Origin of the sequence: Bacillus sp. AFS017336, from assembly GCF_002555445.1 — a bacterium.
In the GTDB taxonomy this organism is placed as follows: domain Bacteria; phylum Bacillota; class Bacilli; order Bacillales; family Bacillaceae_G; genus Gottfriedia.
Genome location: NZ_NUCO01000012.1, coordinates 1 through 57,671 on the forward strand (window position 1 = coordinate 1; position 57,671 = coordinate 57,671).

General features: G+C 31.1%; 62 protein-coding genes (1 of these 62 running past the window's edge). 19 read left to right on the forward strand and 43 right to left on the reverse strand.

All coding sequences use genetic code 11. The features are described 5' to 3' along the window. Positions 1 to 91 precede the first annotated feature (91 nt). A complete protein-coding gene (locus CN601_RS05870) occupies positions 92 to 1,348 on the reverse strand; it encodes a cation:dicarboxylate symporter family transporter (RefSeq protein ID WP_098120110.1) in 1,257 nt (418 codons plus the stop codon). A gap of 648 nt (positions 1,349 to 1,996) precedes the next feature. Here CN601_RS05870 and zwf (CN601_RS05875) point away from each other — a divergent pair. Further along, complete coding sequence (zwf, locus tag CN601_RS05875) at positions 1,997 to 3,499, forward strand: glucose-6-phosphate dehydrogenase (RefSeq protein ID WP_098120111.1); 1,503 nt, start codon at positions 1,997 to 1,999, stop codon at positions 3,497 to 3,499. 79 nt (positions 3,500 to 3,578) lie between these two features. Here zwf (CN601_RS05875) and gndA read toward each other — a convergent pair whose 3' ends face one another. Beyond that, a complete protein-coding gene (gene gndA, locus CN601_RS05880; RefSeq protein WP_098170445.1) occupies positions 3,579 to 4,985 on the reverse strand; it encodes an NADP-dependent phosphogluconate dehydrogenase in 1,407 nt (468 codons plus the stop codon). Between the two features lie 251 nt (positions 4,986 to 5,236). On the opposite strand from gndA, the gene CN601_RS05885 reads away from it, so the two are divergent. After that, entirely contained in the window at positions 5,237 to 5,698 is a 462-nt protein-coding gene (locus tag CN601_RS05885) for an AbrB family transcriptional regulator (RefSeq protein WP_098170446.1), read from the forward strand. Positions 5,699 to 6,070: 372 nt separating this feature from the next. Here the strand turns inward: CN601_RS05885 and CN601_RS05890 are convergent, their stop codons facing one another. Continuing rightward, on the reverse strand, positions 6,071 to 6,622 hold the full coding sequence (locus CN601_RS05890) for a hypothetical protein (protein WP_098170447.1): 552 nt from the start codon (positions 6,620 to 6,622) through the stop codon (positions 6,071 to 6,073). A 111-nt stretch (positions 6,623 to 6,733) separates the two neighbouring features. After that, entirely contained in the window at positions 6,734 to 6,943 is a 210-nt protein-coding gene (locus tag CN601_RS05895; protein WP_098170448.1) for a hypothetical protein, read from the reverse strand. Positions 6,944 to 7,800: 857 nt separating this feature from the next. On the opposite strand from CN601_RS05895, the gene CN601_RS05905 reads away from it, so the two are divergent. The 7 genes from CN601_RS05905 (at position 7,801) to CN601_RS26845 (ending at position 11,916) form a co-directional block, all read left to right on the forward strand. Then, complete coding sequence (locus CN601_RS05905; protein ID WP_098170450.1) at positions 7,801 to 8,715, forward strand: hypothetical protein; 915 nt, start codon at positions 7,801 to 7,803, stop codon at positions 8,713 to 8,715. A gap of 75 nt (positions 8,716 to 8,790) precedes the next feature. After that, positions 8,791 to 8,970 (forward strand): hypothetical protein, encoded by a 180-nt coding sequence (locus CN601_RS05910; protein WP_098170451.1) that lies wholly within the window; start codon positions 8,791 to 8,793, stop codon positions 8,968 to 8,970. Beyond that, complete coding sequence (locus tag CN601_RS26840; RefSeq protein ID WP_179865449.1) at positions 8,960 to 9,124, forward strand: hypothetical protein; 165 nt, start codon at positions 8,960 to 8,962, stop codon at positions 9,122 to 9,124. The genes CN601_RS05910 and CN601_RS26840 overlap by 11 nt, the downstream gene beginning before the upstream one ends. 2 nt (positions 9,125 to 9,126) lie before the next feature. After that, positions 9,127 to 10,950 carry a phage/plasmid primase, P4 family gene (locus CN601_RS05915; protein WP_098170452.1) on the forward strand — a complete coding sequence of 608 codons (1,824 nt, stop codon included), beginning with the start codon at positions 9,127 to 9,129 and terminating at the stop codon, positions 10,948 to 10,950. 344 nt (positions 10,951 to 11,294) lie between these two features. After that, positions 11,295 to 11,582, forward strand: coding sequence for a hypothetical protein (locus CN601_RS05920; protein ID WP_098170453.1), 288 nt, complete (start codon positions 11,295 to 11,297; stop codon positions 11,580 to 11,582). Between the two features lie 2 nt (positions 11,583 to 11,584). Then, complete coding sequence (locus CN601_RS05925; protein WP_098170454.1) at positions 11,585 to 11,773, forward strand: hypothetical protein; 189 nt, start codon at positions 11,585 to 11,587, stop codon at positions 11,771 to 11,773. Next, complete coding sequence (locus CN601_RS26845) at positions 11,773 to 11,916, forward strand: hypothetical protein (protein WP_179865450.1); 144 nt, start codon at positions 11,773 to 11,775, stop codon at positions 11,914 to 11,916. Before CN601_RS05925 ends, CN601_RS26845 begins: the two co-directional genes overlap by 1 nt. Positions 11,917 to 12,336: 420 nt before the next feature. Here the strand turns inward: CN601_RS26845 and CN601_RS05930 are convergent, their stop codons facing one another. After that, positions 12,337 to 12,819 carry a hypothetical protein gene (locus tag CN601_RS05930; RefSeq protein WP_098170455.1) on the reverse strand — a complete coding sequence of 161 codons (483 nt, stop codon included), beginning with the start codon at positions 12,817 to 12,819 and terminating at the stop codon, positions 12,337 to 12,339. A gap of 183 nt (positions 12,820 to 13,002) precedes the next feature. Beyond that, on the reverse strand, positions 13,003 to 13,605 hold the full coding sequence (locus CN601_RS05935) for a helix-turn-helix domain-containing protein (protein WP_257131631.1): 603 nt from the start codon (positions 13,603 to 13,605) through the stop codon (positions 13,003 to 13,005). Positions 13,606 to 13,712: 107 nt separating this feature from the next. Here CN601_RS05935 and CN601_RS05940 point away from each other — a divergent pair, with 107 nt between their 5' ends. Together CN601_RS05940 and CN601_RS05945 are read left to right on the forward strand one after the other, a co-directional pair. Next, on the forward strand, positions 13,713 to 13,883 hold the full coding sequence (locus CN601_RS05940; protein WP_098170457.1) for a ribbon-helix-helix domain-containing protein: 171 nt from the start codon (positions 13,713 to 13,715) through the stop codon (positions 13,881 to 13,883). A 116-nt stretch (positions 13,884 to 13,999) separates the two neighbouring features. Continuing rightward, positions 14,000 to 14,929, forward strand: coding sequence for a restriction endonuclease (locus CN601_RS05945; RefSeq protein ID WP_098170458.1), 930 nt, complete (start codon positions 14,000 to 14,002; stop codon positions 14,927 to 14,929). 348 nt (positions 14,930 to 15,277) lie between these two features. On the opposite strand, the gene CN601_RS05950 is transcribed toward CN601_RS05945, so the two are convergent. From CN601_RS05950 to CN601_RS26850, 4 genes are all read right to left on the reverse strand, one after another. Beyond that, a complete protein-coding gene (locus CN601_RS05950) occupies positions 15,278 to 15,520 on the reverse strand; it encodes a hypothetical protein (protein ID WP_098170459.1) in 243 nt (80 codons plus the stop codon). 16 nt (positions 15,521 to 15,536) lie between these two features. After that, entirely contained in the window at positions 15,537 to 16,658 is a 1,122-nt protein-coding gene (locus tag CN601_RS05955) for a hypothetical protein (RefSeq protein WP_098170460.1), read from the reverse strand. Then, the gene (locus tag CN601_RS05960) at positions 16,645 to 18,111 is read right to left on the reverse strand and encodes a DUF5677 domain-containing protein (protein ID WP_098170461.1); all 1,467 of its coding nucleotides are present in this window, start codon (positions 18,109 to 18,111) and stop codon (positions 16,645 to 16,647) included. Before CN601_RS05960 ends, CN601_RS05955 begins: the two co-directional genes overlap by 14 nt. A 112-nt stretch (positions 18,112 to 18,223) precedes the next feature. Then, a complete protein-coding gene (locus CN601_RS26850; protein WP_179865451.1) occupies positions 18,224 to 18,382 on the reverse strand; it encodes a hypothetical protein in 159 nt (52 codons plus the stop codon). 531 nt (positions 18,383 to 18,913) lie between these two features. On the opposite strand from CN601_RS26850, the gene CN601_RS05965 reads away from it, so the two are divergent. After that, complete coding sequence (locus CN601_RS05965; protein WP_098170462.1) at positions 18,914 to 20,296, forward strand: SNIPE associated domain-containing protein; 1,383 nt, start codon at positions 18,914 to 18,916, stop codon at positions 20,294 to 20,296. 185 nt (positions 20,297 to 20,481) lie between these two features. Here CN601_RS05965 and CN601_RS05970 read toward each other — a convergent pair whose 3' ends face one another. Next, positions 20,482 to 21,381 (reverse strand): tyrosine-type recombinase/integrase, encoded by a 900-nt coding sequence (locus tag CN601_RS05970; protein ID WP_098170463.1) that lies wholly within the window; start codon positions 21,379 to 21,381, stop codon positions 20,482 to 20,484. A gap of 119 nt (positions 21,382 to 21,500) precedes the next feature. Between CN601_RS05970 and CN601_RS05975 the strand changes: the two genes are divergently transcribed. Continuing rightward, a complete protein-coding gene (locus tag CN601_RS05975; RefSeq protein WP_257131626.1) occupies positions 21,501 to 22,250 on the forward strand; it encodes an AbrB family transcriptional regulator in 750 nt (249 codons plus the stop codon). Positions 22,251 to 22,459: 209 nt separating this feature from the next. Here the strand turns inward: CN601_RS05975 and CN601_RS05980 are convergent, their stop codons facing one another. The 7 genes from CN601_RS05980 to CN601_RS06010 all read right to left on the reverse strand — a co-directional run bounded on the left by CN601_RS05980 (position 22,460) and on the right by CN601_RS06010 (position 29,216). After that, on the reverse strand, positions 22,460 to 22,687 hold the full coding sequence (locus CN601_RS05980) for a hypothetical protein (protein WP_098121184.1): 228 nt from the start codon (positions 22,685 to 22,687) through the stop codon (positions 22,460 to 22,462). 207 nt (positions 22,688 to 22,894) lie between these two features. Beyond that, complete coding sequence (locus tag CN601_RS05985; protein ID WP_098120723.1) at positions 22,895 to 23,212, reverse strand: barstar family protein; 318 nt, start codon at positions 23,210 to 23,212, stop codon at positions 22,895 to 22,897. Between the two features lie 365 nt (positions 23,213 to 23,577). Beyond that, entirely contained in the window at positions 23,578 to 24,324 is a 747-nt protein-coding gene (locus tag CN601_RS05990; RefSeq protein ID WP_098170465.1) for an SDR family NAD(P)-dependent oxidoreductase, read from the reverse strand. A gap of 120 nt (positions 24,325 to 24,444) precedes the next feature. Then, positions 24,445 to 24,888, reverse strand: a complete 444-nt coding sequence (locus CN601_RS05995) for a MarR family winged helix-turn-helix transcriptional regulator (RefSeq protein WP_098170466.1) — start codon at positions 24,886 to 24,888, stop codon at positions 24,445 to 24,447. A 441-nt stretch (positions 24,889 to 25,329) separates the two neighbouring features. Continuing rightward, entirely contained in the window at positions 25,330 to 25,851 is a 522-nt protein-coding gene (locus CN601_RS06000) for a transcription elongation factor GreAB (protein ID WP_098121181.1), read from the reverse strand. A gap of 346 nt (positions 25,852 to 26,197) precedes the next feature. Then, the gene (locus tag CN601_RS06005; RefSeq protein WP_098170467.1) at positions 26,198 to 27,598 is read right to left on the reverse strand and encodes an MFS transporter; all 1,401 of its coding nucleotides are present in this window, start codon (positions 27,596 to 27,598) and stop codon (positions 26,198 to 26,200) included. 28 nt (positions 27,599 to 27,626) lie between these two features. After that, the gene (locus tag CN601_RS06010; RefSeq protein ID WP_179865452.1) at positions 27,627 to 29,216 is read right to left on the reverse strand and encodes a beta-N-acetylhexosaminidase; all 1,590 of its coding nucleotides are present in this window, start codon (positions 29,214 to 29,216) and stop codon (positions 27,627 to 27,629) included. Between the two features lie 203 nt (positions 29,217 to 29,419). Between CN601_RS06010 and CN601_RS06015 the strand changes: the two genes are divergently transcribed. From CN601_RS06015 to CN601_RS06025, 3 genes are all read left to right on the forward strand, one after another. Next, positions 29,420 to 30,595 carry a helix-turn-helix domain-containing protein gene (locus CN601_RS06015; RefSeq protein ID WP_098170469.1) on the forward strand — a complete coding sequence of 392 codons (1,176 nt, stop codon included), beginning with the start codon at positions 29,420 to 29,422 and terminating at the stop codon, positions 30,593 to 30,595. A 289-nt stretch (positions 30,596 to 30,884) separates the two neighbouring features. Then, on the forward strand, positions 30,885 to 32,432 hold the full coding sequence (locus CN601_RS06020; protein WP_098170470.1) for a bifunctional GNAT family N-acetyltransferase/carbon-nitrogen hydrolase family protein: 1,548 nt from the start codon (positions 30,885 to 30,887) through the stop codon (positions 32,430 to 32,432). Positions 32,433 to 32,696: 264 nt separating this feature from the next. Beyond that, on the forward strand, positions 32,697 to 33,476 hold the full coding sequence (locus tag CN601_RS06025) for a nitroreductase family protein (RefSeq protein ID WP_098121176.1): 780 nt from the start codon (positions 32,697 to 32,699) through the stop codon (positions 33,474 to 33,476). A gap of 74 nt (positions 33,477 to 33,550) precedes the next feature. Here CN601_RS06025 and CN601_RS06030 read toward each other — a convergent pair whose 3' ends face one another. Continuing rightward, the gene (locus CN601_RS06030) at positions 33,551 to 34,210 is read right to left on the reverse strand and encodes a class I SAM-dependent methyltransferase (protein WP_098170471.1); all 660 of its coding nucleotides are present in this window, start codon (positions 34,208 to 34,210) and stop codon (positions 33,551 to 33,553) included. A gap of 199 nt (positions 34,211 to 34,409) precedes the next feature. Here CN601_RS06030 and CN601_RS06035 point away from each other — a divergent pair, with 199 nt between their 5' ends. Then, positions 34,410 to 34,991 carry a TetR/AcrR family transcriptional regulator C-terminal domain-containing protein gene (locus tag CN601_RS06035; RefSeq protein ID WP_179865453.1) on the forward strand — a complete coding sequence of 194 codons (582 nt, stop codon included), beginning with the start codon at positions 34,410 to 34,412 and terminating at the stop codon, positions 34,989 to 34,991. An 81-nt stretch (positions 34,992 to 35,072) separates the two neighbouring features. Here CN601_RS06035 and CN601_RS06040 read toward each other — a convergent pair whose 3' ends face one another. The 5 genes from CN601_RS06040 to CN601_RS06055 form a co-directional block, all read right to left on the reverse strand. Next, positions 35,073 to 35,495, reverse strand: coding sequence for a GNAT family N-acetyltransferase (locus CN601_RS06040; RefSeq protein WP_098121173.1), 423 nt, complete (start codon positions 35,493 to 35,495; stop codon positions 35,073 to 35,075). Between the two features lie 57 nt (positions 35,496 to 35,552). After that, a complete protein-coding gene (locus tag CN601_RS06045) occupies positions 35,553 to 35,741 on the reverse strand; it encodes a DUF6440 family protein (protein ID WP_098121172.1) in 189 nt (62 codons plus the stop codon). Positions 35,742 to 35,802: 61 nt separating this feature from the next. Next, a complete protein-coding gene (locus tag CN601_RS06050; RefSeq protein WP_098121171.1) occupies positions 35,803 to 36,102 on the reverse strand; it encodes a hypothetical protein in 300 nt (99 codons plus the stop codon). A 114-nt stretch (positions 36,103 to 36,216) separates the two neighbouring features. Then, positions 36,217 to 36,384, reverse strand: coding sequence for a hypothetical protein (locus CN601_RS26855; RefSeq protein WP_179865454.1), 168 nt, complete (start codon positions 36,382 to 36,384; stop codon positions 36,217 to 36,219). A gap of 164 nt (positions 36,385 to 36,548) precedes the next feature. Next, positions 36,549 to 36,878, reverse strand: a complete 330-nt coding sequence (locus tag CN601_RS06055; protein WP_179865455.1) for a hypothetical protein — start codon at positions 36,876 to 36,878, stop codon at positions 36,549 to 36,551. 466 nt (positions 36,879 to 37,344) lie between these two features. Here CN601_RS06055 and pssA point away from each other — a divergent pair, with 466 nt between their 5' ends. Continuing rightward, a complete protein-coding gene (pssA, locus tag CN601_RS06060) occupies positions 37,345 to 37,836 on the forward strand; it encodes a CDP-diacylglycerol--serine O-phosphatidyltransferase (RefSeq protein ID WP_098121169.1) in 492 nt (163 codons plus the stop codon). A 73-nt stretch (positions 37,837 to 37,909) separates the two neighbouring features. On the opposite strand, the gene CN601_RS06065 is transcribed toward pssA, so the two are convergent. The 14 genes from CN601_RS06065 to CN601_RS06125 all read right to left on the reverse strand — a co-directional run bounded on the left by CN601_RS06065 (position 37,910) and on the right by CN601_RS06125 (position 51,019). Next, positions 37,910 to 38,269 (reverse strand): hypothetical protein, encoded by a 360-nt coding sequence (locus CN601_RS06065; RefSeq protein ID WP_098121168.1) that lies wholly within the window; start codon positions 38,267 to 38,269, stop codon positions 37,910 to 37,912. Between the two features lie 210 nt (positions 38,270 to 38,479). Then, positions 38,480 to 39,136 carry a hypothetical protein gene (locus tag CN601_RS06070; RefSeq protein WP_098170472.1) on the reverse strand — a complete coding sequence of 219 codons (657 nt, stop codon included), beginning with the start codon at positions 39,134 to 39,136 and terminating at the stop codon, positions 38,480 to 38,482. A 306-nt stretch (positions 39,137 to 39,442) separates the two neighbouring features. Beyond that, positions 39,443 to 39,757 (reverse strand): iron-sulfur cluster biosynthesis family protein, encoded by a 315-nt coding sequence (locus CN601_RS06075; RefSeq protein WP_098170473.1) that lies wholly within the window; start codon positions 39,755 to 39,757, stop codon positions 39,443 to 39,445. Between the two features lie 21 nt (positions 39,758 to 39,778). After that, positions 39,779 to 40,837: a lactonase family protein gene (locus CN601_RS06080; protein ID WP_098170474.1), complete on the reverse strand. Its 1,059-nt coding sequence runs from the start codon at positions 40,835 to 40,837 to the stop codon at positions 39,779 to 39,781. Positions 40,838 to 40,944: 107 nt separating this feature from the next. Next, positions 40,945 to 41,610 carry a fructose-6-phosphate aldolase gene (fsa, locus tag CN601_RS06085; RefSeq protein ID WP_098170475.1) on the reverse strand — a complete coding sequence of 222 codons (666 nt, stop codon included), beginning with the start codon at positions 41,608 to 41,610 and terminating at the stop codon, positions 40,945 to 40,947. A gap of 49 nt (positions 41,611 to 41,659) precedes the next feature. Continuing rightward, positions 41,660 to 42,553, reverse strand: a complete 894-nt coding sequence (gene gnd / locus CN601_RS06090) for a phosphogluconate dehydrogenase (NAD(+)-dependent, decarboxylating) (RefSeq protein WP_098121163.1) — start codon at positions 42,551 to 42,553, stop codon at positions 41,660 to 41,662. Positions 42,554 to 42,645: 92 nt separating this feature from the next. Then, on the reverse strand, positions 42,646 to 44,637 hold the full coding sequence (gene tkt / locus CN601_RS06095) for a transketolase (protein ID WP_098121162.1): 1,992 nt from the start codon (positions 44,635 to 44,637) through the stop codon (positions 42,646 to 42,648). Positions 44,638 to 44,640: 3 nt separating this feature from the next. Further along, positions 44,641 to 46,149 (reverse strand): glucose-6-phosphate dehydrogenase, encoded by a 1,509-nt coding sequence (gene zwf, locus CN601_RS06100; protein WP_098170476.1) that lies wholly within the window; start codon positions 46,147 to 46,149, stop codon positions 44,641 to 44,643. A 267-nt stretch (positions 46,150 to 46,416) separates the two neighbouring features. Next, a complete protein-coding gene (locus tag CN601_RS06105; protein WP_179865456.1) occupies positions 46,417 to 47,607 on the reverse strand; it encodes a DUF445 domain-containing protein in 1,191 nt (396 codons plus the stop codon). Positions 47,608 to 48,073: 466 nt separating this feature from the next. Further along, a complete protein-coding gene (locus CN601_RS26860; protein WP_179865457.1) occupies positions 48,074 to 48,217 on the reverse strand; it encodes a hypothetical protein in 144 nt (47 codons plus the stop codon). Between the two features lie 191 nt (positions 48,218 to 48,408). Further along, the gene (locus tag CN601_RS06110; RefSeq protein ID WP_098170478.1) at positions 48,409 to 48,834 is read right to left on the reverse strand and encodes a GNAT family N-acetyltransferase; all 426 of its coding nucleotides are present in this window, start codon (positions 48,832 to 48,834) and stop codon (positions 48,409 to 48,411) included. A gap of 101 nt (positions 48,835 to 48,935) precedes the next feature. Then, positions 48,936 to 49,754: an SPL family radical SAM protein gene (locus CN601_RS06115; protein ID WP_098170479.1), complete on the reverse strand. Its 819-nt coding sequence runs from the start codon at positions 49,752 to 49,754 to the stop codon at positions 48,936 to 48,938. A gap of 27 nt (positions 49,755 to 49,781) precedes the next feature. Then, positions 49,782 to 50,300 (reverse strand): methylated-DNA--[protein]-cysteine S-methyltransferase, encoded by a 519-nt coding sequence (locus CN601_RS06120; RefSeq protein ID WP_098170480.1) that lies wholly within the window; start codon positions 50,298 to 50,300, stop codon positions 49,782 to 49,784. A gap of 152 nt (positions 50,301 to 50,452) precedes the next feature. Continuing rightward, entirely contained in the window at positions 50,453 to 51,019 is a 567-nt protein-coding gene (locus tag CN601_RS06125) for a DUF1836 domain-containing protein (RefSeq protein ID WP_098170481.1), read from the reverse strand. A gap of 142 nt (positions 51,020 to 51,161) precedes the next feature. Between CN601_RS06125 and trhA the strand changes: the two genes are divergently transcribed. Next, positions 51,162 to 51,809 carry a PAQR family membrane homeostasis protein TrhA gene (gene trhA, locus CN601_RS06130; protein WP_098121153.1) on the forward strand — a complete coding sequence of 216 codons (648 nt, stop codon included), beginning with the start codon at positions 51,162 to 51,164 and terminating at the stop codon, positions 51,807 to 51,809. 45 nt (positions 51,810 to 51,854) lie between these two features. Here the strand turns inward: trhA and CN601_RS06135 are convergent, their stop codons facing one another. From CN601_RS06135 to pfkB, 5 genes are all read right to left on the reverse strand, one after another. Then, positions 51,855 to 52,982 (reverse strand): Ger(x)C family spore germination protein, encoded by a 1,128-nt coding sequence (locus CN601_RS06135; RefSeq protein WP_098170482.1) that lies wholly within the window; start codon positions 52,980 to 52,982, stop codon positions 51,855 to 51,857. Then, entirely contained in the window at positions 52,972 to 54,078 is a 1,107-nt protein-coding gene (locus tag CN601_RS06140) for a GerAB/ArcD/ProY family transporter (protein ID WP_098170483.1), read from the reverse strand. Before CN601_RS06140 ends, CN601_RS06135 begins: the two co-directional genes overlap by 11 nt. After that, positions 54,065 to 55,636 (reverse strand): spore germination protein, encoded by a 1,572-nt coding sequence (locus CN601_RS06145; RefSeq protein ID WP_257131628.1) that lies wholly within the window; start codon positions 55,634 to 55,636, stop codon positions 54,065 to 54,067. The genes CN601_RS06140 and CN601_RS06145 overlap by 14 nt, the downstream gene beginning before the upstream one ends. 100 nt (positions 55,637 to 55,736) lie before the next feature. Beyond that, a complete protein-coding gene (locus CN601_RS06150) occupies positions 55,737 to 57,593 on the reverse strand; it encodes a PTS fructose transporter subunit IIABC (RefSeq protein WP_098170484.1) in 1,857 nt (618 codons plus the stop codon). A 12-nt stretch (positions 57,594 to 57,605) separates the two neighbouring features. Beyond that, a protein-coding gene (gene pfkB / locus CN601_RS06155; RefSeq protein WP_098170485.1) for a 1-phosphofructokinase crosses the window boundary here: on the reverse strand, positions 57,606 to 57,671 show its 3' portion. Its footprint extends 846 nt past the window's final position; only the last 66 of its 912 coding nucleotides appear in the window; its start codon lies beyond the right edge, outside the window; it ends in the stop codon at positions 57,606 to 57,608.

Genomic DNA, 57,671 nt, shown 5'->3' on the forward strand with positions numbered 1-57,671 from the left:
AACCCTTTATGAGTTAAATATTTTCTCTTTAATAAAAAAAGATGTCCCACAAAATCATGTGGGACATCTTCTTTTCAATCTATTTTTTTAATTACATTGCAACGTTATTATCACTTTCAACCACTTCTGGTTTAAACGCACGTTCCCACTTAGCAATAACAACTGCTGCTAATGAGTTACCAACAACGTTTACTGCAGTTCTAGCCATATCTAGAATACGGTCGATACCAGCAATAAATGCTAGTCCTTCAACCGGAATTCCAGCTGTACCTAATGTAGCTAATAATACTACAAATGATACTCCCGGTACTCCTGCGATACCTTTTGAAGTAACCATTAATACTAACATTAGTGAAATTTGAGCTGTGATTGATAAATGAATACCGTACATTTGAGCGATGAAAATTGCTGCTAATGCTTGGTATAAAGTTGATCCATCAAGATTGAATGAGTAACCTGTTGGAATTACGAATGAAGAAATTGATCTAGGCACACCAAATTTTTCAACTTTTTCCATAATTCTTGGTAAAACTGTTTCAGAGCTTGCTGTAGAGTATGCTAAGATCAGCTCATCTTTAATTAATTTAATAAATTTAAAAATATTAACGCCTACCATTTTGGCTACTAATCCTAATACTACAACGATGAAGAATGCCATTGTTAAATAGACAGTTATGATTAATTTTCCTAATGGTATTAATGATTCTAGTCCAAATTTTGAAACTGTTACACCAATTAATGCAAATACACCAAATGGAGCAAATTTCATTATTTGATTTGTAATGTAAAACATTGTATCAGCTGTTCCTTGGAAGAATGCTAATACTGGCTTTCCTCTTTCTCCTACTGCTGTTATTCCAAGACCAAATAGAACTGAGAAAAAGATAATCGCTAACATATTCCCTTCAACAAAAGCTGAGAAAATATTTGGTGGAACAATGTTTACAAATGTATCCGCAAACCCATGACTCTTCACTTCTTTGGCTGTTTCAACATAAGTATTTATGTCTGTTTTGTGAAGAATACTCATATCTACACCAGCACCTGGTTTAACAATATTAGCTACTAATAAACCAATTAAAATCGCAACTGTTGTGATAATCTCAAAGTAAAGGATAGTTTTTCCGCCAAGGCGTCCAAGTTTTTTTGTGTCACCAACACTAGCAACACCAACAATGATACTTGATACAACGATTGGAATGACAATCATTTTAATTAATCTTAAAAAGATATCACCAATTGGTTGTAAATAATCTGCAACTTTTGGATTCCCATAAAAAATTGCACCTACAATGATCCCGATTACAAGACCAATTAAAATTTGCCATGCTAAGCCAATTTTTTTCATAATAAAAGTCCCTCCTATAGTAGAATGTTTGCCAAGTAGTAATACATTGTAAAAAAATAACAAAACCATTTAAATAGTTTAAATGGTTTTAAGCACTCTTGGCTTATTAAGATTTCGATGGAACTTTTTTAAAACCCATCTATAAACTTTTTTGAGGATTCAATTCAATATTGAACATCAAAAAAAGTATTAAAAAGATTATTTTTTTGAAAACATTTTCATATCAATTTTACTATATTTTCCAAATTATTACACTAACTTAATTCAATTCTACTAGAAAACTGAGATTTTATCAAATTTCTCTTATCTTTATTTAATCTATTTTTAATTTTCAATCTGAAAATTCACCATTAATTCATTGTCAAATAAGCAAAAAGTCGTGTATTATCGAATTCGCTCTTAAACCTTTTATTTTCAAGTAAAAAAGTAGAAAAATGTTTTAATTTTATCAAGACTTTTGTTTACGAAACTGTTCGTTTTGTTTATGATAAAAGATGAATAATTTGGTAATTTAATTTATTTTCTAATAATTGATGAAAATGCTTTCAAATCATTTTTTTGAAAGGGATTTTACATTATTTGTATAATCGGCCTTGATTATTACTAAAATAAGTTAGTAATTTATGTTGAAGAAGTGAGGTAAATTCATTGAAAACTAAAGTAAATCCTAAAGCAGTAATCGTAATTTTTGGCGCAACAGGAGATCTTGCAAAAAGAAAGCTTTTTATTTCAATATATAGATTATTTTTAAGTCAAAAAATTGATGAAGGCTTTGCGGTTGTAGGTGTTGGTAGAAGACCTTGGTCAAATGATGAGTTTCGTGAAACTGTGAAAAAATCAATTAAATCAATTGCGACTTCTGAAGAAGAAATTGAAAGCTTTTTATCTCATTTTTATTATCATCAATTTGAAGTATTGGAAGCATCATCATACATAGAATTAGGCAATTTATTAACAAACTTAGATAACCATTATTTAATTCCTGGTAACCGTATCTTCTTCCTGGCAATGGCACCTGAGTTTTTCGGTACAATTGCTCAGCAGTTAAAAAAGAATGGTTTAGCCGATACAGAAGGCTGGAGTCGAATTGTTATCGAAAAACCATTTGGTCATGACTTGCCTAGCGCTATGGAATTAAATGATGAAATTCGTGAAGCATTTTCAGAAAATCAAATCTACCGTATTGACCACTACCTAGGTAAAGAAATGGTTCAAAATATCGAAGTAATCCGTTTTGCGAATGCGATGTTTGAACCGCTTTGGAATAATCGATTTATTTCCAATATCCAAATTACTTCAAGTGAAATTCTTGGTGTAGAAGATCGTGGAAAATATTATGAGAATTCTGGTGCTTTGAAAGATATGGTTCAAAATCATATGCTTCAAGTTGCAGCTTTACTTGCAATGGAGCCTCCTATTAAATTAACAACCGAAGAAATTCGTAGTGAAAAAGTTAAAGTATTTAAGGCACTTCGAAAAATTGAAGAAAACGAAGTTAAAGATTATTTTGTTCGTGGACAATACGATGCTGGTGTAATTAACGCTGAAGAAGTACCTGCATATAGAAATGAGAGCAATGTTGATCCAAATTCACAAACTGAAACATTTGTAGCAGGAAAACTTTTTATCGACAATTTTAGATGGGCAGGTGTTCCATTCTATATTCGAACAGGAAAACGAATGGCTACAAAATCTACGAAGATTATTGTACAATTCTCAGATATTCCAATGAATCTTTATTACAATACAAAAGAACCTATGTCTCCAAATTTATTGATTATACATATTCAACCAGATGAAGGCATTACTTTACAATTAAACGCAAAAAGATCTGGCTCTGAAGGATACACAAAACCAATTCAATTAACTTTTAATAATAATTGTGTTGATTGTATTAATACTCCTGAAGCATACGAGCGATTAATTTATGATTGTATGTTAGGTGATGGAACAAACTTTACACATTGGGATGAAGTAAAATACTCTTGGAGCTTTGTTGATGTGATTTCTAAAGCTTGGGACCAAAATTTAGCACCACTTACAACTTATAATTCTGGTTCAATGGGACCAAATGAAGCTGATACTTTATTGACTGTTGATGGTCATAAATGGTGGCCAGTTTCTGATCGATTAAATGAACACAAAGAATGAAATTAAAGACTAAAAAGTTCCCCCCTCTTAATGTAGAGGGGGGAACTTTTTTAGTTCATGAACAAATTAAAACTTAAAATTAAGTCCACTGAGTATGGAATTTACCTTCTTTATCAATTCGTTCATAAGTATGTGCACCAAAATAATCTCTTTGTGCTTGAATTAAGTTTGCTGGAAGCGTTTCAGTACGATAACTATCAAAATAAGCTAATGCAGCAGAGAAACATGGAATTGGTACACCAGCCTCGATTGCTACAACGCTAATTTTACGTAATGCGCCTTGATAGCTCTCTACAATTTCTTTGAAATAAGGATCAAGTAATAAGTTTGAAAGATTCGCATCAAGATCATATGCTTCTTTAATTTTTTGTAAAAATGCCGCACGAATAATACATCCGCCTCTAAAAATCATGGCGATCTCACCGTATTTTAAATCCCAGTTATACTCATCAGATGCAGCTCTTAGTTGTGCAAATCCTTGAGCATAAGAACAAATTTTACTCATATAAAGTGCTTTACGAACATCTTCAATCAGTTGCTCTTTATTTCCAGTATATGAGCTAGTTGACGGACCAGATAATAACTTACTTGCTTTTACTCGTTCATCTTTCATTGCAGAAATAAATCTTGCAAACACAGACTCAGTAATAATAGAAGTTGGTACGCCTAAATCAAGTGTGCTTTGACTTGTCCATTTACCGGTTCCTTTTTGTCCTGCTGTATCTAAAATAACATCAACAAGTGGTTTACCTGTCTCTTCGTCAGTTTTTGTAAAAATATCAGCCGTTATTTCGATTAAATAACTATCTAATTCACCTTTATTCCACTCACTAAATACTTGATGTAGCTCATCAGCACTTAAGCCAAGAACATTTTTTAATAAAAAGTAAGCTTCTGAGATTAATTGCATATCTCCATATTCAATTCCATTATGAACCATTTTAACGTAGTGACCTGCGCCATCTGGTCCAATATATGTTGTACAAGGTTCATTATTGACTTTAGCAGAAATCGCTTCAAATATCGGTTTTACTAGTTCAAATGCTTCTTCTTGTCCACCAGGCATAATTGAAGGCCCCTTTAAAGCACCCTCTTCTCCACCAGAAACGCCTGTACCAATAAAATGAATTCCACTATCAGACAACATTTTATTTCTTCTTTGAGTATCTTTATAATATGTATTTCCACCGTCAATTAAAATGTCACCTTTATCAAGATGTGGTAATAACATTTCAATTGTTGAATCAGTTGGAGCACCAGCTTTTACCATAATTAATATTTTACGTGGTGTTTCAAGAGAATTTACAAATTCTTCGATTGAAAATGCTCCTACTACATTTTTTCCTTCTGCTTCTTTTAAAAATTCTTCTGTTTTTTCAACTGATCGGTTATATACAGAAATTGAGAAACCTCTACTTTCAATATTTAAAGCTAGGTTTTTCCCCATTACTGCTAAACCAATAACGCCTATTTGTTGTTTAGCCAATTCAATTAGTCCCTTCTAATTAAAATTTGCAAAGGTTAGATACATAATAATTGTAAAATATTTACTATAATTAATATATCCTCCGATTAGTTTTGCTATCCTGTTAATCACCCAAAAAAGCATCTGACTAATCAAAATCCTTGCATACCATAAACTTAAGGTCAATAATGATATTATCACAACTAGTGCGTTGAATAAATGTAAACATCAAATGTTCATTAAAATTTTATAATTTGAAAAGAAGTGAAAAAATGGTATTAAAATACAACAATAATAAGTGGATTCAACTATTACTTACTTTAATCATTGCAATTATAGGCGGAATGATCTTTCAATTAATTAACCTACCAATCCCTTGGCTTTTAGGTCCAATGTTTTTTGTACTTATTTTTTCTAAAATTAAAGGAATAAAATTATACTGGCCAAGTCAAATTCGTGATTCTGCGATGATTATAATCGGTTATACAATTGGGCTATCATTCACTGCTTCAACTTTTATTCAAATCGGATATCAATTATCATCTATGCTTTTAATGACCTTCCTTCTAATTCTATTTACAATTGCAATTTCAATAATTATTTCAAAACTATTTAATATACATTATCCTACTGTTTTATTAGGAAGTATCCCCGGTGGCTTAAGAACGTCAACTACACGCTCCTACGAAAAGAACTATGAGGATGCTACGAATACAATGGTGGTTTCATGTTAAAATACTTAAAGGATACTACCAATTATATCATAGAAACAAATATCAATTATTGATTGTACAAAAAAAAGATGCCCCACACTTAGGACACCCTCACGAACTTTCAAATAAGAATAAACAACCTAATAGAAAAACTACTAAGAATACAAATCCCATTAATTCCTACCTCCTACTACTTCCTCTGTGACATCATCATAGTAGCATTCCTGATCCTCTACAAAGCCATAATTGTCGATGTACCATTCTTCAACAAGCCTATTAATAACCTCCAAACGAACAACCACCTTCACTTTTAATTCTCGATGATTTAAAATGCTTCTGACAAACGTGCAATATAAAATAGACCCAACAAATGAATGCTAGGTCTGAAATAGTTTATCGAATATTGTGTGATTTGTGTGCAAGGTCTTCTAAACGTCGTGGAATATCTAATTGACCGAATCCTGTAATTTCATTATAAGTATAGTAGTTACCTGTAGCACTTCCAATTATAGAGGCTAATGTCGATGATTCTTGACGTACCTTATCATGTTCTTTTTCCATCTTGTCAATTAACTTTTCTGCATCATCAAGTAATTTGAACAATTTATCTGAATCTGCACGAAGGTTCTTTGTATAGTGTTCGTTCATTGCTTTAATATCTTGTTGATCCTGTTGAGTTAATTCATAATGACTATCTTTCTGCTTGTTAGCTAACTGCCTCTTTATTGGTAAAGTTTCTACAAGCGTATCCTGTTCATTTTTCAATTGGTTGATTTTTAATAACAAAGCATCATCCATAGATTTTAAATAGTCTTGTTTCAATCCTTCAATTTCTTGATGAATCTGTCCAATACGACTATCAGTTAATTCTACTGCATTACGAATCTTGTCTTTCTTTTCAGTGTACTGTTTACAATTCTCTACTACTTGATAATTTTTACCCATTTTTATTTCCCCTTTTGTTTTGTTTTTTAAAGACCATTTATAGCCTTTAGTGGATACCCCAACATCAACATCGCCCTTGATAGCCTATCAATGTGAGATACCCATTAAAAACTACAATCTACCTAATCGTAATAATTGTAATTCCCTCTCAAGTTCATCATGAGAAGTTTGTTTCTTTGCCTGTGCTTTTTTCTTTGCATTTTCTCGAATTAAGTTGATATTAGTACCATTCCAAGCGTTCTCTTTAGTACCTACTTCATTGGGAAAAATACGTGTTTCAATCTCAATTTGTTTACCATTTATAGTTCTATGTTCCATCATTGTTATCACCTCCTTAAAGGTTTTATCGATTCGTACTAGATGTGAAGGTTGAAGGAACGCATCTAATAGAACCTAAAAACAACAAGGAGAGTAATCATGAATGTTTGAGATAAGAAACTATTTCCGTAGTTTTCAAATCTCTAACAGACACCCTACAATTCGCAAGTAAGGTGTCCTAAGAAAAATGAAAGTAAAAAAAGGATAATTCAAATGTCACTAGAAAAACCACAATAAGAAGGTAGGAAGGTTGAAATTAGAAAACTTTAAACTAAACTTAGAAAACTACTTAGGAGTTTCCGCTCCTGTTAGACATTTCACAACGTCCATAATAGGCACTAAACATTTATCATTTAATACCTGCTAGCACATCACGAACGTCCCTCTAATTCTCGTAACATCTTCTGATACATCAAAATGAGATTTCTTATTGTATTGACATCCTCTGATACAAAACATGATTTATGACTATATTCCAATCGATCCTGTAAAAGCATTTCATAATATTCTAGCTTTAATTTAATGTTTTCTATCTTGCATTGATGCCTATCCATTTAAATGCTCCTTTCTTTGTTCCTTACATCTATTACTTTTTAAGTACCAAAATTGAAAAAAATATAAAAAAATTTAAAGAGCTGCCTAATTTTTCAGGTAGTTTTTTTGTGCATTCCAAGGGATCATTTTGGTACTTCCAATAGGTAATTGTGAATTTGAACAATTTTTTACGACAGATAAGTAAGAGGGTTTATGCAGATTGGACGTAACTCGTTTTATTTCTATTGAGAGGGTCTTTTGTGAGAATTGAGGGTTTCTCGTTTTATTTAGAGTAGAAGGGTAAAAATCAAAAGGAGGAAATGAAATTGGAAAAATCATTAAAACGTGGAAGGAACAAATCTGAACAACAACACTTAAAAGAACAAAACAATTATGTAGATGCATTTAATCGCATCCATCGGGCTTGTCAAGGTGCTATGTACGAATTTGAAGATGGTGGAGATATTGTTACCGGTCATGAAATGGCATTAGATATACAACAATATAACGATTGGGAATTAGCACAACACAATTATCACAATCCTAAATATGGTCAAGAAGGATATTCATTGTTTGGGGTGTCTACTCCATCAATTCAAATTCCTGATCCTAAATTAATGGAAAAGGTAAAGGCATTATTTAAGACCCCTACACATCAAAAACAATATGAGATTTTAGAAATGTACTATTTTCAGAAATTGACAGAGGATGAAATTGCTAAACGTCTAGACAAGCAACAAAACTCTATTAATCGTTCGGCAAATCGTGGAATTGCTCGTATACAGAAACATTTAACTGAAACGGAATGGAAATCTATTCAATACGTGTTTAAACATATGACAAAAATTGAGGCAACTAAAAAGATCGATGAGGAAACATTAAAACATTGGAATCGTCATGATGAATTAAAACGCAAACCTTCAAATATACAATTAGCTATTCACTTTATGAAGGATGGACAACGTAAGATTCTTAATTTGGGTGCTACTGCATACGATGATTGTTTTGGTGATGGAAATGGTTCGTATGAATGGATTGAAACTATTGATCCTAACTATGATTCTACATTACTTCCAATTAAACCGTTTGACGAACTACCAATTGGTCAATATAAACAAGAATTTTCAACTCGTGGAATTAATCCTAATGGAAAGACATTCTACAAACCTCTTGAAAAAGTTGAAGTGATTGAAAATTTAATTACATTAAATAAACAAGAATTACTCAATTTCGGTACTTAAAAAGTAATAGATGTAAAGAACAATTTTTATTTTGTCAAATAAGGTGTCACATCAACCACAAAGGAGAAATGGAAAATGAAAGACAAAGGGTTAAATATCTCATTATCGTTTAAAGTATCGCAGAAGGATTTAGAAGAAATTAATCGTTTTTGTGAAGAAAATGATTTGAATCGTTCGGCATTTATTCGTAAGACAGTATTCAAGGAAATGGAACGTAGAAAGAAAGCAAAAGGAGATATGAAAAATGAATTTTAATGAAAACAGTGGAACAACTCACATTCGCATTAGTAAAAAAGCAAAGGCAAAATTGCAAGAAATGGCAAAGGATAATTTCCGTTCAATGACATGGCAATTAGAAAAGATGGTGAATGATGCATATCAAGAAATGAAAAAGGAAAAAGGAGAATAATCATGGCATACATTGAATTTCAACAAGGTGAAAAACACGCTTTAAAGGGTGCAGATACGTCCCCAATGCATGAAACGTTTACAGATTGTGGCTACTTACTGCAGGATAATGAAATTGTAATTGATATTGATAATCTACCAAAACCAACAATTGAAAAGTTGATCCAAAACTTTAATATCAATACGCAGATTGTGTGGACTACTAAGGGATGTCATATGTACTTTGAAAAGCCAAAACACCATAAGAATAAGTCCCGTTATATATGCCCATTAGGTTTTGAAATTGAGGCATTTACAGTTAAACAACGTCCTAATGGTGTAACTATTAAACGTGATGGAAAATTGCGTGATATTGATAATCATGGTAAACGTGAGCCATTCCCTACTTTCTTCAAACATATTAATGGTATTGAGGATATGAATGGACTTGATGAGGGTGACGGTAGGAATAACAAATTACACGCATTGAAATTTAAAATTATGTCCATTGAGAACTATAAAAAGATTCTACAATTTGTCAATAATCATATCTTTGCAAAACCAATGGATATCGATGAATTAAATACAGTTACTCGTGATGAAAAGATTCGTGCAGAAAAAGATGGTGAGTACGAAGTAGCAATGCAATTAATTACAAAGTTAAAAATTGTCAAATATGGTGATGTCCTTTACTCATACGATGGTACTAAATATATAGCATCCTCTGAATTTAAAAATATTATTGCATCCCATTTAAAGGGGCAAAAAATTCGCTACATTGAGGAAGTAATTGGACAAATGAATTTTATCTTGTTCAATGAAAAAGACAATCCAAAGGGGTTCGATGTCAAATTAAAAAATGGTATCTTGCGTGATGGACAATTCTATGAAATTAATTCAAAAGAGTTTACACCCCATTATATTGATTGGGAATATGATGAGGATGCAGAAGTTGTTCCTATCGTTGAAGAATTTTTAGATACTTTAACTAGTGGGGATCAGGATTATCGTCAAATGATTCTTGAGAGTATTGGTCATGCTTTAATCACTAATATGAATGTCAAACGTGGTAGGGACTTTCAAAAGGTTATCCTTTATGTTGGGGATGGTGGTAATGGCAAAGGTCAATTATTCTCTATTGCACGTAAGTTCTTAGGGGGTAATAACTACTCTACTGTTAAATTGGAACAAATCCATGATGAAAAATATCAATATTCTACAAAAGGTAAATTAGCTAATTTCGGTGATGATATTGAGAAAAAACCTATCAAGGGTGCAACAATGTCTGCTCTGAAAAATGCAACAGGATATGATGAAATTGAGATGCGTAGATTATATGAGCAACCTATCAAGGTAACTCTTACTGCATCACATATATATACTTCAAACCATATTCTCAAAACCAATGAAAAAGGTGAATCATGGAAACGTAGGGTATTATGGTGTCCAATGTATAACAAACCTACAACATATGACCCTAATTTCTCAGAAAAGGTTACATCTGATGAGGCGATGAAATATTGGACTAAGTTAATCGTAGAGGCATATTTTACACTCTACCAAAATCGTAAATTTACAATCTCAAAAGTAGTTCAAGATTTTACAGATAAGTACCATTTCGACAATAACTCATGTATAGAATTTATTGGGGATTATGAGGCAGAGGATTTTATTGGTAAACGCCCCCCTATTATCCATGAAGAATATGAGGTATGGGCAATCGAGAATGGGGTTGATGTTCAATCTAAAAAGCTACTACAAGAAACTATTCAAAATGAGTTCAACCTTGTAGTAGGTGCAAAGAAAATCAATGGAAAAACAGCAAAAGTCTATATATCAAAGGATTAATCAATACGGTTACTTTTTGGGTTACGTTTTCAAATGAGGTTCACCCTTAGAGCCTCAAGGGATTGAGTGAAAGTTACTTTTTACTTTTTTATTCTTTTAAATAAATTATTTATATACCTATGAATGTATATAGTAATACGTAGAAGTTTTGAAAAGTTTTTTGTAACTTTCTGCTCATCCCTACTGCTACAAGGGATTGAGTGAATTTGAAAAGGTGTCAAAAAAAGTAACCCATTCTTGATCCAAACTAAAGCAAATTAAATATCAATTAAATATCATTTTATGATTAAACATTGATTAAAGGTTTGCATCAATAAAAACAACAATTAAAGGAGAAATAATATATGTACACTCGTGAAAAGCGATTCTATAAAGGAATGTCATTGAAACACTTTGTATATGTCAATGTAGTCTATATCAATAATTGTGATGTGTGGGAATACGATGGATTGTCTAACTTTGCAAAAAACTATGTAGATAATTATGATACCTTACCTCATGATTTTGAGGATATTTTAGAACATTGTAAGATATATAGATTACGTGAAATTGGTAGAGGTATGAAGAAATATTTCTATCCTATGTACCTTGAAACAAAACAAAAATATGAACGTAGAATGGGAGGTTTATGATAATGAAAATGCATGATTTTAAACAACAGGAATTACATGATATGTTGTCCAATATTGTTACGGATTTAATGGTATTGCAAACTCATCAATTTAATGATCCTTTAGTAGAGGAAACTTATCGTAAGGTATTTGATAAGACTATTGAGGCATGGAAAAAGAGTAAATCACAATTTAAGGGTGGTGGTAGGTGATGTCTGAAAAAGAGAATTATTCTCCTACAACTTCAAGTTACAATAAGCAAAAGGAATTACAATTACGTCAAAAACTATCTATCATGGGGTATTCTGCTACATGGATTGATAATTACATTGCAAAGGTGCACAATAAAGGGTAGTCCTACATGGATTTACCCTCTTTTTATATTGTGTTGTTAACAATGAGGTAACGGGAAAGAAGTGAGTAAAGGGGAAAAATTTTGTCTTACTGTGGAGGCGTGGTGGTGGTGAAATCGTTAAAATCACTTGAAACACCCGGGGGGGTTGAAAATATGCAAAACGAAGAAAAGTCCATATAAAGAATGCGTATTCACTCAAACATATGACAATGACAATAATGAAATATGACTTGTATTTATACATAGAAATGTATTTACATAGTGTCGCACCCTACTTTATACCACAGTATCTCACTATACATTTAAATTAGGTACTAGAAAAGAATATACATTTAAATACAAAGTATTAATATTTCCTACTGCCAATAAAAAAGCACCTCAATAGATGCCTTGTAATTGTTCTATTATATTGTTATGTTATTACTTTGAAAAAGCATCTAGTATCTTTTCCATAAGTCTCTGCTGATTTATTAAAGCTTGATTCTTTTCAGAAATATAGGTAACTTGTTTAACTAGATTTTCAATTACACTATTTTGTCTGTCTATGATTTTCGTAAACTCATCAAATTTTACTGCAGTTTGTTGTAACCAATCTCGAGTTTGTTCAACCTTGTCTAATATCTCGTCAATCTTTTCAACGAATGGCTCAACCTTCTCAGTATACTGAACTGCAGGAGTTATGCCCCTAGATGCGTTAAATTTATGTATAGAGGCGTTCATATTACCCTCTTTGTTTACTTCTACTTCACCAGTTTTCTCACCACTCAACCATTGAAACTCAAGGTATGTTATGTTTTCTTTTCTAAATCTATCCATGATGGTGAATTTGCCTGTTGCGTTTTGATGTGTTGAACCCTTTGCAAACTTACGACTTATTCCCATATCATCTCTGTTTCTTTCCATATCATATTACTCTCCTATGTTTTTATTTTTATTCAACCAATCAATTAATCTCCCAAAAATATCACATGGTCTAATTTGTTTACTCAAAATATTCTATTTTAATTATATCTATACCTTTTTGATGTATATGACAAAAAATGTATTTTAAAATAAACATTCAATATAATTTAATTTAACACGATGTTATCGCTTAAATACCTCTAATTCCTTCATTAAACGATCACGTTCAGCTTGAATATAAACTGTTTCTATAGGTTTTTCATATTCCATTTTTAACCAATTTGGACATATCTCCTTTCTTATTGTTTTTTTACTGTATGCTTTAGCGTTGTTATAATATGATTTACTTGACGCAACATTTTTCGATACACTAGAAACGTTTTGTGAAACATGCCTTACTACTTCTTTTACTACTTTCACGACTTTTCTTACTTCCTCTACTACTTCCTTGACCACTTCTACTATTTTGTATGTTAATAATTGAATCTTGTTTGTAGTTTGACGCATTTTACCATTTAACGTACTTTCTTTACGTGAAGAAACAATGAATATCTCCAATTGTTCACAACGTTTGATAGTATTTTGAACTGTTCTAATAGAGCAACCTACATTTTCTGCAATTGTAGAATTAGACTCAAAAAACACACCTTTATATTTACGTAATTTTGACATAATATATTTAACTACTTGTTGTCCTTGCCCACCGAAATGTCTTAATTTAGTAGACATATGCAAATTCCCCTGTTCAAAAATATCTTCTACTTTTGTTACAACTGATCCATTCATTGTTTTCACCTCACTCCCCTTAATGTATATTCATATATTATAATAAACTACATGTAGTTGCAAGCAGATTCTTGATAATTTATAATAAAAACATAAGGAGTGATCTTATGAATAACAACAGAGGATTGAAAAATAGAAAGACTATTTCTAGCACATTGGATATTAATATTTATGAAAAATTTGAAAAGTTATCTAATGAAACAAGAATTCCAAAATCTAAATTACTAGATGAAGCAATTGAAGATTTAATAAAAAAACATACAAAGAAGAACGATTAATGTATATTTAAAGAAATAATAAAGTATGTTGTTGATATGGTGAAAAATACATTTTATCAAATTCAACTTATATAATGAGTGTTTTACTAAAAGTAGTGTTACTAGGGGGAATTTGAATGCAATGTCAATTCCATTTTGTAGATAAATTAGAAAGAGTTGTAGAAAACAAGATAGAATATTTTTGTTTAGAATGCTTTGTAGAAAAATCTTATAGGATTGAAGCTGAAAATTATGATGCAAAATTAAAAGAAATTAAAATTGAAAATAGGAAAAATCGGAGAAATTACTTTATCTATACAATTATACTCGGTTTACTATTATGGACTAGTTGGAATAATGAGTGGAATGGTTTAATAATTTTTTTTCTATGTTTTGCTACATTCGGAACTTTTTCTGTATTTATCGGATCGTTCGAAAAACAACTCCCATTTACTACTTATGATAACTTTCGTAAAGAACAATTACGTACAATAGAACAGGTAGAAAGTGAAGTTACTCATTTTAAACAAAGACTAAAAAAGAAATATCAAAAACTAAACTCAAACATTGATGTAATCGATCAACTTAGTGGAATTGATTTTGAGATATATGTTGCAAACTTATTGAGAAATTTAGGATATAAAGATGTAAAATTAACAAAAGCAACAGGCGATAATGGTGTTGACGTATTAGCGATTGATAAGCAAGGAAAAAAAGTTGCAATACAGTGTAAACGGATGAAAAATAAAGTTAGTAATTCTGCCGTTCAGCAAGTATATACAGGTAAAGATGCTTACAAATGTCATAAAGCGATGGTAATTACAAATTCATTCCTTACTGAACCAGCTTATAAATTAGCAAAACAATTAAATGTTACTGTATGGTCAAGAAAGACTCTAATAGAAAAAGCTTCATCTGTTTATTCTGACATTTCTTGGGAAGAATTTCTTACACAATATTATGTACAAGAAATAGAAGAAAAGGAATTTTCAAATGAAGGAAAAATGAGTGGTATAAAAAATGTTCAATTTTATGGATTGAAAGTTGGATTGAAAACAAAGGGTTAATTTTTCTTATCAGTAGAACATTTTTTAATATTTAAGAGATTCATTGGGTTGTCTATTTAGGCAGTCTTTTTTTTTCAAAATATCAATCTATTCTTTAGTTAATATTCATAAATATATCATTCACCTATTGATCAATATTATAAACAATTAATTTTATTAACTCTTTTTAAATCAATATCTTTTACATATTCTTTTTTCGTGTGCAATATCGAATGTAACAGAATGTGAAAAAGAATATGTAAACCCCCATGCAAATTGAAAGTTAATTAAATTTGACAATAAAAAAAGAACCTCATAAGAGATTCATTAAATCTAATTTAAATTCTTCTTCAAGTTATTAGAAGACAATTAATAAAACAATTCGCCACATACTTCATCTAAATCAAGTTGAATATCACCGATATTACTGTTAATTTCTTCTACTTGATTAGATAATTCTTCAACTTCACTTTGTACTTCCTCGATATTTGTTTCTAATTCAATAAGTGCGTCAGAATCAGTTGTATCTAAATCATCTATATTTGTTTCAATAGTCTCTATTCTTTCTTGAGTCTTTATATTTGAGTAAAAAATAAAAGCAACTTCCTTCATTGAAGGTTTTTTTGAATTACTCTTCTCGCGAAAGATTATTTAATACTCTATTATTAAACCTATCTCTAATAACATCAACTATTTCTGTTAACTTATAGTCTTGTAAGCTCTTATTTTTCAAATCCAAACGTTTATAAACATCTTGAATTAGGCTATACTCCTTAAGCTTCTTAATGTATTCATTGTACTCTATTTTAGTAAAGAAATAAGTTGGGAAATTCTCGTAAAATATATGCGACAAAATACTTTTATTTAACATTACTTCAGTTTCATCATCTTCTTTGAGAATACTATTCATTATTAAGAAATATCTAAAAGTTACATCATATCTAATAAAAGGAATTAAATTCAATTGACTTGACGTAAGTAAAATATCAGTCATTTGTCCAATCATAGTGAACGTAGCAAAAATAAATTTGTCTGGTTCGGAACTATTTGATAATGGTGGTAAATTCTTTTTAATATAATTATTTATTCTTTCTCCAATAGGTAGTCTTTCGTCTTCAATCCCATTAAAAATCAAGTTTTGTAAATAAAATTCATTTAAGTCATTTTCAATTTGTTCGAAACTTCTATATAGTTCTCTAAATTGTTCATCGGAGCTAATGTTTTTTCCTAAAATTCCCGATAAAAAGTTTAGATGAACTTCTTGTAAAAATTTAATATGATTTTCTTTTTCATGGTTCCAAGATAGGTAACTCAAAGGCAATATAATAAAGTCTGTTTCATATTCTGTTAATACTTTATATGTATCTGTGTATACCTTAGCAAAAAAATCAATATTATTCTGTGTTCCTATCTGACTAATATTAGATTTAAAAAAAGGCTCCATTTTAATAAAGGGATCATACATAAATTGATAATCCCCCAAAGCTTTTAAAGGGAAATGCTCATTGTCCTTACATCCTAAATAGATTGCACCTGATAATATAAAGCACTCGTTATCTTTTGTTAACATTTCTAGCAATAGTCTTATTGAATCCAACCTTTTTAACCAGAAAATTTCTACTTCTTCTATAAAAGAATTTACCATGAATGTATCAAAGTCCAATGAAGAAAAAGTATCTGAATAACTCTTTATTAGCATTGCATATTCATTTTGGATAACTTTAAGCTCACCTAAATTAAGAGTTTTCATTAAACTTCTCCTTATATTTTTCTATAAACCAATCTGGTAATTTATATTGCTGATTAAAAATGGTAAGTAATTTAAAAAATATAAATTCACAATCGTATATTACACTTGGCAATGTTTGATTAAAATTCGTGTCAGGTACACAGTGATAATAGTGAGTAGGATTATCACAAATTAACATTACGCTTTCTCTTACTGCTCCCCACAATCCATGAGCATAATTTGTATCATAATCATAATACACATCGTATAATAATTTCTCATCAACAATTATAGATTTCTCTCTTATACCTTGTTTATCAAAATATGTTAAATCTATATCAGTAAATTCTTCAGACTGTATTTCATTTACTATTGCTTCAGCAATTGGCCCTACAAAATGTTTTATATCACTTTCAAACTCTCTATTTTTAAGGAGGATCATTTTATATTTACTAATTCCATATAATTTATATTTACCCCATATTTCTTGGTCATTACTTTCTTTAACCAATAAGTACTTCATCATTATATAAACTTCTACTATTGTTCTAATACCGTGTCTTCCCAATATTGAAGATCCGTGGTCTATTTCAGATATTTCTTTAAAAATTTTAAGCGAATAGTACATTGAGCCAACCATAACTTCATACTTGTTATCTGATATTAAAATTTCCTTATTCAAACTAACGTTTAACGCTAATGCATTTGAGATGTCATTAATTAGTTCCTCATTACCTATTTTAGTAGCCCCAAAGTCTATGTATACAGGGTTGCATTGTGTTATCATAGCTAACTCCTTTTTAAAATTACTAATAAAATGTTGGTTAGTGTTTTCAATATCCAGTCCCTCTAGACTTCTAATACTAGGTCTAAACATTCTCATTATTTCATCATCATGGTCATGTTCAGGGTAATGCCTAATAGCGTCCGGTGTATGCTTCAAATCAGATGAACATACTATTTTACCATTAATAAATAAGTTTGAGATTACTATATATCTTAAATCTGTAGCATCATTAGATTGGTGTTCTGAGTATGTTTTCATAATATGGTTTAATCTTTCAATCTTCTCTTCAACTAACATATCTTCGATATAAAAAAAGTCATTAAATTCTGGGTATTCCCTTCTTCTATATAAAAGCGTTAGTGGAGATAATACTTCTACATCGATAATTTCAGATATTATTTCGAAAGCTTTAAGCTTTTTTGTGTTATCTAAATTAAAAATAGTTGAAAATTTTGGTCTTTCTAAGTCAATGTTATTTATTCGAAATTCTTGCAATATTTTAAAACAAATTGCAAATGCATCAGAACGTCCGTAGTAACTATGAATAAGTGCTAGCCAAATGTATTCTGGCAATCGTTCTTTTGCCCATGAATTAAATGATAGCGTATCTCCCATTGCATGATTTAAAGGTGTGATTACTTTCCCTTTTTTTATAACATGGTCACTTAACTTACTTTTAAAATTCATTTTATTTTCTCTCCCAAATAAAAATAAAATTGTAAACTATTTCCATTTTAACATATATATCCAAACAGCGATATCTAGTTCTTGTACATATTCATCAAATACAACAATAACCTTATGCAACTAAACTGCCATTAGTCATAATGAACGAAACGGTAATCTCTTTAAGATCAGAAATTTTACTATCTTCTTTTATTTCAAAATATATATTGTCAATAATTCCTTTAATCTTATATAAGATACTTACTTCAAACTCACCTACTCCAATACTCATGAAACCAAAGAAAATTCTATTTTTTTATACTGTTTAGACGGCATATATATCCATGCACACTTTCCAAATTCTTTAGCAATTTCTGCCCATAACCATTTTAAAAATTCATTTGAATCGGTTTCATTAGTTGTTCCAATATGATAATTAAAAATTACCACCCCGTTAATTAAATATTTACCATTATTTAGTTTATCTTGTATTTTTTTGAAATTCTAGAACTTCATATCAAAAGACCGTAAAAAGAATCTCTCTCATCTTCTTCAAACAAGATGTCTAGCTTTTGTATTGCCTTCTGATCCTTATCTACTAGTTTCCTAGATGTTCCTTTTCAAATTGAGTACTTCCCATCATCGATTTTCTGTAAGGTTCCTAGTATTGTTTACATATACATTAAGATTTTAACTCAAGTTTTTGTTCTTTTTAAAGAATTTTTGAATAAATAAGATTGTAATAATGGTTGTTCATAATTAAATGTGCCTATATAATTAAAAAGATGTGTAATTTAATAATTGTCTAATACTGGAGGTCATTATGCACAAACAAAAATGGTATTTATCCACTATTTTTATCTGTCTTTTATTTTCACTTTGGTTTTTAATTATTCCTGGAATTGCAGGTATAGTTTTACTAGTTCTTAAATGGCAAGATAATAAGTCTTTAAGAGAGAAACTTAAGAAAATTCAAGTCTATGAAACTCATATTAAAGAAGCTCAACAAGATTTAGATGACTTTAGAGATGCAATTTCAGATGAAAGAGAAAAATATCATGATGAAGTACGTGAATTAAAAGAGAAAAATGAATCTAATATAAGGAAATTGGAAGAAACTATATCATCTTTAAAGAAAGATAAAGAGGATCTTATTTTAGAAATTGAAGGTGCGAAAGTAGATGCGATTTTAAAATCATATGACTACTCTGATTACGATAGTATTACTTCAGAAGAATGTAAGAATAAATTAAGTGTTTTGAAGGCAAAAGAACAAAATTTAATAAAAGAAAATAATGCTTATTCAGTTTCTTCTACTTCTTCACAAAAGACAATTAACAATAACATTAAACAGGCTCTAAGATGTTTCAACTCTGAGTGTGATAATATTACACTATCAACAACTGTTAAAAACATTGATACTCTTCGAGGAAAAATTCAACGTTCCTTTGATTCAATAAACAAGATTTTTTCCACAGATGGTGTCCAACTTTCAATGGAACTCCTAGAGATAAAATTAGAGCAATTAAATTTAATTTATACATTTGAATTAAAACGTGAAGAAGAAAAAGAGATACAAAAAGCGATTAAAGAGCAAATGTTAGAAGAAGAAAAAGTACGAAAAGAAATTGAAATTAAAAAACGTAAAATCGAAAAAGATGAAATACAATTTAAAAATGAAATAAAAAAATTGATGACTTATATGCAAAACACTTCAATTGAAGTTGAGAAAATGCTTTATATAGATAAGATTCGTGAATATGAAGATAAATTGGAAATACTAAACAAAGATAAAGAAGATGTTCTAAACCGTGAACAAAATACAAGAGCTGGTTTTGTTTATATTATCTCAAACATAGGATCTTTTGGAGAAAATGTCTATAAAATTGGTATGACAAGACGATTAGAACCTATGGATCGTGTAAAAGAACTTGGAAGTGCATCTGTTCCGTTTTTGTTTGATGTCCACGCTATGATATTTAGTGATAATGCCCCAACGCTTGAAAGTGAACTTCACAAATCGCTAAATTCGAATAGAGTAAATAAAATCAATGAAAGAAAAGAATTTTTTAAAGTTACTCTTGATGAAATTGAAGAAATAGTGAAGAAAAATCACAACAATACTGTTGAGTTTACAAGAATACCTGTTGCTTCTGAGTACAGAAAAACTCTTGAAATTAATCAAAAAGTTACTCAAGAAGTTTGAACTGAATACGCTACTTTTTAGATTAAAATGGTAAATAAATTTGCGTTTTCCAACGCGCAAGTACAATTTCAATGGACTGTTTCGGCAGTCTTTTTTTGTTTTAACAGAAACTTTTAATCTAACAGGAGAACATTCATCTCTCTAATCTATGAGAATAATAAAAAAGAGTATCCATTAGGACACCCTTAAATATTATTTAATGGACTGTTTAATCCTTTTGCAAGTATCTTTTCATCAACCGTACTGTTTAGATATATTTGTGTAGTTTCTATTGAGTCATGCCCCACCAATTTCATGATTGTAAATAAATCACAATGTTCATTCATCTTTTGTATGTAATAACGTCTGATACTATGAACCAATAAATCTACCTCAATACCCTCTCCACATTTCTGCAAAACTCTCAATGGTATTTTTGATCCTAACTTATTACCATGCTTATTAACAAACAAGTAAGGATTATTCTGTACCTTAAATGATGTAGCCTTTGTAGTTCGAGCATGGGCATATTTTTCACGTACTCTAAGATATTTAAATAGTTGCTTTTTCAGATGGTTTGAAATTGGGACTACTCTGTTTTTATTTCCTTTTCCTGTTATCTTAATTGCGTTACTCATAATATCCTCTAACTTAATATTAATCAATTCGTTGCTCCTGATCCCTGTTTCAATGAACATTACAAGCATTGTTTTATTCCTAGTTGGGTAATATCCTGTTCCGTTATAGAAATTAATCATACGTTTAATATCATTATCAGAGAATGTACGTATCATTGTTTTAGTTTGTGGCAACCTTGATATTTTACTCATGGGATTAGATTTGTAAATTTCCATTTCAATACACCATTTAAAGAACGTTTTCAATACTTTTATGATGTTGTTCAAAGTGGTATTCTTAACTGTTTCTCGTTTGAATGTAAGGTACTTTTGGATAATTAAAGGTGTTACTCTCTCTATATCCATTCCGTTCAATTTGAGCCAATCTGAAAAAGGTGATAGTATGTTACGTTTTGTCCTTAGTGTAGTTTGTGAATGACCTTTTGCATCCATATCTGATAAATAAACATCAATGATTTCAAATGACATAGAATACCTCCGTATAATTATGATAGTACTCTTCAAATTATTTTAACTACTACTGCAAACACATACGTAGACTGCTCCTAAGACCCATCCTAACGTCATAACAATGACTAGCAAAGGGTTTGTTATTAGGAAGTATCCCCGGTGGCTTAAGTCAAATGATCGCCCTTGCAGAAGAAATAAAAGATGTGGATTTTACTATTGTGACTTTCCTACAAATTTCGAGACTTATGATGATTATTTTTATGATACCCCTACTAATTTTCAGCCCTTTTTTTGATACTCATAAAAATGCAATTTCAGAAGCAATTCATCACTCATCAGCAAGCTGGCATGGCTTATTCCCAAATATATTTATTTTTGCGATTGCTTGTACTTTACTTGGACTATTGGGGAAGAAAATAAATTTTCCAACCGCATTACTATTAGGTCCGATGGTTGCCTCAATAATAATTAATTTATCTGGACTACATGGCCCTGCATTACCATCTGTTATTTTGAACTGCTCTCAGCTAATGATGGGAAGTTATATTGGTCTATTATTGAAACCAGAAAAATTAGCTAACAAATTAAAAATAGTTTTAGTTTCAATCTTAAGTGGCGTAATTTTATTAACCTTCTCACTTTTATCTAGTATCTTTTTAACTCATATTCACACCATTGATCATATAACCGCCCTATTAAGTCTAGCGCCTGGCGGAATGGATCAAATGGCACTTATTGCAAAGGAAGTAGACGCGGATATAACTGTCATTATGTGCTATCAACTATTTAGAACACTTTTTATCTTTATCGTAGTCCCCTATTTATTAAGATATATTTTTAGGTCGAGGATACAGGAAAGTAAGCTTAAGCGAATCAGTAATGAATAAGAAAAAGCAAGGGGAGTTACTTTTAACGGGTTCGGTTGACGGGGAGAAAACTTATAAAAATACACTTATTATCAATTGAATTAGCAATATAAATAACATGCTAATTGGTATTAGTTAATAATATGAGAAAAAGGCATCGCTAAAGAGCAATGCCTTTTTTTGTTCATTTCTTGTTGAACTAACGCATGCGTTAGTTGAATTTGTGGAATCTAAAATTTCTTTTCTTTTAATTCTTTCATAAAGTCTTCAAGCTCTAATTCTTTATGGGTGGGTAGTGCTTTAGTAATTCTCTTATTAATATTGAATAAAAAATATAAGCCTCTAATCAATATGCCAAAAAATATACCAAAAGCAATAGCTCCTCCAATTGCTGGTGGTAACCAAAAAAGGAAATATCCAATGATTGTAAATAAAACAACTAATAAAATTAAAAACATGCTTATTTGCCCTCACATTAATTATTTTATTAATGATATTCGATAGCATTTTATTTTTTCCTTTTATTACCATTAATAGTTTTCGTTAAAATGATGTTTCACATATAAATTAATTCTAAAACTTATGTAAATAGCTGCCTTTGGTCGGTATTTATGTTCAACTAAAGCATGCTTTAGTTGTATTGAAACTTAACTCTTTTTGATTAATTAATTAAAAATAAATTCAGAAATAAAGTTAGGAAGGTCTTCATGTTCCTCATTGTATTCTAAAAGGCATTCTTTCAATATTTCCGATTCTTCCAGTAAATTTTTTTCTAATTCTGACCATCCAAGAAATACAACTCTTTTAGGTAATGGTGCTACTAAACCTGTAATTGCATCCCAAAATGCATCCCAATTTTCACCATAAAAATCAGGAAATCTTAATTTTTCTTTAAGTAGTAAATGTAAATCTTTTTTAGTTTTTATATTACTTACATCAATAGTTACTATTTCATCAGTCAATTTATACACCTCTATAATCATTACTGCTTTTATATTAACACTGAATTCCTTGTTCAACTAAACTGCCATTTAGTTGAATAAGAATTAAATATATAATCCCATTATACTTTATTTTTCTAAGATAAATGGATTTCAATCACTCTTTTAAATGTCCAATTGCACCTGGTTTAGTGTATCAATTCGTAAGCACCACATAAATTTATGCGTACTATACCAAATTATCTACGAATTAGTGGTCCAAATTTCATCAAAGCTCCATATAATCATTGATATTACAACAGAAAAGGAGATGCCAATTCATATGTGAATTACATCTCCAAAGTATATACTATTTACTGTTTTCTCCCTCTGAACCGAACCCGTTAAGTTACTTTCCCTTGCTTTTTCTATTCTTCATATATCATTTTCTTTGTCATACCACCATCAATAATAATATTTTGACCGTTAATGAAGTTGTTTTCTGGATCTGCTAAATAAATACAAGCTTTAGCTATGTCTTCAGGTTTACCAACTCTGTTCGACCAATGTTGAAGATGGTCAGTTTCTTTTAATTCCTCATAATGACTAACTTCAATCCATCCGGGGCTAATGCAATTTACTGTTATACCATTTGGCTGTAATGATGCAGCTAATGAATGCGTAATAGATACAATTCCACCCTTCGATGCTGCATAAGCCTCTGAATTCGGCTCCGACATCATTGCTCTAGTTGATGCCATATTTATGATTCTTCCTCCATTTTTCATCACTTTGGCAGCTTCTCTGGATGATATAAAAACACTTCTCAAGTTTGTATTGATCACTCTTTCCCATTCATCCGTAGTTAAGTTCAAAAATGGTTTAAAAACAGAGATTCCTGCATTATTAATTAAAATATCAAGTGTAGAAGTTTGAGCGATTACACTGTTAATAAGATTTATTATATCTTCTTCGATTCCAACATCTGTTTTATGAAATATTGCTCTTCCACCATTTCCCTCAATTTTCTGTACTACTTTATTTCCTTTTTCTCCATCAATATCAGCAATAAAAACCAGTGCTCCTAATTTTCCAAAAGCAAGAGCAATCCCCTCACCAATGCCATTAGCCCCTCCTGTAATGATGACTGATTTACCTTTAAACTTCCCATCCATGATTACATACCTCATTTAACTATTAGTCTATTTTATTATTTCCATCCTTAACAAAAAAAGCCGTCTAATGACAGCTTTTCGCTAAGATTTATTTTGAATCAAGTTATCTTTACATTGAGATTATTTCTCATTTAATCCAACCTTTTTTAATAAATAAATCAACATATCTTTTTCAACTGAATTTAATTCGGAAAATAGTTGGTGAATCATTTCTCGGTGAACTGGAAAAATGGTACAAATTACGTTCCTACCTTCATCAGTTAAAACTGCATAGATTACTCTACGATCTTTAGGACAATGCAATCGTTTAATATATCGCCTTGCCTCTAGTTTATCTAAAACATAGGTCATGTTCCCACTTGAAATTAATATTCTTTTACCAATTTGTTGGATTGGCTGATCGCCTTTATGATATAACAACTCTAAAACTGCAAATTCGGTTAAGTTTAATCCAAAACACTTTATATTATTAATTGAAGAATCAGTTATAACTCGATTTGCCCTACTAATTTCTGAAAATAATTGGTGCGAATTAGTTGTTGAAATTTGATCATTTTTCATCATTTCAACTCCTTTCAATTATCTTGAATTAAAGGTAATTTTAAAGTATTTTTTGGGAGTAGTCAATGTCCTATTATTGGTTTAATAATATAATATTGATTCTATAAATAGTTTTCGGTTTACATAATATTATTATTTAATTTCCGTAATTTAAATTAGTCAATTATCAATAATCTCTATCTAAAAAAAACGTTAAATTATCAATCTGTTTTCTATTAATCATTCTTTAATATTTAGTCTCTGTTTAAATAAAATGTTGAATTTTAAACTAAATAAAGACTGTCTGTTTAGGCAGCCTTTAGAGTTTTTTATGTAACGAACGCATTCGTTACATAAGAGTTCATTATATTTCATCAAGTTGATTGTTAATTCCTTTTTCTTTCAGGTAATCAGCATAGCCAGTTAGTGCATGATAATTCTTCACAAACACTCAAATTGCATTTATTAATCGTTAAAGCATTTACCAGAATCAATAGATGTAAATATTCGAGAGTATGCATCGTCAATTGTATTTTTGTTTACTTTGTCAATATCATTTGCACAATATTGATTTTTCCCTTTCCCAAATGGGTAACCTATTGAATATGGTGGGTTTCTTAAATTAGGCGCATCTTCGTAGGTAAATTGTTCATCTACAAATGCTATATATGATTTTTTTGATCCAATAAAGAAAAACGGAATATCGGAATGTTTGTAAATGTTTGCATATTTACTGTCGGAAGCTTCGGAGAGATGTTTCTTCATAATAAAAACGGCATCAAATTCTGACGAAAGTTTTTTGTTTTCCTCTATTTTTTTAAAACTTATTTTTTTGAATTTCACATTCCCTTCACTTACTTTTGGAAAATTACCTATAACACCAATAATTAATTTTTTACCATCATAACCAGATGAGTAAACGGTATCGGAATTACAACCAGTTAACATGACTAAGATTAGCAGTAAAACAGAAAAAAACTTTTTCATTAAATTAGACCCCTTTTATGTATTTATTTGGTTAGTTTTTATTTAGAAACTTCCAGCATCTCCCACAAACTTATTATACATTGAGTATCCACACCTGTGACTTGGGAAAATTACGTCTATTTTATAAATGCCCTGTTATTAAATGTTGTTGATTTTTACTTTTCATGTAAATTGATGATCCTAATACCAAGTAGACCCATCATATGTACTATTGGAGTGATTACTTTCTATTTTTTACAAATTTTATTTACGTATTATTCGACCACTTCTACTCCAAAACTATTATAAATGAAACATCAAAAAGACTAGCGTAGTTTCGCTAGTCTCTTTCAATAATCTATAAAATTCAGTTTTTAGTTTGATTAGCAATTGCCATTTCTTTTACTCTATCTTCTGATAAATCATAGAACTTAAGGAAAATGATTAAAGCAATTAAACATCCAACTGCTGCACCTAAATTAAATGTTGCCCATAATGATTTAAGTGTTCCTGCAGTTTGTGTAATAGCATGTCCACCTGTAGCAGCTTTATAACCAGCTACACCAATAATCCACATTCCAAGTCCTCCAGATATTGCGCCGATAATTTTTGAGCTAAAAGTTTGAGTTGCAAATATTACTGCTTCAAAACGAGTACCATTTTGATAACAATCATATTCAACCGAGTCGGCAAAGAACATCGGATAAATTACAAGCTGTGGAGCAATAAAAATTGCTTTAAGAACAGATATCCCTAAAAATAGCCCAAAGTTTTCGTAAGCTACAAAAAATGTAATGAATGACAGTAACGCATTTGCTCCTAATGCAACTGACATAAGTTTGATCTTACCAAATTTTCTTATTAGTCTTGGAACAAATGGAGCAACTAAAACGACTGGTAGTATTCCAACACCAAGAATAAGTGAAACTTTTGTTGCATCTTTGTAAATATCAGTAGCTACGAATGGTGCTAATGTATTCGTAAAATTTACTCCATTTGCAATAATATTGACAATTACAATTGTTTTTAAATATTTATTATTTAGTAGTGAATGAAGGATTTCTTTAATTGCTGGTTCTTTTTTATTTGATTTTACACGCTCGTTTACGAATCTTGTAAATGACATGACAATAAATGCTATGATTGAAAATATTAAAACAGTAATCATGTAATTATTATGCGTAGCCTTTAAAACACTGGGAAATGCGGCTACCGCAACAAGAATACCGATAATTCCAGTAATTTGATTGTTTGCAAGAAGGACTGTTCGTTCTTCTGGATTTGGTGTAATTACCGTTGAAAATGCGAAGGCAGGTGCATCAGCAGCGGCATAAAGTGTACCCCAAATTAGATATGTTATTGCCGCATATGCAATACGTGCACCCTCAGATGCATGAAGAAGTTGATCACCAAAACCAAAACAAAGGAATGTCATAACTGGTACTGTTATTGCTGCAAGATTTACCCATGGCTTAAACTTACCGCTTTTTAAGTTTAATCGTTCAATAACAGTTGCAAGAGTTGGATCTACAAATGCATCCCAAATTCTTGCAAGTAGAAGAATACTTCCTACTGTTGTGGCACTAATCCCTAAAACATTTGTATAATATACTGCTAAAAATGATGAGACAATAAAGAAAATAATATTTTGACCAAAGAAATAAATGTTGTACATAAACCTCTCTAATCTAGATGTAGCAAACAAATTTTTTGGATTCGCATTATTTTCTATGATAACTCTTTCATTGACAATCGAATTTTTCCCCATCCTTAATCACCCTTACTTTCAATTATCATTACATTAATTGGTTTATAAATTCTGCAGCTGTTTTTTCATCAAATATATTATTTAAGAACTTAGATAACATCACTTGTTTTTCACTTTCATCTAATCCCATGTCAATATCGCTAGTTTGAAGTAGTTCAAACATCATCATTAAAAATTGTTTTGATTCTTCTTTAGCAGCCTCTCCACTAATTGTTGCAGCTTCAAACGGAGCACAATTTAGAGTAATTAACTTTAAATCTTCCATATATACTTTCAGTCGAATTAAGAAATCTTCATAATTTCGATTAATTGTCCAAGCTGATTCAGCAAGAGCATTTATTCTAGGAGAAATCATATATTCTAAAATTTCAGGCGTACCAACTCTTTCAGTCCAAATTGCTCCTTCGATTCCAAGTACATTCGAAGCTTTTAAAGAAGGTGTATAATCATATGTCTTTTGTAAAGTTACGATGGAATATGGATAATCAAAATAGTTATTAAACATATCTGAAAATATTACTTCGTATCCTTCATTAAAATATGGTAAGCAGTAGCTTTCCTCCGTAAATTCAACCCAATACTGTGTCGTAATATTTTTTTCAACCTCTTTTGATCTTAATGTTTCATTCCAACAAATTACTTCTTTTCCATGCTGAATTAAATGCTCTGTTATTCTTTTGGTAAAAGCATATTGAAGGTCATCAAAATTAGAAATGTTATTCTTCTTCATTAATGCCAAACAATGAGGACATGATCTCCAATTCGTTTTAGGAACTTCATCTCCACCTATATGAAATTTTTTAGAAGGGAATAGCTGAACCATTTCGTCTAATAGCTTAAATACCCAAGTATATGTTGATTCTTTTCCCGGACATAAAACTGTTTTAAAAACACCAGCACCATTTACTAACTCCACTTTTTCATCAAAGCAGCTTAAATTTGGATAGGCAGTTAACAAGGCGGTAACATGGCCTGGCATATCGATTTCTGGTATGATTTCAACGCCTCTTGCTTCGGCATACTTAATTACATCTCTTATTTCATCTTGTGAATAATGAGCTTGATTTTCAGTTAATTTTGGAAATACTTTTGACTCAATTCTCCATCCTTGGTCATCAGATAAATGCCAATGTAATACATTTAATTTATTTAATGCCATTTCTTCGATGATTTTTTTCATTACACTAACCCCGAAGAAGTTACGGCTAACATCAACTAATAATCCTCTATGCTCAAACTTAGGATAATCAGTAATACTAACTCCCTTTAAGTTTCGATTCGAATTTTTAATTGCATCGACAATTAATACATATAGTGACGTAAGTGCATTCGTTACCCCAGCGTCATTTTTTGAATATATTTTTATTTGCTCATCGGAAATATCAATCTTATAGCCATCTTTTTGAATTGAGGAGTCTTTTATAAGATCAATGCTTGGATCTGAACTTAAATCTGAATGTGAAACTAAAATGCCACATTTAGAATTTAGTCGCTCTGAAAATACTTCAATTCCCAATTCACTGAAATCTGCGTTTCTAATTGTTAGAGATTCCTTTATTAAAAAACAAATATTTTCTTTTATTTCAATATTTCCGTTGATTTTTGGTATTAAATTCATAAAATCTCCTTCTTTCATTATTTATATTAAACTTTGTAAATTTTTCTGGATTCACATTAATATTTACCTAAAAATTCTGATTTTTTATTCTAGTGTAAACCCTTTCATTTTGCTGTATTTAAAATATATAATAAAAGAAACAATACTTTTGATATAATTTTGTTCATTTTGATAAAATATTGACTAAATTGTGGGGTTCTATTTTGAAAAACTATCATCACATGAATTTATCTGAATTAGAAATGAAGTTAAAAAGCTTTCATATTGTATCTGAAATTGATATTTTAGGAATTGATTTGGAGTTCGGAATCCTATTTTCTTTTGTTTCATCTAATAGAATCACGACGAATATGATTGAATTAATAAAGTCGAACTATTATTCTATTTTAGAATCTCAAACTAATCATTTTAAGCTATATTGGTCTGAATCTAACTTATACGATGTTTTTTTTATAAAAAAAGAAGGTGAAAGTTTAATTATTATATTAAGTACTCCTTTAAACTTGGATTCTTCAAACGGTTCGGCAAAAACTGATAATTATAAAAAACAGGAGCATTTTTTAAAATTATTTCAATGGTTAATCAGACCATTTTCTAATAACGCAATCTCTCAACCTAAAATTTATCATCATGAAAGTAATGACCATCTAACTCCTTATGTTCCCGATGTTTCCTTAATTGAACTTTATTATGAGAATGACACAAGACATGCAACCTCTGAGGAATATGAAGAATTTAAATCAATCATACTAGAAGGGAAATTTACTGAATTAGACCAAAAATTTGATTTTAATAAACTCCTCCATACATTTGATCAAATCGACCTTGCAAAAGGAGATTCATTAAGATCCATGAAAAATCATTTCATAGCAGCCTGTGGCATTATTTCACAATACGCTATTGATTCTGGTAGTGATCATGAATATGCAAGGACATTAGCAGACAAATATATTACGTTAGTGGAAGGTTTAACTTCAAGACTTACTATTTTTAAGTTAATGAAAGAAATGATTATAAAGTTCTCAGAATGCATAATCTATTTTTCGAATCCAAATTACTCTAATTTAATAAAAAAAATCATTCTTTACTTGAATACAAACTTTTATGAAAGTATTACTTTGCAGGAAGTAGCTAGAAAATTTAATACTAGTACTTCTCACCTTTCAAAAAAATTAAAAAATGAAACTGGCATGTCATTTAATGATAATTTAAATAAGATCAGAGTGAATGAAAGTAAAAAACTGTTACTTCAAACCGATAAATCTATTTTAGAAGTAGCTATTGCTGTCGGATTTAATTACCAAAATCATTTCGGTAAAGTTTTTAAAGAAATCGTAGGTGTTTCGCCGAAAGCTTTTCGGAATAATCGTTCAGAATAATGGGCTGTCTCAGAAATCTTGAGACAGCTCTTTTTATTTTGATATGAGTGGATTAGCAGTAATACGAACAAAGTATGTCATTTGTTGATAAAGTGGTGAAATTTATTGATATAGTTATTATTTTTGTTGATAAAATACCGAAATTTGTTGATATAACTATGATTTTTATTGATAAACTGTTTCTTTCTATTTCTCCTATGTTGAAAAGGTAAATTATGGGTAACCTAACAGTGTATTTTTAATTTATTGATCATTATAAATAAGATATTTAAATATAGGACGTGAGAATATGTCAGAAACAGATATGTCAAAATACGAGAAGAAAATTGAAGTGCGAAATATACGTATGGATGATATTGCTGAGATTATGAAATTATCAAGCCGTTGTTTTCCAGGTATGGAGGGCTGGAAGCGGGAGCAATTAGAGAGTCATATTCGAATTTTTCCTGAAGGTCAGTTTTGTGTTGAGTATGAAGATAAAATTATCGGCTCCTGTTCAAGCTTGATGGTTGATTTTGATGAATATGATGATCAACATACGTGGAACGTCATTACAGATAATGGTTATATTACAAATCATGACCCTAATGGGTTTAATTTATATGGAATTGAAGTAATGGTCGACCCGGAATACCGTCGGATGAAAATAGGTCATCGTCTTTACGAAGCACGAAAAGAGCTAGCTCGGCAATTAAATCTTCAAAGCATCATTATAGGTGGCCGAATTCCAAATTACCATAAACATAGAGAGGAAATGTCACCTCGTGAGTATGTAGCTGCAGTAGAGAAACATAGTATATATGACCCTGTTTTGTCATTTCAATTAATGGAAGGTTTTACAATTAAACGTATTAACACACGCTATCTCCCAGATGATAAGGCATCGGATTCTTTCGCCACTTTGATGGAGTGGAGTAATATTGACTATCTTCCTAAATCCAAGCGTGTTTATCGTGCGTCATTCCCAGTTAGAATATGTGCTATACAATACATGATGAAAAAAATTGATTCGTTCGCAGATTTTACGAAGCAAATTGAATATTATGTTGACGTCGCGGCTGATTTCGGTTCGGATTTTGCCGTTTTCCCAGAACTGTTTACAACTCAATTGATGTCTTTCCTTGAAGAAAAACGACCTGATCAAGCTGTTCGTAGACTAGCTACATACACTGAACAATACATCGAAATTTTTACAGAACTTGCCGTACGATACAATGTCAACATTGTCGGGGGATCGCATTTTGTTGAAGAAGATGGAAATATTTATAATGTGGCGTATCTATTTAGAAGAGATGGCACGATTGAAAAGCAATTGAAGATACACGCTACTCCTAATGAAAGAAAATGGTGGGGAATCTCAGAAGGAAACGAAATACATGTATTTGACACAGACTGTGGTAAAATCGCAATACAAATTTGTTATGATATTGAGTTTCCTGAACTTGCTCGTATAGCCGTAGATCAAGGTGCAAATATCATTTTCGTACCATTTTGTACTGACGATCGGCAGGGGTATCTCCGAGTTCGTTATTGTGCTCAAGCAAGAGCTATTGAAAACCAAGTATATACTTGTATAGCAGGAACGGTAGGAAATTTAACTCACGTTGAAAACATGGACATTCAATATGCACAATCCGGTATCTTCTCCCCTTCAGACTTCGGTTTTGCAAGAGATGGAATTGTTGGTGAATGTGATGCGAATGTTGATACTGTCGTTGTTGGAGATGTCGATCTTGAAAAATTAAGACGTTCTCGTAACACAGGTTCTGTCCGACAATTACGCGATCGACGACGCGACTTGTATCGAATTGAATTCAAAAATTTAAAGTTAGAATGAAGTAATAAACAGAAGCTCAGTCTATATTTCTAGACTGGGCTCTTTATGTTTGTCTTCAAGACAAAGTAAGATTAAAACATCACTCTATTTCACGAAAATATTTTTCTTCATAAAAGTGCAAAAAACTATACGATTTCGACAAATTATGATATCTTTACTTTATAATTAGATTATTCAGAAATAATTATGTATTAAGAATTTCTAAACAGATTTATTGATTATATTTATTTCTACTACTATCTTATAATACTAGGAGTGATTATTTTGGAATTCAACGATGTTTTACATGGACACAGATCGATACGAGAATATGAGGATAAGGAAGTTAGTCAAGAACTATTAGATCAAATATTAGATGCAGGTATTCGCGCTTCATCAAGTGGTAATATGCAGTCTTATTCCATAATCGTCACGAAAGACAAAGAAATTAGGAAGAAATTATATTCTGCACATATGGAACAATCAATGGTTATTGATGCACCAATCCTTTTAACGTTCTGTGTAGATTTTAATCGAATGAGAAAATGGCTTACACTTAATGATGCACCAGTTCATTTTGACAATTTCATGAGCTTTATGATTGGGGCAATTGATGCTACTTTGGCATCTCAAAACTGTGCTCTAGCAGCTGAAAATGCAGGTCTTGGACTTTGTTATATGGGCTCTACGCTAGCAAATTGTAATCAAATTGGAGAAATTCTTAACTTACCACCAAATGTTGTACCGATCGTAGGTTATTCATTAGGCTATCCAAAAGAAAATCCTGCCCTACGTGACCGTCTACCAAGGCATGGTCTTGTTCATTATGAACAATATAATGATTATTCGGATGAAGAAATTCTTGAAATTTACAATGAAAGAAATGAAAAAGGATGGCAACGTTATATGGACGTTCCAAAACTGAAAGAAATGACAGAACAACTTGGATTAAAAAACCTTGCGCAAATTTACACGATTGCAAAATATACGCAAGAATCTCATCACGAATATTCTCAAACAGTTCTAAATTACTTAGAAAAACAAAATTTTATGAACAACAAATAAGTTTCTGTTAAAAAAGTCGAATTCCAATTGATGGAGTTCGACTTTTTACTTTTTTTATAATCATTATTAAAGGATTACTTAGTTAGATAAACATATAAACTAATATCTTCTTGCTTAATTTTATAATCCATAAATTCCGTTTCATTTATAAAAATTTCAAAATCTTCTTTTGTATAAGCACCTTTTTTCAAGAATGTTTTGAATGCAAATTTTACAAAATGCTTATCAAAGCCTTTCATTTCAGTTTTATTAATTTCATTTTCTATATCATCAGCCGTTGCATTAAAATTCATATCAATAATTAGAGCTGTTCCACCCGGTTTTAATACCCTATACATCTCAGAAATTGCCTTTACAGGCTCTTTAAAATTCTTAAAGGCAGCACTGCAAACAATAAAATCAAATGTATTTTCTTCACAAGGTAGATTCGATGCATTTCCTTCTTTAAAATTAACTAAAACATTTGCTTCTTTTGCATTATTCTTTTCAATCGTAACAAAATCAGGGCTTATTTCTACACCTGTAACTTCAAAGCCCATCTTCGCAAGTTCAATTGATAAATACCCTGGACCAGGTGCAATTTCTAAAATCTTTGCTTCTTCATTGACTAATGTTTTAATTTCATTTGCATATTCTTGCATTTGAGTCATTCGGCTTTTTCGTGAATTTTTATCATACCATTTTGCAGTTAATCCATATATACCAACGTCTTTTTTCTTCCGCATATTTTTCATAGTAAGATCCACCCATCTCTTTTATATAAATAACCATACTTTTTTGTATAAATAAATACTCCAACTTTAAAGTAGTTTCCATTTCTTGTACAATGAGGTTGTAAACACCTCTAACATTGTTAGCTCCCTAACAACGTTAGATTATCATCTAACACCGTTAGAGTCAATGGATATTATTATATTTTTTTGGAGAGATTTTATGGCTATTACTAAAGAAGCAATTGTAAGCGCATCACTTGAAATATTAAATCGTGATGGAATAAGTAATCTATCAATGCGCACATTAGCAAAAGAACTTGACATTAAGGCTGCATCCTTATATTGGCATATTAAAGATAAACAGGCTCTAATTGATTTAATTGCTGAGAACCTTAATAATGAAATCGTCCTACCTGTAGAAATTGATGATGCAAAAGAAGCGTTAACTGCCCTCGCCTTAGAAGTCCGTAGAGTATTACTAAACACAAGAGATGCAGTTGAAGTTTTTGCACAGTCAATGCCGATGACACCAAGTAGATTAAAGGCAGTAAAATTCACTTTATCAACTTTAAGTAAATACGGTGTTTCTGATAAAAACTGTATAGTTGCTGGCAATCTATATAACAATTATGTCCTATCCTTTGTAGCAGATGAATATCGTGCTAAGCAATTCACTTTCTCATTTGAAGAAATTACTGCTTTTACTTCATTTTTAGGTGAGCAGTATCATTTTGGTTTTGATTTCGAAGAACAATTTCTATATGGATTAAGGGTACTATTTGCTGGTTTACTTACTGAATAAGAAAAAAGTCACATCNNGATGTGACTTTTTTCTTATTTATGAAATTTAAACCTTATATGTATTACTAAACCTCAAAATATCTCAATCCCACTCCAAAACAGTTTTTCTGTATCCGTTAAACCGTCTAAATTTAATCGTTTCGTAGTATTGTTGAGATGAACTTGATGCTAACAAATCAATGCGCGTTTTAGGATATAGTTCATGTACATATTTTAATAACTTTGTCCCAATCCCTAATCCCCTATACTGTTTATCGATTAATAGTTCTGAAACATATAATGTTATATTTCCATCTGTTAAACCTCTAATATATCCAATGATTTGATCATTCAAACACGCGACAAATTTAACGTTTGAATTTTCCCATGCCTTCTTTGTATCATCTTGTTTTTCAACGAGATTATTCCATTCTTCTCTTCTATTTAAATTATGTATTTGAGTAAAGTCAATTTCATTATATGATCGGATTGTTACATCTTTCTTAATTTTCAATTCTAATGCCATTCTATTTGACCTCGCTTCACCTAGACATTACAATTTTCGCAAATTTATTAATGCGAACTATTCATTACTTAATTTTATGACTGGTTTCCCGTCCTTATCTAACAATGGTGTAATTCCACCTGCATAGCCATCCCAACTAAATAAGTAATGAACACCTGTTTCTCGATCTTCTAATATTTTAATGCCAGACAATTTTCCTTCTTTATAAACTATATTAAATCTATTTTCATCATCTTTACTAAACAAGTAGATTCCCTCCCTGACTTTTCAAATTTTGACCAAGATATAGTAGCCTTCACAATCATTATTAATCAAAACGTACTGTATCAAAACCGTCTATAATATCTTCTAACTCAGTTTGAAAATTTATCTGTACAGGTGCTGGAATTTGCTCCATCCATTTTTTTATTTCTGGCAACTCTTCAGCTTCCTCAATACTCTTTGGTTTTTGGTCAAGATTCGACCACCAATTTTTTAATTCATCGATAAATTCATAGAAGTAGCGTTCAAATCTTTCTGCCCATTCTGCTCCCTCATCATCTGTTGTTTTTTGCATCATATCCCATGCTTCCATTGCTGTTTCGAAGTATTCATCAATCTTTTTCATTTGTTATCCTTTCTTGGTAGCTCAGCAAAATAAAGGAACTACCCCACACTTTTATATTAAACCAATTTTTAAATATTTGTGGAATTACCCGCACATTCTTGTATAGAATTAATTTTAAAATTTCGGACGATCATTATTATGTGTCTGTCTAGTTACTTCTTCATGTAATTTTTGACTATCCGATTTATCTGGTGCTGCTGTACCAAACTTTTTTTGCATGAAGAAACCAAATGCAATTGCGACAACAATAATTCCCCAAAATAAATAGCCAAATAGTGTCATATAACCCTCCTAAAATATTTGCTTCTTAAATTATGAACACTCTATGAGTAATCTATTACCTTCTTACTACTTTTGATTCCTTTATGAGCTAAAATTCCGGATTATGAAATAAAAAAATCGACGATACGTCGATCTCTTTATTACACTAACCAACTATTTTTATTTTAGATAAACTTTTGTACAAGTTCAATTAAACCAGGAAGTAATATCAATACTACACTGGATGAAACGAATAGTCTTGTAACTTTAGTAGGTAATTTTTCCTTCCCTTTTCCATTGTACCATCCACTAAATTGTATGTAGTTTCGATATAAGACAAAAATTAAAACAAGGATCCCTACAGAACTCCACCATCCAGTCTTAGTAAGTTCCACACCTATAATCCCATATGCTTTTGATACAACCGCTGAAAAAATAGCACCTAGTAAACCGAAGATCAATAGTATTCTAGTTACTTCTAGAATTAATCCAAATGACGCTGATAATGCCTTCATTTAATACCTCCAAAATTACTTTTAAATAAATTCCTATGTAAATAATATTCATTATTTGATAATTTTTTCCTTTTTATTTTGAAGCTTTTTCAAAAATATAACACAAATTCTTAAAAAAACTTTTAAAATAAATGGTAATAAATTCCATTGAAAGCCCAAATGAACGTGTTTAAAAAATTAAATTGTGATATCGGACAAGGTTACTATTTCGATCGTCCTATGCCGTTTGAAGAAATCTCCGTTGCAAATTAGCTAATTGAAATATAATGAACAACTCATTCTAAGAGGGCGTTTTTAAACGTCTTTTTAGTCATTTTTATTAAAGGATAAAAATCAATATTTTCGCACATCCCCTTGAAATCAACTAATGTTTTTCCTTTCAACTATTCAAAAATCAGTTTAGGAATAATGTGTACATAGATAGAAAATACTATTTAAAGATTTTCAATAGTCAGGTGGGATCACTATGTACACTCAAATCATTAAGGCCATACCTAATTTACTTACAATCGGAAATTTACTCTGTGGAGTGCTATCAATTACTTTTAATATGAGTGGGTTAATATTGCTCGCCTCTATTTTTATTTTCATCTCCGCTATTTTCGACTTACTTGACGGTAGAGTTGCACGGAAATTAAAAGTAAATAGTGAGTTTGGTGTTGAGCTGGATTCCCTAGCGGACATAGTTAGTTTTGGAGTTGCTCCTGCACTTTTATTTCATTCTATTTCGGCCCCATCAATTTTAACTTCCTTGGCCTTTATCCTATTCCCTACAATGGGCGCATTAAGATTAGCTAAATTTAGTGCGAAACCAACTATTGGATATTTTAGAGGTTTACCTATACCTGCTGCGGGATTACCTTTAGCTGGAATGAGTATGTTTTTATATAGTAATGCCTGGATTACATTAATACTCGCTTTTTTAATGGTTAGTCCATTCAGATTTAAAAAGCTATAACAACTTTCATATAAACCTTAAAAAAGCTAGTCCTCATCTAAAAGGAACTAGCTTTTTTAAATTGACACCGCGATCATACTTCTCTTGGACTAAATAGATCTATACCTCTTTTTAAAGAGTATAGTTTAGCAGTAAAAAGATATAGTTCATTGTAGTTATTTTCTACGTATTCATCAATAATACTGATTCCTTTTAAAAAATTATTAACCAATAAGTATGTGTATTTTTCATCCCATGAAAAACGATTAATTCTAAAGAGTTCATCTACTAATACTTGAAACCTGTACTCTTCAATTAGTAGTTTTATTTGAAAGATTTTATCTTTATTATTTATTGATGTAAACTTACTATTTTCATAACTATTATGTACTAATTGAATAAAGTCATTAATATCCTCAGCCAGCATATTCGCTTTTAGCATTTCGATCTTCATTTCTCCATCCCCTAAAGTGTAAAAAATATACATCGCTAAGAAAAGTGTATGTTTTTAGACTATATCATATCACATTCAATGCAATTAATCCTGAAATCAACTTCGAAAATTTACCTCCTTCTATAAAAAATAAGAGCCACCATAGTGACTCTATACTATTTATACTATTCAATTATTTGCTATTTTAGTAGATTTATGAATAAAAAGGACTTATAATTTTCTAGTTTTATCTCCCGAGCTGATCATTATATGTACATCATTAGAGCCCCCACCATCAATATGATGTTTCATCTTTGACAGATCAATATCCGTTTCAATTTTTACTCTTTTTGTCTCATTTCCAGCTAAATTCACACTATAAGGAGCACCTATTTTCATGAGTGATAACATTTGCACCTCTTCTTCAAACGGATATTTATCATAAAAATCAACATTAAAATGTACAGCTTTGCTACTGTAGTTTTTAAAATTAAGCTCACATACTCCATGCAGTGTTGTTTCATTAACTTTATCAAAATTACACTCACTATTTTGGGATTCATATGAAATCGCGTAAATGCCAGTTGCAATCGTATTTTGATATGCATAAGTAAGGTAAGGAGGACTAACTGCAGAAATTATTATAGCAAGTATTATAATTCGAGCTTTGTATTTTTTTATTGCTTTTGCAAGAAAATAAAGGCTAATTACAAAGAAGAATAACCATATAACTCCTTTATAATTTATACCGCTGTCCTTCGTAATCGGTATATTATTGACTGAAGCTTTTGCACCCAAAGTATAATCGTTTGGAAAATTAATGCTTAAACCTATACATATTAGAAATAGAATAATTGAAATAGTTAAGAACTTTTTATTGTTTAACAATAAAATCATCCGCCTTTCTATTAAAATTATCAAATTACGATAGCAATAAGGTATGTAAAATAGTAGTCATTTTTATAAATGTAGAACGTTTTACATTAACTAGTTTGCTCCATTAACAATTTATAATTTTTGATATTCTATATTAATTATCTATTAAACAATATTTACCGTCAATTGGGTTAATTCTCATTTTTTCTCTTCATTTTTTACATTATTCTAGTCCTATAATTGTTAACTAAAAAAAGATGCGATTCATAAAAGAATCACATCTTAAAATATTGCTCTATTTAATTCCCCTTAATAATCCTATTTAATATAAGTCAATCCAATACGATTATTAAAAATCTGGTTTCTATTTTTGAAAATAAAAGAACCATCCTTATAATCAATAACTAGTTGGTCTTCATAAACATCTTCAAAATTTTTATTAACCATAAATTCAAATCCGTCTCCAATAATCATTTTTTCATTTGGGCCACATTCTCTTTTATTAATGACTTTTATTTCGTATATATTGTTAACAACGTCACAACTTCCACGATCAAATTCTAATTGAAGTATTTTGTTTTTTTCTACTTCTGCAAGTATTTCTTTTGCCTCATCAGTTATTTTAAAATCCATTTTAAAGTCTCCCCATTTATATTAATCGTTTAAGAACTTCACACATACAGCTTCTGGAACTTGTACGTCTGTTTGAATCGCTGTTAGTTTACCAGTTGTATTATTTCTAGAATATAAAACTAGAGTTCCTGACATTTCGTTTGAACCAACTAAATAATTTTCAGAAGGGTCTAAAACGAAATCTCTTGGCCAGTTCCCTTCACTTGAAGTAATTTCAACTAATTCAAGCTTACCAGTATCTTGATTTACACTAAATACTGCGATGCTATTATGACCGCGATTACCAGCGTAAACGAATTGACCATCTTTTGAAATATGGATAGCACTACCTTGATTGTTTTCAGTAAAATCACTTGGGATCGTAGAAATATATTGAAGTTCAGTAAAGCTTCCGTTTTCTTCATTAAATTGAAGAGCGATTACTTCTGAGCTAAGTTCAGTCATAATATACGCAAATTTGCCATTCGGATGGAATGTGATGTGACGTGGTCCGCTTCCAGGTTTAACAGAGAGACTACTTACTTCAACTAAAGAATTGTCTTCGATTTTGTAAGTAACTAATTGATCAATTCCTAGGTCAATTGCAGCTACGTATTTTTCATTTAATGTATAACCAGAATAGTGAGCATGTGGTTTTTCTTGTCTTTCTTTATTTGGTCCTGTGCCTTCGTGTTGCATAATCGATTTCGCAACACTTGCAAAACCAGTTTCTTCATCTATTTTATATAGTTCAATTGTACCTTTATGATAATTTGCTGTAACGATATTTTGTTTTTTTGAATCCACGCTAATATGACAAGGTGAAGCGCCTTCAATTAACTGATCATTTAATTTTTGTAGATCACCGTTTTCATTAATTGAAAAAACAGAAATACCACCTAAATTTCCTTCTTTTACAACAGCATATAAATTCTTATTGTCTTCACTAATCGCTAAATAAGTTGGATTTCCTAGTTCAGCCACTGGTTTTACGTCTGTAATTCGCTCTTTTTCAGTATCAAGTGTAAATTGATAAACACCTTTACTTTCACTTTTAGTATATGTACCTACATAACCAACAAATTTCTGATTCGAATTCATTCTATTTTCCTCCTCTATTCCTTGTTTTTATGTAAATACCCCCATTTCATTGCTTCAATGAAAATGGGGGCTTAATACTTATTTAAGAATCATAAGTTTATGACAAATTATAATGTTGTTTTTGCCCAGTCAGCAGCAAATTTTTCGATACCTTGATCTGTTAATGGGTGTTTTGATAATTGCTCAATTACACTGTAAGGAATTGTAGCAATATGTGCACCAGCTAATGCTACACGAGTAACGTGGTCAGGGTGACGAACTGATGCAGCAATGATTTGTGCATCTAAGTTATGAACACGGAATAATTCTGCAATTTTAGCAACTAATAATACGCCGTCTTCAGAAATATCATCTAAACGTCCTAAGAAAGGAGAAACATAAGTAGCACCTGCTCTAGCTGCTAATAATGCTTGGTTAACAGTGAAGATTAATGTTACGTTTGTTTTAATACCTTTTTTAGTTAAGTAACGACAAGCTTCTAAACCAGCAAGTGTCATTGGTAATTTAATTGTGATATTTTTATCTCCACCATTGATTTTAATAAGCTCATCAGCTTCAGCCATCATTTCTTCAGCAGATACCGCGTTTGGTGTTACTTCTGCAGAAACAGATTCTACTTCAGGAACTAATTTTAAGATTTCTTCGATACGATCTTCGAATTTAACTCCTTCTTTTGCTACTAAAGATGGGTTTGTTGTTACACCTGATAATACGCCCATTTTGTAAGCTTTTTGAATGTCTGCTACGTTAGCTGTGTCAATAAAAAATTTCATTTTCAATTTCCTCCATTTGTTTAGGGATATTTCTTATTTTATACTTTATTTATTTCTTTTCAACTGCATGTCCACCAAATTCATTACGAAGAGCCGCAACTACTTTACCAGTGAACGTATCGTTATCTAATGAACGGTAACGCATTAATAATGACATTGCGATTACTGGTGTAGCAGCTTGAAGGTCAAGAGCAGTTTCAATCGTCCACTTTCCTTCACCAGAAGAATGCATAACGCCTCTAATTTCATCAAGTTTTGCATCTTTAGAGAATGCATTTTCAGTTAATTCCATTAACCAAGAACGAATAACTGAACCATTATTCCATACTTTTGCAACTTTTTCATAATCGAAATCAAAGTCACTTTTCTCTAAAACTTCAAACCCTTCACCAATAGCAGCCATCATACCGTATTCGATACCATTATGAACCATTTTCAAGAAATGTCCACTACCAATTTTACCAGCATATAAGTAGCCATTTTCTACTGAAGTATCTTTAAAAATTGGTTCTACAATATCCCAAGCTTCTTGGTCTCCACCAACCATATAACAAGCACCATTACGTGCGCCTTCCATACCGCCAGAAGTACCAGCATCCATGAAACGAATGCCATGTTCTTTTAATTCATCATAACGTCTAATTGATTCTTTATAGTGAGAATTTCCTGCTTCAATAACAATATCGCCCTCTGATAAGAATGGTCTAACGTCATTAATAACAGAATCAACAACACCATGTGGTACCATAATCCAAAGTACACGTGGAGTATCAAGATTTTTAACTAATTCTTCTAGGTTTGTAGTACCAATTGCACCTAAACCTTTCATTTCTTCTACTGCAGCTGCATTTAAATCAAATGCAACTACTTCGTGATTATGATCCATTAAATTTTGACCTAAATTTAAGCCCATTTTACCTAATCCAATTAAACCAACTTTCATTACTTTATCCTCCCAAAATATCTACAGTAATATTATTGTTTTTCTCTAGTTACACTTTTTTATGTTAACAAAATCAATTATTCATTTATTGATTAAGAATTTAACAAAGATTTACTTACATTAACTACATTCTCTGTGCTAAATCCAAATAATGCCATTACTTCATTACCTGTTCCAGATGCTCCAAAAGTCTCAATTGAGATTTTTTTACCTTTGAAACCAACATAACGTTCCCATCCAAGTGAAATACCCATTTCAATAGATACACGGTTTAACATAGTTGATGGTAAAACTGATTCTTTATAATCATCTGATTGTTTATCAAATAATTCCCAACTTGGCATTGCTACTACACGTACTGAGACGTTTTCTTTTTCTAGTTCATTTTTACTATTTACTGCTAATGATACTTCTGAACCAGTAGCGATTAAAATTAAATCAGGTTGGTCATTTGTTTCAGTTAAAACGTAACCACCTTTAGTAAGAAGATCTAATTTACGAGCTGTTTCTTCATATACAGGTAAGTTTTGACGGCTTAATACTAAAGCAATCGGACCTTCTGTGTTTTGTAATGCATAAGCCCAAGCATTAGCTGTTTCATTTGCATCAGAAGGACGAATTACTGTTAAACCAGGAATTGCACGTAAAGCTGCTAAATGTTCAACTGGTTCATGTGTAGGTCCATCTTCGCCAACAGCGATTGAGTCATGTGTAAACACATAAGTTACTGGTAATTTTTGTAGTGATGCTAAACGAATAGAAGGACGTAAATAATCATTAAATACAAAGAATGTACTTACGAAAGGTTTTACTCCACCATGTAATGCCATACCATTTGCTGCTGCACCCATCGCATGCTCACGTACTCCGAAATAAACATTACGTCCAGCATAAGATTCTACTGCAAATTTACTTTCATCTTTAATATCTGTCATTGTTGAATGTGATAAATCTGCGCTTCCACCGAAAATTTCTGGAACTGATTTAATGTAATGATTAATCGCTTCACCACTTGCAACACGAGTAGAAATTGTTTTATTTTCATCAAAAGTTAATAAATCTTCTGCTTCGATTAAAACATCACCTTTAATTGCTTTTTCAAGCTGAGCTGCTAATTCTGGGTAAGCTTCGCGATATGCATTAAATAATTGCTTCCACTCTGCTTCTTTTTCGCTACCTTTTTCTTGGATTTCTTTGAAATGTAACTTAACTTCTTCTGGTACAAAGAAATCTTCTTCGTAGTTCCAAGCGTAGGCTTTCTTCGTTTCTTTCGCTTCTTCAAGACCTAATGGATTACCGTGGGCTTTATTTGTACCAGCCACTTTAGGACTTCCGTATCCGATAATCGTTCTAACTTCAATAATAGTAGGTTGATCTGTGTTTTGTTTAGCAAGTTCGATTGCTTTTGAAATTTCAACATGATCATTACCATCTTCTACTCTTAAATATTGCCAGTTAAATGATTCAGCTCTCTTTTTCATATCTTCTGAATAAGAAAGGTTTAATGTACCATCTAATGAAATATCGTTTGAATCATATAGAACTACTAACTTTCCAAGTTTCATATGACCTGCAAGTGACATAGCTTCGTATGCAACACCTTCCATTAAATCGCCATCACCAACTAATGCATAAGTAAAATGATCAATAATAGAAAGGTCAGTTTTGTTAAATTTACCTGCTAAATGTGCTTCAGCCATTGCCATACCAACTGCAGTAGCAATCCCTTGCCCAAGTGGACCAGTTGTAGCTTCAACGCCATCAGTGTGGCCAAATTCAGGATGACCAGGTGTTTTACTATTTAGTTTACGGAAATCTTTAAGGTCTTCGATTGAAACATCGTAACCTGCAAGATGTAGTAAGCTATATAACATGCTTGAGCCATGGCCAGCTGATAAAACAAAGCGGTCACGGTCAAACCATTTTGAACTTTTTGGGTTATGCTTTAAATGCTCAGCCCATAATGCATATGCCATTGGTGCGGCACCCATTGGTAAACCAGGGTGACCAGAATTAGCTTGATTGATCGCATCAATAGAAAGGGTACGGATTGTATTAATTGATAATGTAGAAATCGAATTCATCGTTTATATGCTCCTTTTTAGGTCTGAATCTTTGTCTTGTTTTTCAATAAAATCTGTATCTAACCACCATTTAAATCCATCTTCTGCTAATAATTCATCTGCAGCTTTTGGACCAAATGAACCAGCTTTATAAGTTTGAAGTGGAACTAAATTCTCTTCAAATGCTTCTAAAATTGGTTGAACCCATTGCCATGATAATTCTACTTCATTCCAATGAGCAAAGAATTTTGAATCTCCTCGTAACGCATCATTTACTAATAATTCATAAGCTTCAGGATGAGCTTCCTTATTAGCAAAATACTGAGCTTGTACAGGTTCAATTTTACCTTCTACGTTTTTACTATTTAAGTAGAATGAAACTCTTTCATTAGGGTTAATTTCAATTACTAATAAATTTGGCCCATTGTTTGAACTGTTCTTGTTAGAAAGGTTTTGAATCGGACTTTTAAATTCAAAAACGATTCGTGTAGATTTTTCTTTCATTCTTTTACCAGTACGGATATAGAATGGTATTCCCTTCCAAAAATCATTTTCAATTAATACTCTTGCTGCTACAAAAGTATCATTTTGTGAAGAGAACTCAATACCTGGTTCCTGTTTATAAGCTACTACTTTCTTACCATTTAGTTCACCAGAACCATACTGCCCACGGACTACATGAGAAGCTACTTCTTCTTTTAATAAAGGACGAAGTGATTCAAGTACTTTTTTCTTCTCAGCTCTCACATCACTTGCAGTATTTTGATTTGAAAGATGCATAGCTGACATCATTAACATTTGTAACATATGATTTTGGAACATATCTCGGATCGCTCCGGATTTATCATAATAACCCGCTCGTTCTTCTACTCCGACAGTTTCACTAGCAGTAATTTGAACATTTGCGATATATTGATTATTCCATAATGCTTGTAAAACCGGATTAGCAAATTCTAGTGCTTCTAGATTTTGAACCATTGGCTTTCCAAGGTAATGATCAATTCTATAAACTTCTTCTTCTTTAAAAGATTTGCTTAATTTTTCATTTAATTCTCTAGCTGTTTTTAAATCACGTCCGAATGGCTTTTCAATGATTAGACGTTTCCATCCATTCGTTGTGCCAAGTCCGCTTTCTTTAACATTTGATGCAATTACATCAAAAAATTCAGGTGCTACTGATAAATAAAATAATCTGTTTTCAGGAATGTTTAATTCCATTTCTCTTTCTTTGACTAAATCTAATAATTCAACGAATCCTTCTTTGTTCGTGATATCCAATTTTTGATAACGAATTGAATCTAGAAATTTTTGGACCATCTTTTGGTCTTCTATAGAACGTCTTGAAAAAGTAATTAGTGATTCTTTTACTTGATTCTGAAATTCGTCATGTGAAAAATCTTTTCTTCCAATTCCGATGATTGAAAAAGCATCCGGCATCTTGTCGTCAATATATAAATTATATAAAGCAGGGAAGATTTTTCGTTTTGCTAAATCACCAGTGGCTCCGAACAATACAAATGACATAGAATCCATTAATTAAACCCCCTTTTAGTCGAACTTTTAAATGATTTATAAAAAATATATTTTCAAACGATCTTTAATTTTTATTTAGAGCTAGCTAATGTTAGTTCAAATAATTCATTCCAACTATCTATTCGGAAAATATTTTTTACACAAACATATAATACATGAAAAAAATTTTTCTTTCCAATAAAATGCTTATGTTTCTATTTATTGGTTTTTTTTAATTTCATTAAAAAAGCCTTAATTAACTTTTTAGGTTAATTAAGGCTTTGATTATTATGTAAAAACAATGCGTAAAGTTGTTAAAATTAAACCGATAATAAACCCACAAACAGCTCCGTTAACACGAATCCAAGTTATATCCTTACCGATTTTATTTTCTAGTAAATCAGTTATTTCTTCTGTTGATAATTTTTCAATATTGAATTTTACTAAGTCTGCAATTTTATGATGATATTTTTCTATTGTGTTGATCAATAATTTCTTAAAGCTTTGTTCAACATTATCGATCCAATTAGAATTTTTTATGAAAGCGAGGATTTTTTCGATTGAATTTAAGATAAAATCCTTATCATTTAACTTATTTCTAAACAAATTAATTGCTTGTTTTACAACATATTCATAGCCTTTATTTTTCCATTCATCTAATTGATGAATGATATTTTCATTCGATTTAGTTTTCTCTGCTTCCAATCGAATAAAGGATAGGATAAAATTCCTTCGATCACTTTTAGGGTCCTTTAACTCTGTTAGTAAGTCTATTAATCCACTATGTACAAATTCAGTTATCTTTTCTTCACCAATCATTGGTAGAAAAGCTTTTATCATGAAAAACTTTCGTTCGATAAACTGAATAATCTCTTTTCCGATTAATTCTTTTATATGTGGTGTGCTGACTGTTTCTTCAATCTTATTAATTAGAAATTCATAAGTTTTTGCATCCCATTCTTTTTCAATTACAGTATCAACAGCATTGCTAAGCAATTTCTGTGAGGATATTGAATTGATAGTCGGTTTAAATGTCGTTAACAGGTAATTTTCGATTGTTTCATCATTTATTGAAGCACCAAATTGTTGGATTGATTCAATCATTTTTGTTCTAGATTCATCATTTTCAAGCAGACCTTCAAATGCACTTAAACCTTGATTAATCCATTCACGCTCTTCTACTTTTTCAATTAAACTTTCCTTACTAAGCCATTGATTATTAAGCGTACTTATTATTCCCTCTGTAATCTTTGCTCTATTTTTAGGCAATAAGGCAGTATGTGGAATAGGTATACCAAGTGGATGACGAAACATTGCCGTTACAGCAAACCAATCCGCAAGACCACCTACTAAAGCTGCCTCAAATCCACCAGAAAGGATCTGTAATAGCTTAGATTGGAACGGCATTGTTGCAGCAAAACCACATGTTGCAACGATTAGTGAAATATTAGCTAGCCGTTTTGAATTTTTCTCTTTCATTAATAAAAATCCTCCTAGATCTATTTGAAGATAGTATATCATTCCTTTTATCTATTTCTAAAATCTTATTTACTAAAATTTATTTTTTATTGTTTGAGGCAGTGATTTGAAAGATTACAAATGGAAAGGAAAAGCATGATTTTTTCAGTTTAACAAAAATAGACAGGTACCCCAGCAGTCTTAATGGTATTGATACGATCACCATGAAATAAGAATCTATAAATAACAAACAAAATAGAACACCTATAATAAGCTGGTCTTCTAAATTTATTTAAAACGAAAATAGATTGAAACATAGACTGTAATTAAACAGTGAATGCTTCAATCCATTGCACTACCTCTTCAAATGTTTTCAAATGTTGGTCTGTTATTTTGATTAGTAACCCTAATCCATAAAGTTAACCACTGTATTATTATCTTCTTCAACTTCTGCTACATCTAGGTATTTGTATATAGCAATGCTCTATTAGTTTTTGCTCAGTCTCTCTAAAGCTTCACCATTACGAGCTCTGATTTTGTCGTATATAGATTTAATAGTTTTTGTTGTTTCAGCTGGTTTGATTGGCTCTTTTACTTTTTTTGACATATTTTCATCTTCTTTCTTATTCATCGAAAAGCCTCCCAAACATTATTGCTACAAATCTTAAGTTGTTTCAAATCAATCTTAATTAAGATTGGAATATTCATGGACAAGTCCCCTATAAATTTATTCAACGTTTTCATCATTAAAAATCTCTGATCAAAAGAGGGAGTTTCATAGAGTTACAATCATCTTGTAGTTTCTGTCTTGTAATAATCTGCTTAAAAATTCAATTGAAAATGATGACAAGTTATATCCAGCCTATTTTTAAGATAGAATCTATGTGCGTCATATCGCTGAACTCCAGAATCTAAGTGGAATTGTTCACAATTATTCTCTTTCGCTTCATTTATTAACCAATTCCATAAAAGCTGTGCATAGCCGTTTTTACGATGGCTTTCATTAGTTATTAAATCATCCACATAAAAATATTTACCCCATGCTAATGATTCAGTCATACGATAGCCCGCAACCGCTGTTACTTCTTCATTTTCAACTACGGCTACAAGATGATAATGATTTGAATTTATTAATCTGTTAATCGTCTCAACATATTTATCTTCTCTTAAATGTGGACGTAATTGATTGACTGTTTGAAACGTTTTCAAAATATCTGAATTACTTTTCATTAATTTTATTTCTGCCATCTTTTCCCTCTCCTATTCACATACATAATCTTCCATAAAAATACCAAATATTGTTATATATTTTATCATTTTTATGAAATGATTTGTTATATATTTTAGGTTTAAGGTTCAAATCCTTTTTGACTTATAAAAAGCTGATTTTCCGAAAAGTATTTTTTAAAGCGTTCATAAACTAGCAGATAAGCTTCTGAATCATACCATTCTTCTAATTTATGCTCTTTATATTTCGTCTCTATACCAAGGCGTGTTGTCCGTTTTCCTCCACTCCCATCACCCATAAAAAAATCATCTATACAAACTCTATTAACAATTTTCGACAACTTTATTGGGAAATCCTCACTACTAGGTAAAACTGGAGCAATTGTAGCTTGTGTTGGAATCCCCTCTTTCGCAAGCTCTTCCAAAGTTTTTAATCGTGCATTAATAGGAGGAGCGAAAGGTGAAAAAATCTTTCTTATTTCATCTAAATCCGTTTCAATCGTCATACTTACGCGTACTTTATTTTTGAATAGCTTTAAAAGATCAATATCTCTTTTTACAAGCGGACTTCTTGTTTGTACAAATAAGAAATCAGGCTGATGTTGAAGCATAGTTTCTAATAAGCTTCTGGTCAATCTTTCTTTATGCTCAACTGGTTGATAAGGGTCAGTACTTGAAGACATGAAAATAGTCACTTCACCTTTACTTTTAGCCCTTTTCAGTTCTTTTTCCAATACTATAGCTGCATTTTGCTTAATATCAACCCAACTACCCCATTCTTTTTTTCGAAAAAGTGATACGGGCATCTGCCTTACATAGCAGTATGAACATGCAAATGAGCAACCTGTGTATGGATTTAAGGAGTGCGTATATCCTGCAAGGAAACCGGTTCCTTTATTCAGTATTGTTTTAGGATTTTTATAGAATAGTTCACTATTCATCCGTTCAGCTCCTTAAAAGCATCTCGATTAATGGATGGATTCAATTTTTAAAAGACTTTTTTTCATATCTAAGCCACCTCGATAACCTGATAAAGCACCATTTTTTCCGATCACACGATGGCAAGGAATAATGATTAATAATGGATTGGCACCGATCGCTGTCCCGACTGCTCGAACAGATTTCGGCTTATTGATTGTTTCAGCAATGTCTGAATATGTTTTTGTTTCTCCATAATTGATCGAGCGAAGCGCATTCCAGACATCATTTTGAAAGGCTGTCCCCCGAAAATCCACGTTTAGATTAAAATCAATTCGCTCGCCATCTAAAAATTCAATAATCTCTTTCTTATAAACTTCCAGTTGCACTTCATCATTTACCATTTCTATTTGTGGAAAGTATTTCTCTTTAAATAATAGTAATTCTTGCTTCGCTCCATTTTGCGAACCTACAAAACATAGTCCTTTACTTGTTGCCGCTATATAAATTTTCCATTCTTTATGGTTTATGATTGTCCAATATAAATTATCATTTGAGTTTACATTCATTTTCATTCTCCCCTTACCACTCATTTGTACGCCAGCTAAACTACTGTTTATTATAAACATAAATAATTCTGATGGACGGTTTATCGAATGAAAGAGCAAGAATTTGAAAATTTATTTCAAAGCGTGTAAAAAGTTTTATTCTTTTTTTACTCTTACTTATCAATTAAATCTTGTACTAATTTCTCTGCAGCACTTCTATATAAATTACTCATATTGACGAAAGAAGTAATGAGAAGTAATTGCTCAATATATTCCTTTATTTCATCATCGATTTGTTCTAGCTCGATATTTACGTTTTCAACAGAAGTTTGTAGATCGATTTTAAACTTATCCAAATTTATTTCATTTAAATGTAAAAAACTAGTATAAACATCATCAATATTCAATTGATTATTATCTAAAATTTTCTGATTTAAGCCATTTAACGTTTCTTTTATATCATTGATCGAAAGTGCACCTTTTAAGTGATAAATTAGACTAATTAATATAATATGGTTCTTCGTATATTTCTTATTTTTAATCGGGAAAAGCAGTTTCGCTTTCGCATAATTATTGATCATTGTTTTAGTTAGTACTTTTTCATTAGCATCGGTTTTTGCAAACTTATTATCAAATAACTGGATTACTTGATCCATATATAGATCTAAATTTGGGACATCATCTAATAATATTTTTTTGTCTAAATCCAATTCTTGAATTATATCAGTTATATTTTTCATTTTTAATCCTCTAACTTTTGTCATTATTAACGTTATTTTATCACAAAATATTCACACTTTAAACACTTGACTAGATTACCTTGTTAATGATAACTTTATATGTAGTTATCAAAACTACATAACATAGTTGGAGGAGATAAACTTGGAGAACTACATGCGTGAACCTATTAATTCTTTAACTCATTTAGTCGGGGCTGTTTTATCACTATTCGGTTTAATAGCGATGATTTTTAAATCTACTTTATCTGGTGGGAGTATTTTACAAACATCTGCTGTCGTCGCATTTGGTATAAGTATGATCCTTCTCTATTCGGCATCAACTACATATCATATGGCAAAAGCCAGCGATAAACTAATCGCTTTTTTAAGAAGAATGGATCATTCAATGATTTTCATCTTAATCGCTGGTACATATACTCCTTTTTGTATCATTAGTCTAAATGGGAAAATTGGATGGATTATGTTTTCAATCGTAACTTTTATCGCTTTTTGTGGCGTTTTATTTAAATTAATTTGGTTTAGTTGTCCAAGATGGTTATCTACTACTCTATATATCGCTTTAGGTTGGGTAATTATTATTGCTTCAGCACCTTTAACTGATGCAATCAGTATAAAAGGAATGTTCGCATTAATTTTAGGCGGAATTTTCTATACTGTTGGTGGAGTCATTTATGGAGTTAAACCCAAATTTTTATCTTTTAAAAACTGGGGATTCCATGAAATCTTTCATATTTTTATTATGCTAGGAACACTAAGTCACTTCTTCTGTGTTTACTACTTTGTCATTTAATCATGATAAAAAACCATCCATTCGGACAAAATGGATGGTTTTTGCTTATTTTAAAATGCCTGTTCCAACTATACTTACTTCCACTTTTGGTTTAATTGTAATTTTAGCATAGTCTTTATTCCAATCCAGTTTTTTCCACACTTCCGGATGAAATGAAATTAACTGTCTACCAATTCCTAATACATCGCAATTTGATTCCTGAAGGGTCTTAATGACTTTCTCTGCTTTTTTTGTTAATTGCTTTGATAATTCTTTGTTTAACTTATTAATTTCCTTTTTTGAATCTAATTCATCATGTGCGTACTCAAGTGTATTAACCTCTAGTTTTAAATTTAATTTTACGGTTATTTTATTTTCTTTTGAAACTTCAATATTCATTTTTGGCTGATTTTTTTTCACTTGAATCGAAATATATCTTTCTCTAATGTCTTTTTCTTTCGGATTTACTTCAAGATTAAACCTTGCGTACTTCTTCAATTGATTTTTAAATAATAGCAGCAAGGTAGGCTCATCATCCAAAAGATTATACCCTGTATATTTTTGGCCGTTAAATAAAGCTAAGCCGGATATATCGATTAAATTTTGATCAACTTTTTCAATAAGTGGCAAAACAATATCCTCACCTGGGTCGAACATAATGGTACAGATCGTTTGAACATTCTCAATTGGCACTATAGTGTGGCTTTCTGCGGTTGTTATGAGATCTAAAAGTTCTTCGCTTACAAGCGATTCCTCTACTTTATTTAGCTTTAAAATCTCTTCTGCTCTCCCCCTAGCTACAATAACTTTAGCTCCTAAAGAACTTCTAGGATCCCTATAAACAACATCGAATATTGGATAAATATCCTGTTTTGCCAAATCATTTCCTAGTAGTAGTACTCTTGTTTTATTCGTGGCATAATCACCTGATACTTTTCGAGTAACCTTTAATCTAGAATCACTTGTTGTTTTTCCAGTAGCGTAAACAATAACATTTGTTGTCTTAACTTGTGATGGATCACTACTTCCTTGACTATTTGTTTTAATGACAGATGTTACAAGAATATTATCATCCTCTTCTAAATCATATCCCATACTATAAACTAATTTAGATTCTTTAAGAAGTCTTTGATCCCAACAACTTGTTAAAGGCAAAATACATAGTAAAGAGATAACTACTAATTTATACTTCATATAAATTACCAAGCTCTTTCTTTTTTCTAATATACGAAATAATTAATAAGATTAAAGGGATAAAAAAGATAAAAAAATAGCTTGAATATGAAAGAAATGTCCCAAATTTCATAATAAATTCTTCACTTTGTGGTATAAAAAGGCAGAAGATTGCTAATGAAAGTCCCGTAAAAATAGTTGTTTTACTATGGTTTTTAAATTTTAAAAGTTTACTGATTCCAAAACTAGTTAAATATAAATAAGTCACTACGGAAGTCAAAATTGGTACAACCCATATTGAAAGAAAAACTAGATCTAATCTTTCAATCACTTCATAAGATAATGATTTTAACAAATATAAAATCGGCTCAGGGACGATTGAAATTTCCGCTTTGCTAAAACTCATATAACTTGTAATTAAAAAAAATGTATACAATAGAGTTACAAAACTAATTGAAATCGTTCCAGCTTTCAAAATTTTGCTAGGATTTCCTTTTATATGTGGAAATAATACTAAAATAAACTCAAAACCCATCATTGAATTTAGCGCATCATGAGCACCAAGAAAGATGTTTTTAACACCCGCTTGTCCGATTGGAAATATATATCGATAATTTACATTATTGTAAGAACAAATCTCTAAGAAAATTAAAAAAAATATTAAAATACATACGAAAGTAAAAAATCGTGCAATTATTTTCATATTTTCTTTCGCTAAGTATACTCCTGTACCAACAATAAAAAGAATTAAGACAAAAGGTGGTGTAAATGTTAAAATCCATTTTTTAAGGGTTGAAATAGTTACCACTACGATAAAAATCGATACCATGAAGAAAAATAATATGTAAAGATAGGATATAAAAACTCCAATATATTTCCCAACAATTTTCGATGAATATTCATATATCGTATCCTTCGGAAATCGTTTACCAAGTAACCACATGATAAGTAATAGTAAATACACCCCGATTCCAGCAACTAATACAGAAATCCAACCATCATGTCCTGCATGTTTATGGACTACATATGGTAGCGAAAGTAAAGCTACTCCAATTTGAGCTTGAATGATGACAAATGTAAATTGTGAAATGGAAATCATCTTTTCATTTTTCATCATTTTCCCATCCTCTAGAATTATTTTCTCGATTAAATTTCTTTGGTAAAGGTGCAAACGGTCTCTTTTTCATTTTCCATAACGGAGCACGAACTACTGTATCTTTAAGATCTGCTTTTCTAAACGGAGCAAATGGCGCAAAATAGGGTGATCCGAACGATTCTAGTTTGCATAGATGAATTAATATAATACTAAGACCAAATACAATCCCAATTAGCCCTATTAACGATGCTGCAAACATTAATGGAAAACCAAGTAACCTGACTGAAGTTCCGATCTCATTGTCTGGAACAACAAATGATGCTATTGCTGTCAGTGAAATGACGACAATCATCGTATTTGAAACTAAATTCGCCTGTACGACCGCAGTTCCAATTACTAAGCCACCAACAACGCCTAATGTTTGTGCGATAGGATTTGGAAGGCGTATTGCTGATTCTCTAAGTAATTCTAACGTTATTTGCATTCCTAGAGCTTCAACTAATGGTGGATATGGTACGTTCTCTAGTGAACTTTTTACATTAAATACAAGATCTATTGGAATAATTTCAAAATGAAAAGAGACTAGTGCGATATATAATGCAGGTAATGAAATAGCAATTAAAAAACTAACCAATCTTAATATACGTGCAAATGATGCGACCATCCATCGGCTATTATAGTCATCTGGTGATTGATAAAATGAAAAAAACGTTATTGGTAAAACAAGTGCAGAAGGACTACCATCTGTTAAAATAGCAATTTTCCCTTCCATTAAATTGCCTGCTATTCGATCAGATCGCTCTGTTGTCAGTAACTGTGGAAACGGTGAATACGGATTGTCTTCTATGAATTCCTCAAGATTACCTGGGGAATGTACATAATCAACATCTACATATGAAAGTCTTCTATGTACTTCCTTAACAAGGTCCTCATTTGCAATCGTATCAATATATAAGACTGCTAAGCATGTATCAGATTCTACACCTAACGATAAAGTTTTCACAACAAGATTAGGGTTACTAATTCTTCGTCTAATTTGATTAATGTTTGTAATGATACACTCTACTAAACCATCATGAGAGCCTCTAATCGTTTGTTCACTACTAGGCTGTTCAATGGATCTATTTTCAAATGAAGTAGTTTCTAAAATAAATACACTTTTTTCATCTTCTATGAAAATGACCGTTTTGCCTTTTACTATACTTAGAATACATTCATCAAACGAATCCGAACTTTTAACATCTTTAATTGCCACCGTATTTGGAATGGTATCCTTTGAATTATTAATGATTTGTTGAATAACTTGTGTTTCTAACGTTTCCCTACCTACAATTGTATTAATATAGACAACTACAATCTTCTTATCTTGAAACATTAAATTACGTGTAGTTAAATCACTTGAATTCAATAATGATTTTTTTACATTTTCAATATTTAGATCCAGATTCCCACTTATTACAATATTGGAATTTTGATAATTTTGTTTATATTTATTCGAACGCATATAGCAATTCACCCAATTTCCAAACTCATACAATAAATTAGCTTTATTTTGCGTTAAATAATGCTTATTATTCATTTGTGAATTCCATTATCTGTCTATCTTATTAGTTTGTATAAAAAAAAGAGCGATCCTTTAAGTCGAAGTTGACTTTTAAGATCACTCTTAATTTTTTTACTTATTCATCCACTTTTTTCTTCCAAATTCCTAACATAATGGCAGTGATAATTGAGCCAATCAGAATGGCTAGTATATACAATAATGGTTTATTTACTAACGGAATAACGAAAGCTCCTCCGTGTGGTGCCGGTAGTGTAATCCCAAATGCCATAGCAAGTCCACCCGCAATTGAAGAACCTACAACTGAACTTACAATTACACGTACTGGGTCAGCTGCAGCAAATGGTATTGCTCCTTCAGTAATGAATGAAATACCCATAATATAGTTTGTAATACCTGATTTACGTTCCATTTCAGTAAACTTAGATTTAAAAATCGTCGTTGCAAATGCGATACCTAACGGAGGTACCATACCACCTGCCATTACAGCAGCGTGTGGTCCAAAATTATTTGCAGCTATTGCTGCGATACCAAATGTGAATGCCGCTTTGTTAATCGGTCCACCCATATCAACAGCCATCATACCACCTAAAAGTAATCCTAGAAGAATTGCATTTCCTCCATTTAAACTATTTAACCAATGCGTTAATGCTGTATTTAAAAATGTTACTGGAGGATTCACTACTAATTCCATTAAAATTCCAGTAATTAATAATCCAAATACTGGATATAAAAGAACTGGTTTAATACCTTCTAATGAGTTAGGTAACTTTGAAAATATTTTCTTTAGTCCAAGTACAACATAACCTGCTAAGAAACCTGCAATTAAACCGCCCAAGAAGCCGGCGCCAGCACTAGATGCTAAAAATCCGCCAACGACACCAGGTACAAATCCAGGTCGATCAGCAATTGAACTTGCTATAAAACCTGCTAATATTGGAACTAAATAACTAAACGCACCAGTTCCTCCAATTTTCATTAGTAATTCAGCTACTGGTCCTTTTGTATGAATCCCACCGAAAGCAAATGCTAATGCGATTAAAATACCGCCCCCAACTACAAAAGGCAACATATTACTAACACCGCTCATTAAATGCTTGTAAATACCAGAACCCTGTTTAGTAGAAGAACTTCCGCCACCATTGTTATTCGCATGGAAAATTGGTGCATCTTGTTTTACAGCTCGCTCAAGTAATTCCTTTGACTTACGAATTCCGTCTGCAACTGGTACTTGGATAACATGTTTTCCATCAAAGCGGTTAACTTCAACTTGTTTATCAGCAGCTACTATAATAGCTGATGCTCTATTAATTTCATCACTTGTTAGTTCATTTTTAATTCCTGTTGAACCATTTGTTTCAACTTTAATATCGATATTTAATTCTCTTGCTTTTGCTTTTAAAGCATCCGCTGCCATATACGTGTGAGCAATTCCTGTTGGACACGCTGTTACTGCAAGTACTAAAGGTCGTGTAGAATCTTTTGCAACAGTTTCTGGTTCTTCATTTTCAGCATTTAATGATTTTTCTTTTTGATCGATTAGTTCGATTATTTCATTTGCATTTGATGCATTTAATAATGATTTTCGGAATTCCTCATCCATTAATAATGATGAAAGTCGCGATAATGTTTCTAAATGTGCATTGTTCGCTCCCTCACTTGCAGCAATCATAAAAAATAAGTGAGCTGGTTGACCATCAAGAGATTCATAGTCAATTCCTTCTTTTGAACGCCCAAATGCAATTGCAGGAGTTTTAACAGCCGCAGTTTTTGCATGTGGAATTGCAATCCCTTCACCAATTCCTGTTGTACTTTGACCTTCACGTGTTAAAATTGCTTCTTTAAACTGTTGTTTATCATTTAATTTCCCTGATTGATTTAATACTTCTACTAATTCATCAATTACATTCATTTTTGATGATGCATATAAATCAATGAGAACCGTATCTATTTTAAGTAATTCTGTTATTCTCATAACTCGTCCCCCCTAGCTCTTTTCTATTTTTACTTGTTCAAGTAGCTCTTCAATCTTCTCTTTTTTTGTTAAATCCTC

Excerpts from the sequence above, each read along its gene's own strand:
- CN601_RS05870 (WP_098120110.1), bottom strand. The coding sequence starts at position 1,348 with ATGAAAAAAATTGGCTTAGCATGGCAAATTTTAATTGGTCTTGTAATC.
- CN601_RS05885 (WP_098170446.1), top strand. The coding sequence starts at position 5,237 with ATGGTATTAAAATACAACAATAATAAGTGGATTCAACTATTACTTACT.
- CN601_RS05890 (WP_098170447.1), bottom strand. The coding sequence starts at position 6,622 with ATGGGTAAAAATTATCAAGTAGTAGAGAATTGTAAACAGTACACTGAA.
- CN601_RS05895 (WP_098170448.1), bottom strand. The coding sequence starts at position 6,943 with ATGATGGAACATAGAACTATAAATGGTAAACAAATTGAGATTGAAACA.
- CN601_RS05910 (WP_098170451.1), top strand. The coding sequence starts at position 8,791 with ATGAAAGACAAAGGGTTAAATATCTCATTATCGTTTAAAGTATCGCAG.
- CN601_RS26840 (WP_179865449.1), top strand. The coding sequence starts at position 8,960 with ATGAATTTTAATGAAAACAGTGGAACAACTCACATTCGCATTAGTAAA.
- CN601_RS05915 (WP_098170452.1), top strand. The coding sequence starts at position 9,127 with ATGGCATACATTGAATTTCAACAAGGTGAAAAACACGCTTTAAAGGGT.
- CN601_RS05920 (WP_098170453.1), top strand. The coding sequence starts at position 11,295 with ATGTACACTCGTGAAAAGCGATTCTATAAAGGAATGTCATTGAAACAC.
- CN601_RS05925 (WP_098170454.1), top strand. The coding sequence starts at position 11,585 with ATGAAAATGCATGATTTTAAACAACAGGAATTACATGATATGTTGTCC.
- CN601_RS26845 (WP_179865450.1), top strand. The coding sequence starts at position 11,773 with ATGTCTGAAAAAGAGAATTATTCTCCTACAACTTCAAGTTACAATAAG.
- CN601_RS05930 (WP_098170455.1), bottom strand. The coding sequence starts at position 12,819 with ATGGAAAGAAACAGAGATGATATGGGAATAAGTCGTAAGTTTGCAAAG.
- CN601_RS05935 (WP_257131631.1), bottom strand. The coding sequence starts at position 13,605 with ATGAATGGATCAGTTGTAACAAAAGTAGAAGATATTTTTGAACAGGGG.
- CN601_RS05940 (WP_098170457.1), top strand. The coding sequence starts at position 13,713 with ATGAATAACAACAGAGGATTGAAAAATAGAAAGACTATTTCTAGCACA.
- CN601_RS05945 (WP_098170458.1), top strand. The coding sequence starts at position 14,000 with ATGCAATGTCAATTCCATTTTGTAGATAAATTAGAAAGAGTTGTAGAA.
- CN601_RS05950 (WP_098170459.1), bottom strand. The coding sequence starts at position 15,520 with ATGAAGGAAGTTGCTTTTATTTTTTACTCAAATATAAAGACTCAAGAA.
- CN601_RS05955 (WP_098170460.1), bottom strand. The coding sequence starts at position 16,658 with ATGAAAACTCTTAATTTAGGTGAGCTTAAAGTTATCCAAAATGAATAT.
- CN601_RS05960 (WP_098170461.1), bottom strand. The coding sequence starts at position 18,111 with ATGAATTTTAAAAGTAAGTTAAGTGACCATGTTATAAAAAAAGGGAAA.
- CN601_RS26850 (WP_179865451.1), bottom strand. The coding sequence starts at position 18,382 with ATGAGTATTGGAGTAGGTGAGTTTGAAGTAAGTATCTTATATAAGATT.
- CN601_RS05965 (WP_098170462.1), top strand. The coding sequence starts at position 18,914 with ATGCACAAACAAAAATGGTATTTATCCACTATTTTTATCTGTCTTTTA.
- CN601_RS05970 (WP_098170463.1), bottom strand. The coding sequence starts at position 21,381 with ATGTCATTTGAAATCATTGATGTTTATTTATCAGATATGGATGCAAAA.
- CN601_RS05980 (WP_098121184.1), bottom strand. The coding sequence starts at position 22,687 with ATGTTTTTAATTTTATTAGTTGTTTTATTTACAATCATTGGATATTTC.
- CN601_RS05985 (WP_098120723.1), bottom strand. The coding sequence starts at position 23,212 with ATGATTATAGAGGTGTATAAATTGACTGATGAAATAGTAACTATTGAT.
- CN601_RS05990 (WP_098170465.1), bottom strand. The coding sequence starts at position 24,324 with ATGGATGGGAAGTTTAAAGGTAAATCAGTCATCATTACAGGAGGGGCT.
- CN601_RS05995 (WP_098170466.1), bottom strand. The coding sequence starts at position 24,888 with ATGATGAAAAATGATCAAATTTCAACAACTAATTCGCACCAATTATTT.
- CN601_RS06000 (WP_098121181.1), bottom strand. The coding sequence starts at position 25,851 with ATGAAAAAGTTTTTTTCTGTTTTACTGCTAATCTTAGTCATGTTAACT.
- CN601_RS06005 (WP_098170467.1), bottom strand. The coding sequence starts at position 27,598 with ATGGGGAAAAATTCGATTGTCAATGAAAGAGTTATCATAGAAAATAAT.
- CN601_RS06010 (WP_179865452.1), bottom strand. The coding sequence starts at position 29,216 with ATGAATTTAATACCAAAAATCAACGGAAATATTGAAATAAAAGAAAAT.
- CN601_RS06020 (WP_098170470.1), top strand. The coding sequence starts at position 30,885 with ATGTCAGAAACAGATATGTCAAAATACGAGAAGAAAATTGAAGTGCGA.
- CN601_RS06030 (WP_098170471.1), bottom strand. The coding sequence starts at position 34,210 with ATGAAAAATATGCGGAAGAAAAAAGACGTTGGTATATATGGATTAACT.
- CN601_RS06035 (WP_179865453.1), top strand. The coding sequence starts at position 34,410 with ATGGCTATTACTAAAGAAGCAATTGTAAGCGCATCACTTGAAATATTA.
- CN601_RS06040 (WP_098121173.1), bottom strand. The coding sequence starts at position 35,495 with ATGGCATTAGAATTGAAAATTAAGAAAGATGTAACAATCCGATCATAT.
- CN601_RS06050 (WP_098121171.1), bottom strand. The coding sequence starts at position 36,102 with ATGAAAAAGATTGATGAATACTTCGAAACAGCAATGGAAGCATGGGAT.
- CN601_RS26855 (WP_179865454.1), bottom strand. The coding sequence starts at position 36,384 with ATGACACTATTTGGCTATTTATTTTGGGGAATTATTGTTGTCGCAATT.
- CN601_RS06055 (WP_179865455.1), bottom strand. The coding sequence starts at position 36,878 with ATGAAGGCATTATCAGCGTCATTTGGATTAATTCTAGAAGTAACTAGA.
- pssA (WP_098121169.1), top strand. The coding sequence starts at position 37,345 with ATGTACACTCAAATCATTAAGGCCATACCTAATTTACTTACAATCGGA.
- CN601_RS06065 (WP_098121168.1), bottom strand. The coding sequence starts at position 38,269 with ATGAAGATCGAAATGCTAAAAGCGAATATGCTGGCTGAGGATATTAAT.
- CN601_RS06075 (WP_098170473.1), bottom strand. The coding sequence starts at position 39,757 with ATGGATTTTAAAATAACTGATGAGGCAAAAGAAATACTTGCAGAAGTA.
- CN601_RS06080 (WP_098170474.1), bottom strand. The coding sequence starts at position 40,837 with ATGAATTCGAATCAGAAATTTGTTGGTTATGTAGGTACATATACTAAA.
- fsa (WP_098170475.1), bottom strand. The coding sequence starts at position 41,610 with ATGAAATTTTTTATTGACACAGCTAACGTAGCAGACATTCAAAAAGCT.
- gnd (WP_098121163.1), bottom strand. The coding sequence starts at position 42,553 with ATGAAAGTTGGTTTAATTGGATTAGGTAAAATGGGCTTAAATTTAGGT.
- tkt (WP_098121162.1), bottom strand. The coding sequence starts at position 44,637 with ATGAATTCGATTTCTACATTATCAATTAATACAATCCGTACCCTTTCT.
- zwf (WP_098170476.1), bottom strand. The coding sequence starts at position 46,149 with ATGGATTCTATGTCATTTGTATTGTTCGGAGCCACTGGTGATTTAGCA.
- CN601_RS06105 (WP_179865456.1), bottom strand. The coding sequence starts at position 47,607 with ATGAAAGAGAAAAATTCAAAACGGCTAGCTAATATTTCACTAATCGTT.
- CN601_RS26860 (WP_179865457.1), bottom strand. The coding sequence starts at position 48,217 with ATGAATAAGAAAGAAGATGAAAATATGTCAAAAAAAGTAAAAGAGCCA.
- CN601_RS06110 (WP_098170478.1), bottom strand. The coding sequence starts at position 48,834 with ATGGCAGAAATAAAATTAATGAAAAGTAATTCAGATATTTTGAAAACG.
- CN601_RS06115 (WP_098170479.1), bottom strand. The coding sequence starts at position 49,754 with ATGAATAGTGAACTATTCTATAAAAATCCTAAAACAATACTGAATAAA.
- CN601_RS06120 (WP_098170480.1), bottom strand. The coding sequence starts at position 50,300 with ATGAATGTAAACTCAAATGATAATTTATATTGGACAATCATAAACCAT.
- CN601_RS06125 (WP_098170481.1), bottom strand. The coding sequence starts at position 51,019 with ATGAAAAATATAACTGATATAATTCAAGAATTGGATTTAGACAAAAAA.
- CN601_RS06135 (WP_098170482.1), bottom strand. The coding sequence starts at position 52,982 with ATGAAGTATAAATTAGTAGTTATCTCTTTACTATGTATTTTGCCTTTA.
- CN601_RS06140 (WP_098170483.1), bottom strand. The coding sequence starts at position 54,078 with ATGATGAAAAATGAAAAGATGATTTCCATTTCACAATTTACATTTGTC.
- CN601_RS06145 (WP_257131628.1), bottom strand. The coding sequence starts at position 55,636 with ATGAATAATAAGCATTATTTAACGCAAAATAAAGCTAATTTATTGTAT.
- CN601_RS06150 (WP_098170484.1), bottom strand. The coding sequence starts at position 57,593 with ATGAGAATAACAGAATTACTTAAAATAGATACGGTTCTCATTGATTTA.